The organism is Stenotrophomonas sp. TWI1409 (genome assembly GCF_039673015.1).
GTDB lineage: Bacteria > Pseudomonadota > Gammaproteobacteria > Xanthomonadales > Xanthomonadaceae > Stenotrophomonas > Stenotrophomonas maltophilia_A.
In genome coordinates, this window is record NZ_JBDJKU010000008.1 from 1 (window position 1) to 57,671 (window position 57,671).

Annotated in this window: 48 protein-coding genes (1 of these 48 running past the window's edge); 27 read left to right on the top strand and 21 right to left on the bottom strand. The window is 65.2% G+C overall.

Annotated elements, in window-relative coordinates:
- Nucleotides 1-607: 607 nt before the first annotated feature.
- Both ABE423_RS04400 and ABE423_RS04405 read left to right on the top strand, forming a co-directional pair.
- Nucleotides 608-2,311 carry a proline--tRNA ligase gene (locus ABE423_RS04400; RefSeq protein WP_032128001.1) on the top strand — a complete coding sequence of 568 codons (1,704 nt, stop codon included), beginning with the start codon at nucleotides 608-610 and terminating at the stop codon, nucleotides 2,309-2,311.
- 222 nt (nucleotides 2,312-2,533) lie between these two features.
- On the top strand, nucleotides 2,534-2,917 hold the full coding sequence (locus tag ABE423_RS04405) for an H-NS histone family protein (protein WP_005415203.1): 384 nt from the start codon (nucleotides 2,534-2,536) through the stop codon (nucleotides 2,915-2,917).
- Nucleotides 2,918-3,033: 116 nt separating this feature from the next.
- Here the strand turns inward: ABE423_RS04405 and ABE423_RS04410 are convergent, their stop codons facing one another.
- Nucleotides 3,034-4,293: a threonine/serine exporter family protein gene (locus ABE423_RS04410; RefSeq protein ID WP_049398420.1), complete on the bottom strand. Its 1,260-nt coding sequence runs from the start codon at nucleotides 4,291-4,293 to the stop codon at nucleotides 3,034-3,036.
- Between the two features lie 92 nt (nucleotides 4,294-4,385).
- Here ABE423_RS04410 and ABE423_RS04415 point away from each other — a divergent pair, with 92 nt between their 5' ends.
- The 4 genes from ABE423_RS04415 to ABE423_RS04430 are packed head-to-tail and all read left to right on the top strand — an operon-like array spanning nucleotide 4,386 to nucleotide 7,904.
- The gene (locus tag ABE423_RS04415) at nucleotides 4,386-5,507 is read left to right on the top strand and encodes an ABC transporter permease (RefSeq protein WP_032127999.1); all 1,122 of its coding nucleotides are present in this window, start codon (nucleotides 4,386-4,388) and stop codon (nucleotides 5,505-5,507) included.
- A 1-nt stretch (nucleotide 5,508) separates the two neighbouring features.
- Nucleotides 5,509-6,336, top strand: coding sequence for an ABC transporter ATP-binding protein (locus ABE423_RS04420; RefSeq protein ID WP_182267241.1), 828 nt, complete (start codon nucleotides 5,509-5,511; stop codon nucleotides 6,334-6,336).
- A gap of 3 nt (nucleotides 6,337-6,339) precedes the next feature.
- Nucleotides 6,340-7,266 (top strand): MlaD family protein, encoded by a 927-nt coding sequence (locus ABE423_RS04425; protein WP_014035909.1) that lies wholly within the window; start codon nucleotides 6,340-6,342, stop codon nucleotides 7,264-7,266.
- Nucleotides 7,263-7,904, top strand: a complete 642-nt coding sequence (locus ABE423_RS04430; RefSeq protein ID WP_125892546.1) for an ABC-type transport auxiliary lipoprotein family protein — start codon at nucleotides 7,263-7,265, stop codon at nucleotides 7,902-7,904. The genes ABE423_RS04425 and ABE423_RS04430 overlap by 4 nt, the downstream gene beginning before the upstream one ends.
- A 4-nt stretch (nucleotides 7,905-7,908) precedes the next feature.
- On the opposite strand, the gene ABE423_RS04435 is transcribed toward ABE423_RS04430, so the two are convergent.
- From ABE423_RS04435 to ABE423_RS04445, 3 genes are read right to left on the bottom strand one after another with little or no spacing between them, the layout of a single operon-like run.
- Complete coding sequence (locus ABE423_RS04435) at nucleotides 7,909-8,496, bottom strand: alpha-ketoglutarate-dependent dioxygenase AlkB (protein WP_346485117.1); 588 nt, start codon at nucleotides 8,494-8,496, stop codon at nucleotides 7,909-7,911.
- A gap of 48 nt (nucleotides 8,497-8,544) precedes the next feature.
- A complete protein-coding gene (locus ABE423_RS04440; protein WP_132809133.1) occupies nucleotides 8,545-9,177 on the bottom strand; it encodes a CoA transferase subunit B in 633 nt (210 codons plus the stop codon).
- 1 nt (nucleotide 9,178) lies between these two features.
- Entirely contained in the window at nucleotides 9,179-9,910 is a 732-nt protein-coding gene (locus ABE423_RS04445; RefSeq protein ID WP_180837593.1) for a CoA transferase subunit A, read from the bottom strand.
- Between the two features lie 160 nt (nucleotides 9,911-10,070).
- Here ABE423_RS04445 and ABE423_RS04450 point away from each other — a divergent pair, with 160 nt between their 5' ends.
- The 3 genes from ABE423_RS04450 (at nucleotide 10,071) to ABE423_RS04460 (ending at nucleotide 16,247) form a co-directional block, all read left to right on the top strand.
- Nucleotides 10,071-13,388 carry a DEAD/DEAH box helicase gene (locus ABE423_RS04450; protein WP_346485119.1) on the top strand — a complete coding sequence of 1,106 codons (3,318 nt, stop codon included), beginning with the start codon at nucleotides 10,071-10,073 and terminating at the stop codon, nucleotides 13,386-13,388.
- A 96-nt stretch (nucleotides 13,389-13,484) separates the two neighbouring features.
- Nucleotides 13,485-14,831, top strand: coding sequence for a phosphomannomutase/phosphoglucomutase (locus tag ABE423_RS04455; RefSeq protein ID WP_049398412.1), 1,347 nt, complete (start codon nucleotides 13,485-13,487; stop codon nucleotides 14,829-14,831).
- 12 nt (nucleotides 14,832-14,843) lie between these two features.
- Nucleotides 14,844-16,247 (top strand): mannose-1-phosphate guanylyltransferase/mannose-6-phosphate isomerase, encoded by a 1,404-nt coding sequence (locus ABE423_RS04460; protein ID WP_100437840.1) that lies wholly within the window; start codon nucleotides 14,844-14,846, stop codon nucleotides 16,245-16,247.
- Nucleotides 16,248-16,322: 75 nt separating this feature from the next.
- Here ABE423_RS04460 and rfbD read toward each other — a convergent pair whose 3' ends face one another.
- The 4 genes from rfbD to rfbB are packed head-to-tail and all read right to left on the bottom strand — an operon-like array spanning nucleotide 16,323 to nucleotide 19,724.
- Nucleotides 16,323-17,216 (bottom strand): dTDP-4-dehydrorhamnose reductase, encoded by an 894-nt coding sequence (gene rfbD / locus ABE423_RS04465; protein WP_346485122.1) that lies wholly within the window; start codon nucleotides 17,214-17,216, stop codon nucleotides 16,323-16,325.
- Nucleotides 17,213-17,770: a dTDP-4-dehydrorhamnose 3,5-epimerase gene (gene rfbC, locus ABE423_RS04470; protein ID WP_285303154.1), complete on the bottom strand. Its 558-nt coding sequence runs from the start codon at nucleotides 17,768-17,770 to the stop codon at nucleotides 17,213-17,215. Before rfbC ends, rfbD begins: the two co-directional genes overlap by 4 nt.
- Complete coding sequence (rfbA, locus tag ABE423_RS04475) at nucleotides 17,767-18,654, bottom strand: glucose-1-phosphate thymidylyltransferase RfbA (RefSeq protein ID WP_153856245.1); 888 nt, start codon at nucleotides 18,652-18,654, stop codon at nucleotides 17,767-17,769. Before rfbA ends, rfbC begins: the two co-directional genes overlap by 4 nt.
- Before the next feature lie 14 nt (nucleotides 18,655-18,668).
- A complete protein-coding gene (rfbB, locus tag ABE423_RS04480) occupies nucleotides 18,669-19,724 on the bottom strand; it encodes a dTDP-glucose 4,6-dehydratase (RefSeq protein WP_180837588.1) in 1,056 nt (351 codons plus the stop codon).
- A 264-nt stretch (nucleotides 19,725-19,988) separates the two neighbouring features.
- On the opposite strand from rfbB, the gene ABE423_RS04485 reads away from it, so the two are divergent.
- The 13 genes from ABE423_RS04485 to ABE423_RS04545 all read left to right on the top strand — a co-directional run bounded on the left by ABE423_RS04485 (nucleotide 19,989) and on the right by ABE423_RS04545 (nucleotide 32,250).
- A complete protein-coding gene (locus tag ABE423_RS04485; RefSeq protein ID WP_012509979.1) occupies nucleotides 19,989-20,735 on the top strand; it encodes an electron transfer flavoprotein subunit beta/FixA family protein in 747 nt (248 codons plus the stop codon).
- The gene (locus ABE423_RS04490) at nucleotides 20,735-21,676 is read left to right on the top strand and encodes an electron transfer flavoprotein subunit alpha/FixB family protein (protein WP_346485123.1); all 942 of its coding nucleotides are present in this window, start codon (nucleotides 20,735-20,737) and stop codon (nucleotides 21,674-21,676) included. Before ABE423_RS04485 ends, ABE423_RS04490 begins: the two co-directional genes overlap by 1 nt.
- 427 nt (nucleotides 21,677-22,103) lie before the next feature.
- On the top strand, nucleotides 22,104-23,096 hold the full coding sequence (locus tag ABE423_RS04495; protein WP_346485125.1) for a glycosyltransferase family 2 protein: 993 nt from the start codon (nucleotides 22,104-22,106) through the stop codon (nucleotides 23,094-23,096).
- The gene (locus ABE423_RS04500; protein ID WP_346485126.1) at nucleotides 23,093-23,851 is read left to right on the top strand and encodes a hypothetical protein; all 759 of its coding nucleotides are present in this window, start codon (nucleotides 23,093-23,095) and stop codon (nucleotides 23,849-23,851) included. The genes ABE423_RS04495 and ABE423_RS04500 overlap by 4 nt, the downstream gene beginning before the upstream one ends.
- Nucleotides 23,848-24,096: an acyl carrier protein gene (locus ABE423_RS04505; protein ID WP_317217998.1), complete on the top strand. Its 249-nt coding sequence runs from the start codon at nucleotides 23,848-23,850 to the stop codon at nucleotides 24,094-24,096. Before ABE423_RS04500 ends, ABE423_RS04505 begins: the two co-directional genes overlap by 4 nt.
- 2 nt (nucleotides 24,097-24,098) lie before the next feature.
- Nucleotides 24,099-24,842, top strand: coding sequence for an SDR family NAD(P)-dependent oxidoreductase (locus ABE423_RS04510; RefSeq protein ID WP_317217999.1), 744 nt, complete (start codon nucleotides 24,099-24,101; stop codon nucleotides 24,840-24,842).
- A 1-nt stretch (nucleotide 24,843) separates the two neighbouring features.
- Nucleotides 24,844-26,244, top strand: coding sequence for an AMP-binding protein (locus ABE423_RS04515; protein ID WP_346485129.1), 1,401 nt, complete (start codon nucleotides 24,844-24,846; stop codon nucleotides 26,242-26,244).
- Entirely contained in the window at nucleotides 26,241-27,347 is a 1,107-nt protein-coding gene (locus ABE423_RS04520; protein ID WP_346485131.1) for an acyl-protein synthetase, read from the top strand. Before ABE423_RS04515 ends, ABE423_RS04520 begins: the two co-directional genes overlap by 4 nt.
- Entirely contained in the window at nucleotides 27,344-28,567 is a 1,224-nt protein-coding gene (locus tag ABE423_RS04525) for an acyl-CoA reductase (RefSeq protein ID WP_317218002.1), read from the top strand. Before ABE423_RS04520 ends, ABE423_RS04525 begins: the two co-directional genes overlap by 4 nt.
- 4 nt (nucleotides 28,568-28,571) lie before the next feature.
- Nucleotides 28,572-28,937, top strand: coding sequence for an EamA family transporter (locus ABE423_RS04530; protein ID WP_317218003.1), 366 nt, complete (start codon nucleotides 28,572-28,574; stop codon nucleotides 28,935-28,937).
- A 3-nt stretch (nucleotides 28,938-28,940) separates the two neighbouring features.
- Nucleotides 28,941-29,567 carry a class I SAM-dependent methyltransferase gene (locus ABE423_RS04535; RefSeq protein WP_346485134.1) on the top strand — a complete coding sequence of 209 codons (627 nt, stop codon included), beginning with the start codon at nucleotides 28,941-28,943 and terminating at the stop codon, nucleotides 29,565-29,567.
- A gap of 29 nt (nucleotides 29,568-29,596) precedes the next feature.
- Nucleotides 29,597-30,724 (top strand): dTDP-4-amino-4,6-dideoxygalactose transaminase, encoded by a 1,128-nt coding sequence (rffA, locus tag ABE423_RS04540; RefSeq protein ID WP_346485136.1) that lies wholly within the window; start codon nucleotides 29,597-29,599, stop codon nucleotides 30,722-30,724.
- A gap of 2 nt (nucleotides 30,725-30,726) precedes the next feature.
- On the top strand, nucleotides 30,727-32,250 hold the full coding sequence (locus ABE423_RS04545; RefSeq protein WP_317218006.1) for a hypothetical protein: 1,524 nt from the start codon (nucleotides 30,727-30,729) through the stop codon (nucleotides 32,248-32,250).
- A gap of 5 nt (nucleotides 32,251-32,255) precedes the next feature.
- On the opposite strand, the gene ABE423_RS04550 is transcribed toward ABE423_RS04545, so the two are convergent.
- Nucleotides 32,256-32,666, bottom strand: coding sequence for a hypothetical protein (locus ABE423_RS04550; RefSeq protein WP_346485138.1), 411 nt, complete (start codon nucleotides 32,664-32,666; stop codon nucleotides 32,256-32,258).
- Between the two features lie 167 nt (nucleotides 32,667-32,833).
- Between ABE423_RS04550 and wecB the strand changes: the two genes are divergently transcribed.
- Nucleotides 32,834-33,964: a UDP-N-acetylglucosamine 2-epimerase (non-hydrolyzing) gene (gene wecB, locus ABE423_RS04555; protein WP_346485140.1), complete on the top strand. Its 1,131-nt coding sequence runs from the start codon at nucleotides 32,834-32,836 to the stop codon at nucleotides 33,962-33,964.
- 74 nt (nucleotides 33,965-34,038) lie between these two features.
- Here the strand turns inward: wecB and ABE423_RS04560 are convergent, their stop codons facing one another.
- The 8 genes from ABE423_RS04560 to ABE423_RS04595 all read right to left on the bottom strand — a co-directional run bounded on the left by ABE423_RS04560 (nucleotide 34,039) and on the right by ABE423_RS04595 (nucleotide 44,381).
- Nucleotides 34,039-37,458, bottom strand: coding sequence for a glycosyltransferase (locus ABE423_RS04560; protein ID WP_346485142.1), 3,420 nt, complete (start codon nucleotides 37,456-37,458; stop codon nucleotides 34,039-34,041).
- Nucleotides 37,451-38,803 (bottom strand): ABC transporter ATP-binding protein, encoded by a 1,353-nt coding sequence (locus tag ABE423_RS04565; protein WP_121504821.1) that lies wholly within the window; start codon nucleotides 38,801-38,803, stop codon nucleotides 37,451-37,453. Before ABE423_RS04565 ends, ABE423_RS04560 begins: the two co-directional genes overlap by 8 nt.
- On the bottom strand, nucleotides 38,793-39,611 hold the full coding sequence (locus tag ABE423_RS04570) for an ABC transporter permease (protein ID WP_317218011.1): 819 nt from the start codon (nucleotides 39,609-39,611) through the stop codon (nucleotides 38,793-38,795). The genes ABE423_RS04565 and ABE423_RS04570 overlap by 11 nt, the downstream gene beginning before the upstream one ends.
- On the bottom strand, nucleotides 39,608-40,780 hold the full coding sequence (locus ABE423_RS04575) for a cystathionine gamma-synthase (protein ID WP_346485144.1): 1,173 nt from the start codon (nucleotides 40,778-40,780) through the stop codon (nucleotides 39,608-39,610). The genes ABE423_RS04570 and ABE423_RS04575 overlap by 4 nt, the downstream gene beginning before the upstream one ends.
- Before the next feature lie 123 nt (nucleotides 40,781-40,903).
- The gene (locus ABE423_RS04580) at nucleotides 40,904-42,274 is read right to left on the bottom strand and encodes a pyridoxal-phosphate dependent enzyme (protein ID WP_032127973.1); all 1,371 of its coding nucleotides are present in this window, start codon (nucleotides 42,272-42,274) and stop codon (nucleotides 40,904-40,906) included.
- A gap of 299 nt (nucleotides 42,275-42,573) precedes the next feature.
- Complete coding sequence (locus ABE423_RS04585; RefSeq protein WP_004154075.1) at nucleotides 42,574-42,810, bottom strand: YdcH family protein; 237 nt, start codon at nucleotides 42,808-42,810, stop codon at nucleotides 42,574-42,576.
- A 324-nt stretch (nucleotides 42,811-43,134) separates the two neighbouring features.
- Complete coding sequence (locus ABE423_RS04590) at nucleotides 43,135-44,019, bottom strand: hypothetical protein (RefSeq protein WP_253143397.1); 885 nt, start codon at nucleotides 44,017-44,019, stop codon at nucleotides 43,135-43,137.
- The gene (locus ABE423_RS04595; RefSeq protein WP_049398394.1) at nucleotides 44,016-44,381 is read right to left on the bottom strand and encodes a DUF4398 domain-containing protein; all 366 of its coding nucleotides are present in this window, start codon (nucleotides 44,379-44,381) and stop codon (nucleotides 44,016-44,018) included. The genes ABE423_RS04590 and ABE423_RS04595 overlap by 4 nt, the downstream gene beginning before the upstream one ends.
- A 121-nt stretch (nucleotides 44,382-44,502) precedes the next feature.
- Here ABE423_RS04595 and ABE423_RS04600 point away from each other — a divergent pair, with 121 nt between their 5' ends.
- The 3 genes from ABE423_RS04600 (at nucleotide 44,503) to ABE423_RS04610 (ending at nucleotide 48,491) form a co-directional block, all read left to right on the top strand.
- Nucleotides 44,503-45,630: a PilT/PilU family type 4a pilus ATPase gene (locus tag ABE423_RS04600; RefSeq protein WP_032127971.1), complete on the top strand. Its 1,128-nt coding sequence runs from the start codon at nucleotides 44,503-44,505 to the stop codon at nucleotides 45,628-45,630.
- 130 nt (nucleotides 45,631-45,760) lie between these two features.
- Nucleotides 45,761-47,038 carry a putative DNA modification/repair radical SAM protein gene (locus ABE423_RS04605; protein ID WP_346485147.1) on the top strand — a complete coding sequence of 426 codons (1,278 nt, stop codon included), beginning with the start codon at nucleotides 45,761-45,763 and terminating at the stop codon, nucleotides 47,036-47,038.
- Entirely contained in the window at nucleotides 47,019-48,491 is a 1,473-nt protein-coding gene (locus tag ABE423_RS04610; RefSeq protein ID WP_346485149.1) for a UdgX family uracil-DNA binding protein, read from the top strand. Before ABE423_RS04605 ends, ABE423_RS04610 begins: the two co-directional genes overlap by 20 nt.
- Before the next feature lie 49 nt (nucleotides 48,492-48,540).
- Here ABE423_RS04610 and ABE423_RS04615 read toward each other — a convergent pair whose 3' ends face one another.
- From ABE423_RS04615 to ABE423_RS04625, 3 genes are all read right to left on the bottom strand, one after another.
- Nucleotides 48,541-50,478 carry a hypothetical protein gene (locus ABE423_RS04615; RefSeq protein WP_317218016.1) on the bottom strand — a complete coding sequence of 646 codons (1,938 nt, stop codon included), beginning with the start codon at nucleotides 50,476-50,478 and terminating at the stop codon, nucleotides 48,541-48,543.
- A gap of 139 nt (nucleotides 50,479-50,617) precedes the next feature.
- A complete protein-coding gene (gene maiA / locus ABE423_RS04620) occupies nucleotides 50,618-51,286 on the bottom strand; it encodes a maleylacetoacetate isomerase (protein ID WP_346485151.1) in 669 nt (222 codons plus the stop codon).
- A gap of 14 nt (nucleotides 51,287-51,300) precedes the next feature.
- The gene (locus ABE423_RS04625) at nucleotides 51,301-52,290 is read right to left on the bottom strand and encodes a fumarylacetoacetate hydrolase family protein (RefSeq protein WP_134951928.1); all 990 of its coding nucleotides are present in this window, start codon (nucleotides 52,288-52,290) and stop codon (nucleotides 51,301-51,303) included.
- 961 nt (nucleotides 52,291-53,251) lie between these two features.
- Between ABE423_RS04625 and ABE423_RS04630 the strand changes: the two genes are divergently transcribed.
- Nucleotides 53,252-54,667, top strand: a complete 1,416-nt coding sequence (locus tag ABE423_RS04630) for a DEAD/DEAH box helicase (protein ID WP_049461652.1) — start codon at nucleotides 53,252-53,254, stop codon at nucleotides 54,665-54,667.
- Between the two features lie 698 nt (nucleotides 54,668-55,365).
- Here ABE423_RS04630 and ABE423_RS04635 read toward each other — a convergent pair.
- A protein-coding gene (locus ABE423_RS04635) for a M14 family zinc carboxypeptidase (protein ID WP_346485154.1) crosses the window boundary here: on the bottom strand, nucleotides 55,366-57,671 show its 3' portion. Its footprint extends 289 nt past the window's final position; 2,306 of the gene's 2,595 nt are visible here — the last part of the coding sequence; the start codon falls outside the window, past its right edge; the stop codon is at nucleotides 55,366-55,368.

Below are 57,671 nucleotides of genomic sequence, written 5' to 3' on the forward strand. Positions count from 1 at the left end.
TCGCTTCGAGTGGTCGCTCCAGCAACTGTTCGGGCGGATCAAGGGAGATTCCGGCGTGGGCGCCAAGCTACATGGCGATCGTCGCGATCCTGGTTACGGATCGTCGAGATCTAGGCTCGCACGGCGGCCCACGCCGGCTCTCGACGCCTACGCTGCCAGATTCCGATCAGATAAGGCTTGGCAGCCGCATCCATGCGGCTGACACCCCGCAATCCGACACCGCCCCACCCCCGACAGATTCCCGGTGGTCAGTAGATCCACGCCATGCGTGGATGAATCTCCATGGAAATCGAATAGTTCGAGAATTGATCGAACAGCAGCCGAGCATGGCTCGGCCCTACAAAAGGGCGACAGATCGCAGAAAACTGTCGAAGGCGGGGTGGGTCCGGTTGCGGGGGCGTGAGCGCCATGGATGGCGCGACCGAGCCACAGGGACGTATTTACGGCGTCCCCCGCAACCGGACCCACCCCGCCATCCCACGGGAAGCCCGCTGTTGCAGTTGCAGTTGACGTTGCTTGAGGCGGGTGCAGGGCGCAGCCCTGCCGATACCCCTCCCCCCGGCCGGGCTGGCAGAATAGGCGTCTCTGCCGTTATCCGAAGCCGACGATGCGCCTCTCCCAGTTCCACCTGCACACCACCAAGGAAACCCCCAGCGACGCCGAGCTCACCAGCCACCGGCTGATGCTGCGCGCGGGCATGATCCGCAAGCTGGCATCGGGCCTATACACCTGGTCGCCGCTGGGCCTGCGCGTGCTGCGCAAGGTTGAACGCATCGTGCGCGAGGAAATGGACCGCGCCGGTGCCGTGGAATTCCAGATCCCGACCATCCAGCCGAAGGAACTTTGGGAGCAGACCGGGCGCTGGCAGAAGTTCGGCCCGCAGCTGCTGAAGATCAAGGACCGCAAGGACCAGGTGTTCTGCTACAGCCCGACCGCCGAAGAAGCCGCCTGCGACTTCGCGCGCAGCGAGCTGTCCAGCTACAAGCAGCTGCCGGTGAACTTCTACCAGGTGCAGACCAAGTTCCGCGACGAGATCCGTCCGCGATTCGGCGTGATGCGTTCGCGCGAGTTCCTGATGAAGGACGCCTATTCGTTCCACCTGCACGATGAGTGCCTGGTGCGCGAGTACGAGAACATGAAGTCGGCCTACAGCCGTATCTTCACCCGCCTCGGCCTGGATTTCCGCATGGTGCAGGCCGACTCCGGCGCGATCGGCGGTGATGCCTCGCAGGAATTCCACGTCATCGCCGATTCCGGCGAAGACGCGCTGGTGTTCTCCACCGGTTCGGACTACGCGGCCAACATGGAAGCGGCGATCGCTGCCGATCCGGCACCGCGTGCGGCCGCCAGCGAAGCCATGCGCAAGGTCGATACCCCCACCCAGAAAACCTGCGAGGATGTCGCGGCGCTGCTCGGCATCGACCTGCAGCGCACGGTGAAATCGGTGGCGCTGATCGCCGGCGAAGGCAAGGCACAGCAGTTCGTGCTGCTGCTGGTACGCGGCGACCATGAGGTCAACGAGATCAAGCTGGCCAAGGTTGCCGGCCTGGACGAACAGCGCTTCGCCAGTGAGGCGGAAATCGCCGAGCACCTGGGCAGCGTGCCGGGCTTCCTCGGCCCGGTCGCCCCGGCCAAGGCCATCCGCGTGGTGGCCGATCGCGAAGTGGCGGCGATGTCCGACTTCGTCGTCGGCGCCAACGAAGCCGGTTTCCACCTGGCTGGCGTCAACTGGGGCCGCGACCTGCCGGAACCGGAAGTGGCCGACATCCGCAACGTGCGTGCCGGTGACCGCGCGCTGGACGGTGGTGAACTGAAGATCGCCCGTGGCATCGAAGTCGGCCACGTGTTCCAGCTCGGCCGCAAGTACGCCGAAGCGCTGGATGCCACCGTTCTGGACGAGAACGGCAAGGCGGCGGTGATGGCGATGGGCTGCTATGGCATCGGTATCTCGCGCGTGGTGGCTGCCGCGATCGAACAGAACCATGACGATGCCGGCATCATCTGGCCGGACGCGATGGCGCCGTGGCAGGTGGTGGTGTGCGTGATCAATCCGAAGGGCGACGCCGCCGTGGCCGACGCCGCGGCCAACCTGCTGCAGGAGCTGCGCGATGCGGGCCTGGACGCGGCACTCGACGACCGTGGCCTGCGCCCGGGCGCAATGTTCGCCGACATGGAACTGATCGGCATCCCGCACCGCGTGGTGGTGAGCGAACGTGGTCTGGCCGCCGGCACCTACGAGTACCGCTCGCGTCGTGCCAGCGAAGCGGAAAGCCTGGACAAGGCCACCCTGCTGCAGCGCCTGCAGGGTTGATCAGGAAAAGACCGGGGCATGCCCCGGTCTTTTTTTGCCTGACGCCCATTTGAGCAATATTGCAGCGGACATAATCCGGTCAAAATCGACGCAATGCAGCCGGGATGCTGCCAGGCCATGACCGGTCTGCATTTGTGCTGCGATTAATTCATCTTTATTCTGTCCCGCGACGCCAGGGACTGGCTCGTCCCGTCCACTTATTAGTTTCCGGAGTAACCGTAAATGAGCATTGACCTGACCGGCCTGTCGGCACGCGAGCTGGGCGCCCTGATCCGCACCGCCAAGAAGCAGCAGACCATCGTCGCCAAGCGCCGGCCGATCACCAAGGTCCGGGCACAGCTGACCAAGCTGGCCAAGACCGAGGGTTACACCATCGAGGAACTGTTCGGCGACGCCCCGGCCCCGCGCGCGCGCAAGGTGGCCAAGGTTGCCAAGGCACCGTCGAAGACCGCTGGCCGCAAGCTGGGCAAGGTTGCGCCGAAGTACCGCAACCCGGCCAATCCGAAGGAAACCTGGACCGGCCGTGGCAAGCAGCCGCGCTGGATGGCCGAGCTGACCGCCAAGGGCAACAAGAAGCCGGAAGATTTCCTGATCAAGAAGGCCTGAGGCCGGATCGGGATGCAATGAAAAACGCCGGCGAAAGCCGGCGTTTTTTCATTCCCCGGAAAGGAAAGGGGTGTGGACCAACGGTCCACATCCACAGGAAGCAGCCCAGAGGGCGATTACAGGGTTTTGCGGGCCGGCATCAGCAGGTTGCCGAACAGCAGGCCAGCGACCAGCGCCATCACCACGTTGAGCACGGTGAGGAACACGCTCTGGCCGGCGCCCACGTCCTGCTGCTGGACCAGGGTCAGCACGCCGCGCAGGCTGGTGCTGCCGGGCACCATCATGATGATGCCGGGCAGGCGGATGATTGCGCCCGGGCGGCCGACTAGGCGGCCGAACAGATTGCCACCGGCGGTCAGCAGCATCGCCGACAGGAAGATGCCAGCCGGCGCGCCCCAGGCGTGGCCACCGAACTTGGAGATCGCATAACCAGCCACCGAGGCCGCGATCACCCACGGATAATCGCGGCGGTTGGCCTTGAACAGCATCGCGAAGGCAAACGCCGCGGTCAGCAGTGAGCCCCACTCCACCCACGGCCCCTGCGGCCGCGTGGCGCGGATCACCGGATCGAGGCCGAGCACGTCGGCCAGGGTCACCGCGATCATCGCGCCGACGCTGAGCTTCATGATGGTGGTCAGCGCGCCGGCAAAGCGCGCGGTACCCGACACCCAGTGCTGGCTGGCCAGTTCATTGACCGCATTGGTCAGCGACATGCCGGGCAGCAGCACCACCAGCGAGGCGATGATCACCGTGTTGAGATTGAGCGCGCCGATGAAGGACGCGACCAGGGTGGCGACCAGGCCGGCCAGCAGCGCGGCCAGTGCCTCGGCGGCTTCGCGGGTGGCCGGGCGACGGTCGGTGACCATGCCGAGCAGGCCGATCATCAGGCCAATGACACCGGCGGTGGCAATGTCCAGCCACGGCAGCTTCCACATGCCCGCCACACCGGCCGCGCCGAGGGTGAACGAAAGGATGGTGCGCAGCTTGCCGCGCCGGCCCGGATCCTTGTCCAGCTGGCGCAGCGCGGTGTGGCCCTGGGCGATGCTCATCCGCCCGTTGGCCACTTCCTCGGCGATATGGTCGGCCACGCTGAGCTTGTGCAGGTCGTTCTCGCCGGGGGCCAGACGGATCACGCGGGTGATGTCACTGGAGCCGATCGCCTGCGCAGGGTCGCTGAAGCTGAGGATGATACCGGTGGGATTCGACCACGGTTCACAATCCAGATCGAGCTGGCGGGCCAGTGCCACCACTGCCGTTTCCAGGCGCTGGGCCGTTGTGCCGTAGCTGTGCAGGCGTCCGGCGATCTCGGAAACGAAGGCCACGCGCTGCGCGTAGGTGGCCTGGGGCGTGGGGATCGTGTGAGCGTCTGCGGACATGCGCCGTAGTATTACCTAGGCTGGGCCTTACCGGAGAAATTCATCCGAGTTCGACGCGATGCCCAATACAGAACGGTTATGCTGCGACCCGAATGGCCCAAGTGACCCCGAACCACGCCCCCCAGCTCGAACAGGATGCCCATGACCCGGGCGTGATCCGCCTGTCCGGCACCTGGACCTTGAAGACCGCGCTGGCCGCGGCCGAAGTCCTGCGCGGCGTTCCCGACACGCTGACCGGCATCGATGCCACCGCCATCGAGAAGATGGATTCGGCCGGCGTGCTGCAGGTGCTGCGCGTGGCCCATCGCGCCGACCTCGGTGAGGACGCACTGAAGTTCCGCCCGGACCACCAGGCGCTGGTGTGCACCATCGAGGAAGTGGCCGACGACCGGCCCAAGCCCAAGCGCGACTTCGGCGTGCTGGCTGCACTGGAACGGCTGGGTGTCAGCGTCCATGCCACCGGCCACAACATCAAGGCGCTGTGCAGTTTCCTCGGCGAGAACCTGGTCAAGGCCGCGCGCCTGGTCAAGGAACCCCGCCGTTTCCGCCTGACCGCCACCGTGCACCAGATGGAGCAGGTCGGGCTGGATGCGGTACCGCTGGTGGCACTGCTGTCCTACCTGGTCGGCGCGGTGATCGCCTTCCTCGGCTCGACCATCCTGCGCGATTTCGGCGCCGAGATTTACGTGGTCGAGCTGGTCAACATCGCCTTCCTGCGCGAGTTCGCGGTGCTGCTGACCGCGATCGTGCTGGCCGGCCGCACCGCCAGCGCCTTCACCGCGCAGATCGGTGCGATGAAGGCGCGCGAGGAAATCGATGCGATGCGCACTCTGGGCCTGGACCCGATCGACCTGCTGGTGCTGCCACGGCTGCTGGCGCTGCTGGTCACCCTGCCCCTGCTGACCTTCATCGCCATGGTCGCCGGTCTGGCCGGTGGCATCACGGTGGGTGCGTTCGACCTGGATATTCCGCCGCAGATGTACATCGCGCGCATGCACGAGACGATGGAAGTGCGCCACATGCTGGTCGGCCTGTCGAAGGCGCCGGTGTTCGCGCTGGTGATCGGCCTGATCGGCTGCCTGGAAGGACTGAAGGTCGAAGGCACGGCGCAGTCGGTCGGCGAACGCACCACCTCCAGCGTGGTGCAGACCATCTCGCTGGTGATCATCATCGACGCCTTCGCGGCGTTGTGGTTCATGCACATGGACTGGTGACATGAGCACGCATGCGACGCCCGAAGAAATTCCCATGCAGGACGACAACGGCCACGAGCTGGCCATCCGCGTGCGTGGTCTGGTCAACCGTTTCGGCAGCCAGACCGTGCATGAGGACCTGGACCTGGATGTACGCCGCGGCGAGATCCTGGGCGTGGTGGGTGGTTCGGGTACCGGCAAATCGGTGCTGATGCGTTCGATCCTCGGCCTGCGCGTGCCCGATGCCGGGCAGATCGAAGTGCTCGGCCGCGACGCGCGTGCCGACGATGCTGAGAGCCGCCTGCACATCGAGCGCAACACCGGCGTGCTGTTCCAGGACGGTGCCCTGTTCTCCTCGCTGACCGTGGGCGAGAACGTGCAGGTGCCACTGAAGGAGCACCATCGCGAACTGCCCGAGCGCTGGCACTACGAGCTGGCGCTGCTGAAGGTGAAGCTGGCCGGCCTGCCCGCCGATGCGATCAACAAGCTGCCCTCGCAGTTGTCCGGTGGCATGCGCAAGCGCGCCGGCCTGGCCCGAGCGCTGGCGCTGGATCCGCCGCTGCTGTTCCTGGACGAACCGACCGCAGGCCTCGACCCGATCGGTGCGGCTGCATTTGACCGCCTGATCAAGACCCTGCAGGAAGCGCTGGGGCTGACCGTGTTCCTGATCACCCACGACCTGGACACGCTGTACGCGATCTGCGACCGGGTCGCGGTGATCGCCGACCGCAAGGTCGTGGCCAATGCGCCCCTGCCTGACATCGAGAAACTGGATCATCCGTGGATCCAGGAATACTTCCACGGACCCCGCGCGCGCGCCGCGCGTGGCGAACAGATCGAGAGTGCCTGAGCCATGGAAACCAAAGCCAACTACGTGCTGATCGGCGCGTTCACCCTGATCACCGGCCTGGCCCTGCTGGCCTTCGGCCTGTGGGCCGCCAAGTACTCTTCCGACCGCACCTGGCAGGAATACCGCGTGGTGTTCCGCGAAGCGGTGACCGGCCTGTCGGTGGGCAGCCCGGTGCAGTACAACGGCATCGCGGTGGGCTCGATCACCGAACTGAACCTGGTACCGGACGACCCGCGCCAGGTGGTCGCGCGCATCCGCCTGAACTCCAACACGCCGGTCAAGACCGATACCCGCGCCAAGCTGGCGATCACCAGCCTGACCGGCCCGTCGATCATCCAGCTCAGCGGTGGCACGCCGCAGTCGCCGGCGCTGACCACGGTCAACAAGGACCCGGCGCCGATCATCCCGACCACGCCGTCGGCGCTGCAGAACATCACCGACGTCGCCAACCGCATCGTCGAGCGCATGGACCAGATTCTCAGCGACCGCAACGTGGCTTCGATCAACGCGACACTGGCCAACCTGGAAACCATCAGCGGTGGTCTGGCCGACCGTGACCAGGGCACGCAGGCGCTGCTGCTCAGCGCGCGCGACGCCGCGCGCAGCCTGGACACCACGCTGAAGACCACCAACGGCACCATCGAGCGCCTGGACAAGAACCTGGTGCAGCAGCTGCCGGGCATCATCGACAAGCTCGACGGCACTCTGGCCAAGCTTGATTCGGCCGCAGGCAACGCCGATTCGATCCTTGGCGAGAACCGCGCTGCCATCAACAGCTTCGCCAACGATGGCCTCGGCCAGCTCGGCCCGACGCTGACCGAACTGCGCGGCCTGATCCGCGACCTGCGCCGGGTCAGCGACCGCCTCGAGAACAACCCCGCGCGCTACCTGCTGGGCCGCGACGCACCGAAGGAGTTCGAACCCAAATGAGCCCGACCACCCTTCCGCGCCTGCTGCTGGCCGCTTCGATGGTCACCCTGCTGGGCGGCTGCTCCATCCTTGGCAGCAGCGAGAAAACCGCAGTGACGCTGTACTCGCCGTCCGTGCAGGTCAAGGCGGACCCGGCGTGGCCACAGGCCAGCTGGCAGCTGGTACTGGCCAAACCCAGCGCCGCGCGCATGGTCGACAGCCCGCGCATCAACGTGCGGCCGACGCCATCGCAGCTGGAGATCTACAAGGGCGCCAGCTGGGCGCAGCCGGCCACCGACATGATCGAGGACACCCTGCTGCGCGGCTTCGAGGATTCCGGCCGCATCCGCGGCGTGGCCCGCAGCACCGCCGGCATCCGCGCCGACTACAAGCTGTCCACCGACGTGCGCCGCTTCGAATCGGATTACCAGGGACAGGCCACGCCGACAGTGGTGATCGAGGTCAACGCCAAGCTGATCCACGTGGCCGACCAGCGCGTGGTCGCCGACCGCACCTTCCGCCAGGCGCAGCCGGTCGGCAGCACCGACGTACCGGCGGTGACCGCCGCGTTCGAGCGTGGGCTGCAGCAGCTGGCGCAGGACGTGGTGGGCTGGACGCTGGTGAGCGGGCAGGCCGACCAGCCGACCGTCGCGCGCTGATCGATCAGCGCGGCGTGATCCAGCGGAACGTCAGGTTGATCCGCTCCCCCTGCACGCGTGCCATCTTCGGCAGCGCGTGCTGATAGAACTGTTGGGTCTGACCGGCCATCACCAGCAGATCGCCATGGCCGAGCAGATACTCGGCCTTCCGCGCCGGGTCATCGCGCCGGCGCAGCAGGAAGCGCCGCGCCGCGCCCAGGCTCAGCGAAGCAATCACCGGGGCCGGCCCCAGCTCCGGCTCGTCATCGCTGTGCCAGCCCATGTAATCACCGCCGCCGCGATAGCGGTTCAGCAGCACGCTGTTGAAGCGGCCGAGGCCCTCCACCTGCAGGCGATCACGCATGGCCTGCAACGAGGGTGGCCAGAAGTGCGGCACGAATTCAGCCCCCGAATAGCGGTAGCGCGCCTGCGGATCGCCGATCCAGCAGCTCAGCCGCGGCGAATCCACCCAGTTGCCGAACATGCGGATGCGGTGGACTTCCCAGGGGACTTCGGCCTGCAGCACGGACAGGAGCCGGTCGGCATCGGTCGCGGCCAGCCAGCCCGGCAGGTGCTGGACATCGGCATCGGGCAGGTCGTGAGGGAAAAGCATGGCGCTACCTGAGAATGGGGCGTCCCTGAGCCGGGCCGCCCCGGACCTTCAACCGCGAACGAACGCCACGCCCGTCTTTTCCTTCAACTCGTCATCGCTGACGCCCGGCGCCGCTTCCACCAGCAACAGGCCCTTGTCGGTGACGTCGAACACGGCCAGATCGGTGATGATGCGGTCGACCACGCCCACACCGGTCAGCGGCAGCGTGCATTCGGTCAGGATCTTGTGCTCGCCGTTCTTGGCGGTGTGCTCCATCAGCACCACCACGCGCTGCACGCCGGCCACCAGATCCATCGCGCCGCCCATGCCCTTGACCATCTTGCCGGGCACCATCCAGTTGGCCAGGTCGCCCTTATGGGTGACCTGCATGGCGCCGAGGATGGCCAGGTTGACGTGGCCGCCGCGGATCATCGCGAAGCTGTCGTGGCTGCCGAAGTAGCTGGCACCGGCACGTGCGGTGACGGTCTGCTTGCCGGCGTTGATCAGGTCGGCGTCCACTTCGGCATCGGTCGGGAACGGGCCGATACCGAGCAGGCCGTTCTCCGACTGCAGCCACACATCCACGCCTTCGGGAATATGGTTGGCGACCAGGGTCGGCAGGCCGATGCCCAGGTTCACGTAGGCGCCATCAGTCAGTTCGCGGGCGGCGCGTGCCGCCATCTCATCGCGGGTCCACGCCATGTCAGTTGCCCTCCGCGCGGATGGTGCGCTGTTCGATACGCTTTTCTGGATGCGGGTTGTGCACGATGCGGTGCACGTAGATGCCCGGCAGGTGCACCAGGTCCGGATCGATGGCGCCGACCGGCACCACCTCTTCCACTTCCACGATGCAAACCTTGCCGGCCATCGCGCAGGCCGGGTTGAAGTTGCGCGCGGTCTTGCGGAACACCAGGTTGCCTGCTTCGTCGGCCTTCCACGCCTTGACCAGCGCGACATCGGCACGCAGCGCGGTCTCCATCACGTAGTGCTTGCCGTCGAACTCGCGGGTTTCCTTGCCCTCGGCCACCACGGTGCCGTAGCCGGTGGCAGTGAAGAACGCCGGGATGCCCGCGCCGCCGGCACGCAGGCGCTCGGCCAGGGTGCCCTGCGGGTTGAATTCCAGCTCCAGCTCGCCGGCCAGAAACTGGCGCTCGAATTCCTTGTTCTCGCCCACGTAGGACGAAATCATCTTCTTGATCTGGCGGGTTTCCAGCAGCTGGCCCAGGCCGAAACCATCGACGCCGGCATTGTTGGAGATCACGGTCAGGCCCTTGGCGCCACTGTCACGCAGCGCGGCGATCAGGGCCTCGGGAATGCCACACAGGCCGAAGCCGCCCACGGCCAGCGTCTGGCCATCGGCGACCACCCCTTGCAGGGCCTCCGCCGCACTGGCGAAGCGCTTGCCGCGCTTGCCGGTGGAAGTCGATTGCTGCATTGCTGTACTACCCTGCACGTTGAGGATGACCGCATTCTAGCTGGAGGGCGGCGAAGGGCCTGGATGCGCCGCAGCATTGACGGAGCACCAGGCGGGCATTGGGTAGAATGGGCGATTCCACGCAGAAGGGTGCTTCAGCGCCTACGCCCCTCGATCTACGATGACGCCGACCTTCACAGACGAAGACCTGTTCCGCTGGATCGACGAATGGACACTGCAGAAAAGCGAGCAGTGCCTGGGTGGCGTGCGCAACCGGCAACTTCGCGATGGCCTGCTGACGGCCGAGGTACAGGGTTCGGCCAGGCATCCCTACTACGTGGAGATCGATCTGACGGCCAGTACGCGTACCGCGCGCAGCCGCCTGCAGAGTGCCTGTTCCTGCCCCGTCGGCCGCACCTGCAAGCATGTGGCGGCGGTGCTGGTCTCGTACATGCTGGATTCGCTTGCCATGGACGACGAGAGCCCCCTGACCGAACAGGACCTGACGCAACCGCCGCGTCCTGAACTGCTGGCAGAGCTTTCACGTTGGCAGAGCGCGCGGATCCGGCCGGCCCAGCCACGCCGGAACGGTGTCATCTTCGAACTGTCCACCTACAACCACCACCCCGCCGTGCTGGTCCGGCGCGTCAAGTACGGGACCGATGGTGCGATCAGCACGGGCAAGTGGATGGATATCACCGCGGACCTGCTGCTGGATCCTCCGGCCTATCTCACGCCGACTGATCTGGCGGTGATGATCCAGCTACGCACCCAGCGGCAGCCCGCGACGAAGGACGAATGGATCGACTTCGCGGCCACCCTGCAGTTGATCGTCTCCAGCGGCCATGGCTGGGTCTCCTGCGGTACGCACGGCGACGTGCCGGCCCGGTCAGGAGCTCCACGCCGCGGCGAACTGGGCTGGACCGTTGGCATGACGCAGGGCGCGACGCTGCTGGAACCCGCGTTGAGCGTGGAGGGCGGCGCCAGAGGCGTGGTCCTGGGCCGGAGTGCGTGCTATCTGGACCCGGTCACCGGCGAGGTCGGTCAGCTGCTGCTGGATGTCAGGGCCGAGGACGCCGACGCCTTCCTGAGCCTGCCCAATCTGTTACCCAACGAAGAAGCGGTGGTCGCACAGATGCTGCAACAGATCGACCCTGCCCTGCCGCGCCCCGGTGCAAGCGACACACTGCCCACCCTGCAGATCAGCGCGATGATCCCCGTGCTGCGCCTGCATACGATTGAGTTCCGGCCGGCGTGGCTCGGCCGCCGCGACCCGTCGCAATGGGCCGATATCGCGACCGTGGCCTTCGAGTACGACGAGCACGTGCGGTTCCTGGATGATCCGAGCCTGTTCGCACTCGATCCGGAGGGCCAGCTCGCCCTGCTGCCCCGTGACCTGGCTGAGGAATCACGGCGCGAGGCCGAGCTGCGCACAGTGGGACTGTATCGCGACACAGACCCGCGGGCGCCATTGGACGGCGCTGGCCCGCAGTTCCAGCTGCGCACCCATGACTGGACACGGTTCCTGCTGGATGACGTGCCGCGCCTGGAAGCCTTGGGCTGGAAGGTGGAGACGGACGACGACTTCCGCCATCGCATCACCCGGGTGGATGAGATCGACCTGGACATCCAGGCGGACCCGACGGATGCGGGCTGGTTCAACCTGGGTCTGGACATCCAGGTGGAAGGCCGCAACGTATCGATGGTTCCGCTGCTGCAGCAGGTGCTGCAGTCCGATCCCCGCTGGATGCGTGGCCAGCTGGACGCCATCGGCGACGACGAGAACGTCCTGTTGATGGCAGGCGACAACACCCGCCTGGCACTGCGGGCCGCGCGACTGAAGCCGATCATGGCCCTGTTGGCGGACCTGTTCGCCCAGCGTGGCGCGCCGCTGCGCTTGTCAGCGCTTGACCGTGGCCGCCTGCAGGCACTGCAGGACACGGCGCGCCTGCAGTTCCGGGGCCGCAAGGATACCCAAGCGCTGGTGCAGCGGCTGATGCAGGCACCCGCACTTGGCGAAGTGCCGCCACCGGCGGGGCTGGTGGCAACGCTGCGTCCCTACCAGCTGGAGGGCCTGTCGTGGCTGCAGTACCTGCGCCAGCAGGGGCTGGGCGGGGTGCTGGCCGATGACATGGGGCTGGGCAAGACCCTGCAGACACTGGCGCATCTGCTGGTCGAGAAGGAAAGTGGCCGCCTGGACCGGCCGGCGCTGCTGGTGGTGCCGACCTCGCTGCTGCACAACTGGCAGAGCGAAGCGGCACGCTTCACCCCGGACCTGCGCGTGCTGACCCTGCACGGACCGGCACGTGAAGCGCTGTTCGAGGCGATCCCCGAGCACGATCTTGTACTGACCACGTATCCCCTGCTGTGGCGCGACGAGCAGGCGCTGCAGGCACATGCCTACCATCTGCTGATCCTCGACGAGGCCCAGCAGGTGAAGAATCCGAAATCGCGTGCGGCCGTCACCCTGCGCACGCTGCAGGCCCGCCATCGCCTGTGCCTGACCGGTACGCCGCTGGAAAACCATCTGGGCGAACTGTGGACGCAGTTCGATTTCCTGCTGCCCGGCCTGCTCGGCAGCGAGAAACAGTTCAACCAGCATTGGCGCCATCCGATCGAACGCGGCAGCGACCACCGTCGCGCCACGTTGCTGGCGCAGCGTCTGCGCCCCTTCATCCTGCGCCGGCGCAAGGATCAGGTCGCGTCAGAGCTTCCGCCCAAGACCCTCATTACCCGCGCGGTGGAGATGGAGGGTGGCCAGCGTGATCTCTATGAAACCGTGCGTGCGGCGATGGAAAAGCAGGTGCGCAAAGCCATCAGCGGCAGCGGGTTGGCGCGCAGCCATATCGTGGTGCTGGATGCCTTGCTGAAGCTGCGCCAGGTCTGCTGCGATCCGCGCCTGCTGCCGGGCGACGCCCCTGCACGCAATGCCGGCTCGGCCAAGCTGGAGCTGCTGCGCGACATGCTGCCGTCGATGGTCGAGGAAGGCCGGCGGATCCTGGTGTTCTCGCAGTTCACCGGCATGCTGGCGCTGATCGCGCAGGCGCTGGAGGAGCTCGGGCTGGCCTATGTGACGCTGACCGGCGATACCCAGGACCGGGCCACACCGGTGCAGCGCTTCATGCAGGGCGAGGTACCCGTGTTCCTGATCAGCCTGAAGGCCGGTGGCGTCGGGTTGAACCTGACTGCTGCAGACACCGTCATCCACTTCGATCCCTGGTGGAACCCGGCGGCCGAAAACCAGGCCAGTGACCGCGCCCACCGCATCGGCCAGCAGCAGCCGGTGTTCGTCTACCGGCTGATCGCCGCAGGCAGCATCGAAGAACGGATTGCCGAGCTGCAGGAACGCAAGGCCCTGCTGGCGGAATCGATTCTGGAAGGCGGCGGCAGCACGGGTCCACGCTTCAGTGAGGAAGACGTCCAGGCGCTGCTGGCGCCGTTGCCGGGCCTGCCGGCCAAGCGCACCCGCCGGCCAGGCCGACGATCGCCGCAGGCCTGATCCGTGGCGCCAGTCAGGTGGCGTTCTCCGATGGAAACGATTCCCAAACGGGACTGGGACTACAATTGAGGGCTGAGCTCACAAAGGATCTGATCGATGCCCCTGCCCGCCTTCAAGGCCTACGATATCCGCGGCCGCGTGCCGGAAGAACTGAACGAAGACCTGGCGCGCCGCATCGGCGTCGCCCTGGCTGCGCAGCTCGCTCCCGGCCCGGTGGTCCTCGGCCACGATGTGCGCCTGACCAGCCCGGCGCTGCAGGATGCACTGGCCGCAGGCCTGCGTGGTACCGGTCGTGAGGTGATCGACATCGGTCTGTGCGGTACCGAAGAGGTCTACTTCCAGACCGATCACCTCGGCGCAGCCGGCGGTGTGATGGTGACCGCCAGCCACAACCCGATGGACTACAACGGGATGAAGCTGGTCAAGGAGAACGCCCGCCCGATCAGCTCCGATACCGGCCTGTTCGCGATCTCCGATGCGGTCGCCGTCGATACGTCCGAGGCCCAGCCGCCACGCGCCGGGCAGACCGCCCAGCATGACAAGAGCGCCTATATCCAGCATCTGCTGAGCTACGTCGACGCCGCCAAGCTCAAGCCGCTGAAGCTGGTGGTCAATGCCGGCAACGGTGGTGCGGGCGCCATCGTCGACCTGCTGGCACCGCATCTGCCGTTCGAGTTCATCCGCATCTGCCACGAACCTGATGGCAGCTTCCCCAACGGCATTCCCAACCCGCTGCTGCCGGAAAACCGCGCCGCCACCGCCAATGCGGTGCGCGAACACGGCGCCGACTTCGGCATTGCCTGGGACGGTGACTTCGACCGCTGCTTCTTCTTCGACCATACCGGCCGCTTCATCGAGGGCTACTATCTGGTCGGCCTGCTGGCCAAGGCCATCCTGGCACGCAATCCCGGTGGCAAGATCGTGCACGACCCGCGGCTGGTCTGGAACACCGTGGAAATGGTTGAACAGGCAGGCGGCGTGCCGGTGCTGTGCAAGAGCGGCCACGCTTTCATCAAGGAAAAGATGCGCGCCGAAGATGCGGTGTACGGCGGCGAGATGAGCGCCCACCACTACTTCCGCGAATTCGCCTATGCCGACTCCGGCATGATCCCGTGGCTGCTGATCGCGCAGCTGATTTCCGAGAGCGGCCGCTCGCTGGCCGACTGGGTCGAAGACCGCATGGCGGCCTATCCCTGCAGCGGCGAGATCAACTTCAAGGTGGCCGATGCCAAGGCCGCCGTGGCCCGCGTGATGGAGCACTTCGCCGCGCGGTCGCCCGCGCTGGACCATACCGATGGCATCAGCGCCGATTTCGGCGACTGGCGCTTCAACCTGCGCAGTTCCAACACCGAGCCGCTGCTGCGCCTGAACGTTGAAGCCCGCGGCGACGCAGCGCTGATGCAGGCGCGCACCGACGAAATCTCCCGCCTTATCCAGCAGTAATCAAGGAAGATCATGAGCAACATCCAGCCCGTCATCCTGTCCGGTGGTTCCGGCACCCGCCTGTGGCCACTGTCGCGCGAGGCGTATCCGAAGCAGTTCCTGCCGCTGGCAGGCGAACAGACAATGCTGCAGGCCACCTGGCAGCGCGTCGCGCCCATCGCCACCCACGGCCCGTTGGTGATCGCCAACGAAGAGCACCGCTTCGTCGCTGCCGAGCAGCTGCAGCAGGTCGGCGCCGAGCCGGCTGCCATCATCCTGGAACCGGTTGGCCGCAATACGGCGCCGGCGATTGCGGTCGCAGCATTGGAGGCCACCCGCGACGGCGCCGATGCGCTGCTGCTGGTGCTGCCCTCGGACCATGTGATCACCGATGAGGCTGCGTTCCGTGCAGTCGTGCAGGCTGCAGCCAGCGCTGCCGAGGCCGGCAAGCTGGTGACCTTCGGCATCGTGCCGACCGGTCCGGAAACCGGCTACGGCTATATCAAGGCCGCCAATGGGCAGGGCCTGCGTGCCGTCGAGCGTTTCGTCGAAAAGCCCGACCTGGACACCGCCACCGGCTATGTGGCCAGCGGCCAGTACTACTGGAACAGCGGCATGTTCCTGTTCAAGGCCTCGCGCTACCTGCAGGAACTGGAGCGCTTCCAGCCCGACATGCTGGCCAGCAGCCGCCAGGCCTGGCAGCAGGCCCGTCGCGATTCGGATTTCACCCGCCTCGACAAGGAGGCGTTCGCCACCGTTCCCTCCGATTCCATCGACTATGCCGTGATGGAAAAAACCGAAGACGCCGTGGTGATTCCGTTGGACGCCGGCTGGAACGACGTCGGTTCGTGGACCGCACTGCGCGATGTCTCGCATCAGGATGGCGATGGCAATGCGCACCAGGGTGACGTGATCGCGATCGACTGCCGCAACACCTATGCCTATGCACAGCGCCTGGTGGCACTGGTCGGTCTGGATGACGTGATCGTGGTCGAGACCGACGACGCGGTGCTGGTCGGCAAGGCCGACCGCATGCAGGAGGTCAAGACCGTGGTGGCGCAGCTGAAGGCCGACGGTCGCAGCGAGGCCACCTGGCATCGCAAGGTCTACCGCCCGTGGGGCGCCTACGATTCGATCGACAACGGCGAGCGTTTCCAGGTCAAGCGCATCACCGTCAAGCCCGGCGGTACGCTCAGCCTGCAGATGCATCACCATCGCGCCGAGCACTGGATCGTGGTCAGCGGCACCGCCGAGGTGACCCGCGGCGACGAGGTGATCCTGCTCAGCGAGAACCAGAGCACGTACATCCCGCTGGGCGTGACCCACCGCCTGCGCAACCCGGGCAAGCTGCCGCTGGAGCTGATCGAGGTGCAGTCCGGCAGTTACCTGGGGGAGGATGACATCGTGCGTTTCGAGGACACGTACGGGCGTAGTTGATCCGACGCCCTGCGGCGGGTGCCGACCGTTGGTCGGGGTGGGTGCCGACCGTCGGTCGGCACGTCGCCTACCGGGTCAGGCAATCTCCGCCATCACCCGCTTCAGGCCGTCCTGCCATGTCGGCAGCACGATGCCGAAATCCTGCTGCAGCTTGCGGTTGTCCAGCACCGACCAGGCCGGACGCTTGGCCGGGGTCGGGTATTCGGAACTGGGAATCGCCTCGACGGTCGGCACCTTCGCCAACACGCCGGTCGCCAGCGCTTCGGCGAAGATCGCCTCGGCGAACCCATGCCAACTGGTCTGGCCGCTGGCCGTCAGATGCCAGGTGCCGGACAGCTGCCCCGGATGCTGCAGTGCCTGCGCGGTGACATCAGCGATCAGCGCAGCCGGTGTCGGCGTGCCGAACTGATCGGCTACCACACGCAACTGGTCGCGCTCGGCACCCACCCGCAGCATCGTGCGCAGGAAATTGGCGCCATGCGAGGCGTACACCCACGCCGTGCGGAAGATCAGATGGCGGCCACCGGCAGCGCGCACGGCCTCTTCGCCATCACGCTTGCTGGTGCCATACACACCCAATGGCGCGGTCGGCTCGTCTTCGCGGTAGGGCGCGCTGCCCTGGCCATCGAACACGTAGTCGGTGGAGTAATGCACGAAGGGCACGCCGTGCGCCGCACACCAGCGCGCGATCACGCCCGGCGCCTGCGCATTGGCGGCGAAGGCGGCCTCGGCATCCTGCTCGGCGCGATCGACCGCCGTGTAGGCGGCCGCGTTGACCACCACCGATGGCTGCAGGCGATCCAGCAATGCCGGCAGGCTGTCGGGCTGGCCGAAATCGGCGGTTTCGCAGGCACTTCCGTCGGGCAGTTGCCCGCTGCGGGTAGTTGCGACCACCTTGCCCAGCGGCGCCAGCGCGCGCAGCAGCTCCTGGCCGACCTGGCCATTGCCGCCGAACACCAGAACGGTCATGGCACGTAGACCGGCAGACGATCTTCAGCGATGTCCTTCAGGAACGGCGCGTTCTCGTCCTTGGCCGACAAGGTCGGTGCGCTGACCGGCCAGTCCACCGCGATATCAGCATCGTTCCAGCGGATACCCGCATCCGCCTCCTTGACGTAGACATCGGTGCACAGGTAGCTGAACAGCGCACGTTCGGACAGCACGGCAAACCCATGCGCGAAGCCTTCCGGAATCCAGAACTGCTTCCTGTTTTCAGCACTCAGCACCACCGCTTCCCACTGGCCGAAGGTCGGCGAGCCACGACGGATGTCCACGGCCACGTCATAGACCTCGCCCTCCAGCACGCTGACCAGCTTGCCCTGCGGGCGCGGCCACTGGTAATGCAGGCCACGCAGCACGCCCTGTGCGGACGTCGATACGTTGCTCTGCACGAAACGGTCCGGCAGGCCCAGCGCAGCGAACCGCTCGGCATTCCAGGTTTCGAAGAAATAGCCACGCGCATCGCCAAACACGGCCGGCTCGATCACCACACAGCCGGGCAACTTGGTTTCAACTACTTTCACGGAACCACTCCACGTAAAGCGAGTTTATGCAGGTACTGGCCGTAGCCATTCTTGATCAGCGGTGCAGCCAGCGCTTCCAGCTGTTCGGCGTTGATCCAGCCCTTGCCGAAGGCAATTTCTTCCGGGCAGCACACCTGCAGGCCCTGGCGGGTCTGGATGGTCTCGATGAAGTTGGAGGCTTCCAGCAGCGACTGGTGGGTGCCCGTATCCAGCCAAGCATAGCCACGGCCAAGTGCTTCCAGGTGCAGGTTGCCCTCGGCCAGGTAGCGCTTGTTGAGATCGGTGATCTCCAGTTCGCCACGCGGCGACGGCTTCAGTTCAGCCGCGTAATCGCTGGCGTTGCCGTCGTAGAAATACAGGCCGGTCACCGCATAGTTCGAGCGCGGGTTCGCCGGCTTCTCCACCAGGTCGATGACCTTGCCGCTCGTGTCGAACTCGGCCACGCCGTAACGCTCCGGGTCGTTCACCCAGTAGCCGAATACGGTCGCACCGTCCACGCGCTCATCGGCACGCTTGAGCACCTCGCGCAGGCCGTGGCCGTGGAAGATGTTGTCGCCCAGCACCAGGCAGCTCGGCTTGCCGGCGACGAAGTCGCGGCCGATCAGGTAGGCCTGGGCCAGGCCGTCCGGGCTCGGCTGCACCGCGTACTGGATGTCCATGCCCCACTGCGAGCCGTCGCCCAGCAACTGCTGGAACAGCGCCTGTTCGTGCGGGGTATTGATGATCAACACTTCGCGGATGCCCGCCAGCATCAACACGCTGAGCGGGTAATAGATCATCGGCTTGTCGTACACCGGCAGCAGCTGCTTGCTGACGCCCTTGGTGATCGGATACAGCCGGGTGCCGGAGCCGCCGGCGAGGATGATGCCCTTGCGCTGGGTCATGTCGTCTCCCGGGTTCAGGCCGCAGTGCCGATGCGCTGCAGGCGGTAGCTGCCGTCCAGCACGCCGTTGACCCACTCCTGGTTGTCCAGGTACCAGTCAACGGTGAAGGCGATGCCCTGCTCGAAGGTGTAGGCCGGTTCCCAGCCCAGGTCGTTCTTCAGCTTCGACGCATCGATCGCGTAACGGCGGTCATGGCCCGGGCGGTCGGTGACGTAGGTGATCTGGCTGCTGCGCGGCTGGCCATCCGCACGCGGGCGGCGCTGGTCCAGCAGCTCGCAGATGGCCTGCACCACTTCAATGTTCTGCTTTTCCGAGTTGCCGCCGACGTTGTAGGTCTCGCCGACCTGGCCCTTGGCCAACACGGTGCGGATCGCCTCGCAGTGGTCGGACACGAACAGCCAATCGCGCACCTGCTTGCCATCGCCGTACACTGGCAGCGGCTCACCGGCCAGCGCCTTGGCGATCACCAGCGGGATCAGCTTCTCGGGGAAGTGGTAGGGGCCGTAATTGTTCGAACAGTTGGTGGTCAGCACCGGCAGCCCATAGGTGTGGTGGAACGCACGTACCAGATGGTCCGAAGCCGCCTTCGACGCCGAATACGGTGAATTCGGGGCGTACGGGGTGGTTTCGCTGAACTTGCCGGTCTCGCCCAGGGTGCCGTACACCTCGTCGGTGGACACGTGCAGGAAGCGGAACACCGCGCCCTGCTCGGCCGGCAGCGCCTTCCAGTAGTCACGGACCGATTCCAGCAGGCCCAGGGTGCCTACCACATTGGTCTGGATGAAGGCGCCGGGACCATCGATGGAGCGGTCAACGTGGCTTTCAGCTGCAAAGTTCACGACCGCGTCCGGCTGATGCTCGGCCAGCAGGCGGGCGACCAGATCACGGTCGCCGATGTCGCCCTGCACGAACAGGTGGTTCGGGTTGCCATCAAGGCTGGACAGGGTCTTCAGGTTGCCGGCGTAGGTCAGCACATCGAGGTTGATGACCTTGACGCCGCGCGCGACGGCCTCGAGAACGAAGTTACCGCCAATGAATCCGGCGCCGCCGGTGACAAGCCATGTGGGCACTACCTGTTCTCCTGATCGAAATTCGTGGGACGGGGCCTTCATGGCCACGAGAATGCAACGTTGAAGGATACAACGGGCCTCCGGTAACACGCGATCACACAAGTGAACTCAGGCCGACTGCATTGCTGCATCGCAACAGCCGGAGCTCCCACCATACGCATTCGCATGGTCACCCCAAGCCAGCTAGAATCGGGGTCCCACCCCCGAACCGGTTGCTGCTCCAGGACCGGACGTTCTCTCCGTTATTGAAGGACCCCGTACCAGATGAAAATCCTCGTCGCGTACAAGCGCGTGGTGGACTACAACGTCCGCATTCAGGTCAAGCCGGACGGTTCCGGCGTGGTCACCGACGGCGTCAAGCTGTCCCCCAACCCCTTCGATGAAATCGCCCTGGAAGAAGCCCTGCGCCTGCGCGACAAGGGCATCGCCAGCGAAGTCGTGGTTGCCACCATCGCCCCGGCCGACGCCCAGGCGCACCTGCGCAACGGCCTGGCCATGGGCGCCAACCGTGCCATCCACGTCGTCACCGACCAGGCGATCCAGCCGCTGACCGCGTCGCGCACCCTGCTCAAGCTGATCGAAAAGGAGCAGCCGGATCTGGTGATCCTCGGCAAGCAGGCCATCGACGACGACGCCAACCAGACTGGCCAGATGCTGGCCACGCTGTGGGGCCGCCCGCAGGCGACCTTCGCCAGCAAGCTCGAAATTGCCGATGGCAAGGCCACGGTGACCCGTGAAGTCGACGCCGGCCTGGAAACGCTGGAAGTGGATCTGCCGGCCGTGGTCACCACCGATCTGCGCCTGAACGAACCGCGCTTCATCAAGCTGCCGGACATCATGAAGGCCAAGGCCAAGCCGCTGGAGACCCTGCAGCTGGCCGACCTCGGCGTTGAAGCCGCCGACACCTTCAAGACCACCCAGTACGCCGCGCCGTCCAAGCGCAGCAAGGGTGTGATGGTCAAGGACGCGGCCGAACTGGTTGCCGCACTCAAGCAGAAGGGGTTGCTGTAATGAGCAGGATTCTCGTCATCGCCGAGCATCACGACGGCAAGCTCAACACCGCCACCGCCAAGACCGTCAGTGCCGCCGCCGCCATCAGCGGTGCCAGCATCGACGTGCTGGTGCTGGCCGCCGATCCGGCCGCTGTCGCCGCTGAAGCCGCGAAGATCGCTGGGGTCGCCAAGGTCCTGACCGTGGCCAACGCTGCCAACGCGCAGGCCATCGCCCAGGTGCTGGCGCCGCAGATCGCACAGCTGGCCAAGGGCTACACCCACGTATTCGGCCCGTCGACCACCTTCGGTAAGGACCTGATGCCGTGCGTGGCCGCCCTGCTCGGCGTCAACCAGGTCTCCGACCTGATGAGCGTTGAAGGCAGCCACAGCTTCAAGCGCCCGATCTACGCCGGCAACGCGATCATCACCGTGGAAGCGCCGGCCGACCAGATCGTGGTCGCCACCGTGCGTGCCGCCTCGTGGCCGGAAGCCGCCCAGGGTGGCAATGCCGCCGTTGAAGCAGCAAGCGTCGACGCTGCCCTGCCGACCCATACCCGCTTCGTCGGCCTGGCCGCCGGTGCCAGCGACCGTCCGGACCTGCAGAGCGCCAAGCGCGTGGTTTCGGGTGGCCGTGGCGTCGGTTCGGAAGAGAACTTCAAGGTCATCTTCCAGCTGGCCGACAAGCTCGGTGCTGCCGTCGGTGCCTCGCGTGCGGCCGTCGATGCCGGCTACGTGCCCAGCGACCTGCAGGTCGGCCAGACCGGCAAGATCATCGCGCCGGAACTGTATGTAGCCGTCGGCATCAGCGGTGCGATCCAGCACCTGACCGGCATCAAGGATGCCGGCACGATCGTGGCCATCAACAAGGACGCGGATTCGCCGATCTTTGAAATCGCCGATATCGGCCTGGTGGGGGATCTGTTTGCGGTCCTGCCGGAGCTGGAAGCGGCACTGGGCTGAGCAACGCACGAATACCTGCTGTTGAAAGTCAGGCCCCCGGCTGAAGCGACTGCTTTGCCGGGGGCTTCTTGCTTGAGAGGCAGATGATTTCACGGGATTGCTACAATCATGAACGAAGCCTGCAGTTCATGACCCTATTTGTAAATGCGGTGGCGGCCATCGGGCGATCCGCAGCATCGAATCCGGGCCCGCACGACCACCCAACGAGCTGTGTCGCCGCTGAACACACCACGGCGATAGAATGAGTTGACAGGGGCAGCGCGCGGCCCGCGTGGAACCAGTCGGTGAAGCTATAATTGGCGACTGCCGGCACTGATCGTCGCGCGGTCGGAATGCTGGGGCACGCGCGCCCTCATACCCCCCGCAGCTGGGCGATGCGGTGCCATTCATGTGCCGAGGCAGGGCGCGCAAGGGACTTCAGTACGCCATGACAGATGCGACGTCGCACTCAGTGTTGATCGGGCCAGACAAGGAACTCCGCCCGGAGATTTCGGTGGTGGCGCCGGTCTATGGCTGCAAGGGCTGCCTGGAAGACCTGGTCGACCAAGTGCAGGCAGCGGTGGCGACACTGGGCGTGGAATTCGAAATGATCCTGGTCGATGACGCCAGCCCGGACGGGGCCTGGCCTCGCATCACCGAACTGGCCGCGACCCGCGCCTGGCTGCGCGGGCTTCGCCTTTCGCGCAACTTCGGACAGCATTCGGCCATTTCTGCAGGCATCGAACATGCGGACGGCCGCTGGACCGTGGTAATGGACTGCGACCTGCAGGACGTGCCAGCGGAGATTCCGGCGCTGTACCGCAAGGCCAACGACGAACAGCTTGATGTCGTTTTCGCCCAACGCGTCGAGCGCCAGGATGCGCCGCTGAAGCGCTTTTCCTCCTGGGCCTTCTTCAGCGTGCTCGGCTGGCTGACCGGAGTCCCGCAGGATCCCAGCACCGCCAATTTCGGCATCTACCACCGCAAGGTCATCCAGGCAGTCTGCCAGATGCCCGAACGCGACCGCTCGTTCCCGCTGATGGTCAAGTGGGCCGGTTTCCGCACCGGCAAGCTGCCCGTACAGCACCAGGCCCGCGCCGAGGGTGAAACCTCGTACACCCTGCGCAAGCTGCTGGCCCTGTCCACCAACATCGCGCTGGGCTATTCGGAAAAACCGCTGCGCATGGTCGCCGGCACCGGCATCGCCTGTTCGCTGGTGGCCTTCGTACTGGTGGCCATGAGCCTGCTGCGCTGGTGGGATGGCGACATCGAAGTAGCCGGCTACACCTCCATCATCGGCTCGGTGTGGCTGATCGGCGGCCTGGTGATGTTCTGCCTGGGCGTGGTCGGCCTGTATGTGGGCCAGGTGTTCCGCAACGTGCAGAAGCGGCCTTACTACATCGTCGCCGATGCCGTGAACGACGCCAGGGAAGAACGATGAACCTGACCATCGACGCAGGACAGGGCACCCTTGCCGCCCGCCTGACGCCCTGGGATGAACGTGCGCTGGGCTTTGCCACTGCCGAAGTCACCGCCCTGAAGGTCGAGACCATTGAGCAGGCGGCCCCCCTGCTGGCGGCGCTGGAGCAATGGTGTACCGGACAATCGGTGCGCTACCTGTTCGGCCGTATCGATGCCACCCAGCCGGTGGCCAAGGCTGCCCTGCTGCAGCACGGCTACGCCTTCGTGGAAACGTCGCTGACCGTGTCGCGCAGCGGTTTCGCCAACCTGCCATCGGTACCGCGCGGCATGCTGCCGGCGCTGCGCCCAGCCACCGCCGATGACGTCGCCGAACTGCGCCGCATCGCCGCCGCCGATTTTGCCCACGGGCGCTTCCTGGAAGATCCCGCCATCGATCCAGAGCGTGCGGCCCTGCGTACCGCCAACTGGATCGAGGATCTGGTCAAGGATGAGCTGGCCTACGTGGCTGAATCACGTGGCCGCACCATCGGTTTCCATGCCGAGCGCGTGGCCACTGACAACAGCAACGTCGAACTGCTGCTCACCGGTGCGACCGCGCCGTACGCAATGCTGGCACTGCCGCTGTGGATCACTGCGCTGGAGTCCCTTGGCGCACGTGGCGTTCCGCAATGCACCACCCTCGTTTCCGCCGCCAACACCGGCATCATCAATTTGTATGCCCGGCTCGGCTTCCATTTCAACAGCACCCTGTTTGGGTTCAGGAAATTCCTATGAATGACGCCGTTACCGAAGACCAGGTCGTTGCCGTGTTCGCCCGTGTGCTGGGCATTCCGGCAGACAGCGTGAATGACGACCTTCGCTACGCGACCATCCCGCAGTGGGATTCGATCGCCCACATGTCCGTCGTCGCCGCGCTGGAAGAAGCCTTCGGCGTGATGATCGACATGGATGAAGTAATCGACATGAGTTCGGTCGGCAAGGCACGCGAAATCCTGCGCAAGCACGGGGCATCGGTCTGAACATGGGTGACGTCGCGCCTGTCATCCTGGTCACCGGTGCATCGCGCGGCATCGGCCGAGCCATTGCCCTGCACCAGGCCGCGCAGCACTCACAGCTGGTGCTGGTTGCCCGCGACGCGCAAGCGCTGGCCGAACTGGATGCAGAAGTGCAGGCACTCGGCGCACCCGCGGCGATGTGCGCGGCGCTCGACCTGACTGACGCCGATGCCATCGGCAACCTGTTCAAGCAGGTGTTTGCCCGCTTCGGCCACTTGGATGGCCTGGTCAACAACGCCGGCTTATTGCATGAAGGGCTGCTCGGCATGATCCGCGCCGAGGACATCGACCAGGTGCTGGCGGTCAACGTCAAGGCGCCGCTGATGGCCATGCAGTACGCCTCCAGGTTGATGGCACGCAACGGCCGGGGCAGCATCGTCAACCTGGTTTCGATCATGGGCGTCAACGGTGCCGCCGGGCTCAGCCTGTATGCGGCCAGCAAGGCCGCGCTGGTTGGCGCCACGCGCTCGGCATCCAAGGAGCTGGCCCCGCGCGGCATCCGTGTCAACGCGGTCTCGCCGGGCTTCATCGACACTGACATGACCCGCAACATGCCCGAAGCCGCGCACGCCAAGCGCGTCGCATCGATTGCAATGGGCCGTGCCGGTACTCCCGGGGAAGTTGCCGCACTGGTGGCCTTCCTGCTCAGCGATGCCTCCACCTATGTCACAGGACAGGTGATTGGCATCGACGGACAGATGGTGGTCTGAAATGCCGTTCTGGAACCTGGAACAACATGGCGCGCGTATTGCGCTGATCGATGGCGAGCAGTCGCTGGACTTCAACGCACTGGCCGCACTGGCCGATGCGCACGCCGCACGATTGCCGGAAGGGCGCGGCATGGGCCTTTTGTGCATGCCCAGCCAAGTCGAAGCGGTAGCCCTTTATCTCGGCGCACTGCGCAGCGGCCGCCAGGTTCCACTGCTGTTGCAGCCAGACACCGATCCGCAGCTGCTGGACGCTCTGGTGGGGCACTACCAGCCCGAGTGGGTCGCCAGCCCGGGACCGGCCGCCGAAGGCTATCGCACCGTGCACCAGGGCCAGGCACTGTCCCTGCATGTGCGCAATGCAGGCTCAACAAGTGAAGCCCTCCATGCCGACCTTGCATTGCTGCTGAGCACGTCCGGCAGCACCGGTTCCTCCAAGCTGGTCCGGCTTTCTGCCGCCGGTCTGGATGCCAATGCAGCGTCCATCGTCCAGTACCTCGGCCTGAACGGTGATGATCGCGCGATCACCACCCTGCCCCTGGCGTACTCGTTCGGCATGTCCATTCTCAACAGCCACCTTGCCGCAGGTGGATCGGTGGTCCTGAGCGAAGACAGCCTGATGACGCGCGGATTCTGGGACAGTGCGCGCCAGCATGCGGTGACCTCGCTGTCAGGCGTACCGGCCACGTTCGAGATCCTGCGCCGGATGGGCCTGGCCCGCATGCAGCTGCCCAGCCTGCGCATGCTGACCCAGGCCGGCGGCCGACTGCGTGACGAGCTGGTGGCTTATTTCGCGGAGTCCTGCCGTGAACATGGCCTGGAATTCTTCGTCATGTATGGGCAGACCGAAGCCTCACCGCGCATCAGCTACGTGCCTTCTGCGCGCATCGTCGACAAGGTCGGCAGCATCGGCGTGGCGGTTCCCGGCGGCACGATACAGGTCGATGCCACTACCGGTGAGCTGGTCTATTCCGGCCCCAACGTGATGATGGGGTACGCGACCACCCGCGGCGATCTGGCCAAGGCCGACGAGATGCAGGGCGTGCTGCGCACGGGCGATCTCGCCCGGGTGGACGAGGACGGCTTCCATTACATCACCGGCCGCGCCAAGCGCTTCCTCAAGATTTCCGGCAACCGGGTCAACCTCGACGAAGTCGAGGCCATGCTCTCGGCCGCACTCGGCCAGCAGATTGCCTGCTCGGGCAGCGACGATGACCTGGTCGCCTTCAGTCACGGCGCAGAAGTGGCCGACCAGGACCGGATGCGCCAACTGGTGCAGGAGCGCTACAAGCTGTTCGGCGGGCACGTCCGTGCCCTCCACCTGGATGCGCTGCCGCTGATGGCCAGCGGCAAGGTGGACTACCAGAGTCTCCGGCAGATGGCCGGACAAGGAGCATCACGGTGACCGCACCTGCCCCCTCGACCGCTACCGCGGCCGCCGCACTCGATGTCGATGTGTTCGGCCTCGACCGTGCCAGCAAGCGCTCCTGGCTGCTGGACGGCCTGAACCGCCTGACCGCCCTGCACCGCGCGCAGTGCGCTCCCTACGCTCGCATTCTCAACGGCCTGTGGGCAGCAGAAGGTGCCGCCAGCCTCGAAGATGTGCCGTGGCTACCAGTGCGCATGTTCAAGCTGATGGACCTGAAGAGCGTTGCCGACGACCAGGTCTCACGCACGCTGGTTTCCAGCGGCACCACGGGCGCAGCGGTGTCCCGCATCTTCCTCGACGCCGACACCGCCCGCGCGCAGACACGGGCATTGACCCGCATCTTCTCCCACTTCGCCGGCGCCAAGCGCATGCGCATGCTGGTGGTGGACGACGCCAGCTTCCTGCGCGACCGCAGCCGCTTCAATGCACGCGCCGCTGGTATCCTCGGCTTCTCCAACTTCGGCCGCGACCACCTGTACCTGCTGGACGAAAATCTGCAGCCCGACTGGGATGCGCTGCAGCAATGGCTGCAGACCCATCCCGATGAACCCGTACTGCTGTTCGGCTTCACCTTCATTGTCTGGCAATCGTTCGTGCAGGCCGCGCGCCAGGCGGGCAGGCAGATCCGTTTCCCGGCCGGCAGCATGCTGGTCCACGGCGGTGGCTGGAAGAAGATGGACGAGCAGAAGGTCGACAACGCCGCCTACAAGGCCGCACTGTCGGAAACCTTCAGCATCGAACGCGTCCACAACTACTACGGCATGGTTGAACAGGTCGGCTCGATCTTCTTCGAATGCGAGCATGGGCATCTGCACGCCCCGGCCTACGCCGATGTGATCGTGCGCGACCTGCAGGATCTGGCGCCGGTGCCGCATGGCACCACCGGCGCGATCCAGGTCCTGAGCCTGTTGCCGGAAAGCTATCCGGGCCACAGCCTGCTCACCGAAGACCTCGGCGTGATCCATGGTGAGGACGACTGCGCGTGCGGCCGTCCCGGCAAGTACTTCGCCGTACTCGGCCGCATCAAGAACGTGGAAATCCGCGGTTGCAGCGATACCCGCTCGGTACCCAACGCATGACCAGACTGCTCTTCTCCATCCACCCCGACGCCTCGCTGGACGCCGAACTGGAGCGCTTGGCGGCGCTGCCTCCCCTGTTGCCGTTCAGCGCGCCACTGCGCGAGTTCGTGGCGGATTTCTCCCGTCGCGTGTTCACCCTGCCGCAGCTGCGCCAGCATCCCGAGCTGGCCACACTGGGCCACTGGTTCCGCGGCGCAGCCGTCAACCAGCTGTCGCAGCGGACCGGCACACGGGCGACCGAGCTGGATCTGGCACGTGGCCTGGTGTTCCACCTGGCACCCGCCAACGTCGACGTGCTGTTCGCCTACGCCTGGTTGATGTCGGTGCTGTCGGGCAATACCAATGTGGCGCGCCTGTCGCAGAAGCAGAGTACCCAGCGCGACGCACTGGTCTCGATCCTGCATGACATGCAGCGCGAGGGCGTGCACCCGCAGGTGCTCGAACGCGCAGTGCTGCTGACCTACCCGCATGACGATGCCATTACCACGGCCATTTCCCTCCGTTGTCATGCCCGCATCATCTGGGGCGGCGACGCCACCGTGGCCAAGATCCGCTCGCTGCCGATCGCGCCGCTGGCACTTGAGCTCGCCTTCCCTGACCGCTTCGGCGTGGCCGTGATGCGCGCCACGGCGGTTGCCGATGCCAGCGACACCGAACTCCAGGAACTGGCCCGCCGCTTCTGCAACGACGTGCTCTGGTTCGGTCAGCAGGCCTGCTCTTCGCCCCGCACGCTCTACTGGATCGGCAATGACGCCGAGACAGGCGCTGCCAAGTCGCGTTTCTGGCCGGCCGTGCGCCTGCTGGCTGCCGCGCTGGAAGACGAGCCGGCAGCACTGATGGCGCGTGTGACCGATGCCAACCTGCTTGCAGCGCTGGGCCACGGCGTGCACGCAGCGGATGCCATCGGCCTATATCCGCTGCGGCTGGAAGCGGCCCGCGCCGATGGCGAGATCCGCGAGATCCAGTCCGGCCACGGCCTGGTGGTGGAAATCGATCTGCCCGCGCTGGATGCACTGGCCGCGCAGCTGGATGACCGGGACCAGACCCTGGTCCAGCATGGATTCAACGCAGAGCAGCTGCGTGATTTCCTATGCCGCCTCGAAAATCGTGCGATCGACCGCGTGGTGCCCTTCGGCCGCGCGCTGGATTTCCATCCCGTGTGGGACGGAACCGATCTGATCGACGTTCTCACCCGCAAGATCACCCTGCCAGCGAACTGAATCGATGAGCTACGTCTTCATTGCCTTGACCATCCTGCTGACCGTCTACGGACAGCTGATGCTGAAATGGCAGGTCAGCCTCAACCCTGGCGCCACCATTGATGGCCTCAACCCGCGCGCGATCATCATGCTGCTGCTGAACCCCTGGGTGATCAGTGCGTTCGCCGCAGCATTCGGCGCATCGTTGTGCTGGATGGCCGCCATCGGCCGGATGCCCCTGAGCAAGGCCTACCCGTTCACCGCCCTGAGTTTTCCGCTGGTTGCGACGCTGGCGGTATGGCTCTTCCGCGAGTCGTTCGACTCGCATAAGATCGCCGGCACCGCCTTGATCATTCTGGGCGTCATCGTCCTGTCTCGTTCTGGAGCCTGAACCATGCCGCAGAAGACCGATGGGTTGCACGCAGTGCTTTCATACCCGGCGGTCTATGACCTGCTGCAGAACCTGCTTGGAGCACGTCGGTCCCGTAGGCGGCTGATCCGCGACCATATCCGCCCGCGCCCCGGCGATCACATCCTCGACATCGGCTGTGGTACCGGCGAACTGTTCAGCCAGTTGCCGGCGGGGCTGCGCTATATAGGCTTCGACCTGTCCGAAGCCTATATCGAGGCGGCGAGGAAGCGGTTTGGCGATCGCGCCCGCTTCGAATGCATGGACGTGGCCGATTATGAAGTCGGCCACGACCAGCAGCAGAAAGCCGATCTGGTTCTGGCAGTCGGCATCCTGCACCATCTGGACGATGCCCATGCGCGCGCACTCATGCGCACCGCCTTCGCCGCGCTGAAGCCCGGCGGCCGTTTCATTTCCCTGGATGGTGCCTACGTGGATGGCCAATCGGCGATCGCACGTGCACTGATCTCCCGCGATCGCGGGCAGAGCATCCGCACGCCCGCCGCCTACCACGCGATCGCTGCAGCCGAGTTCGGCACGGTGGATGGCCAGGTACGCACCGATCTGCTTTTCGTACCTTACACACACTACATCATGGAATGCGTGCGCTAGGCGCTCGCCAGCCACGATCAGGAGCCCCAGTGATTCCGTTCAACAAGCCGTTCATGACTGGCCAGGAACTGGTCAACATCACCCATGCGCACGCCAATGGCCACCTCAGTGGCGATGGCCCGTTCACCAAACAGTGCCACGCCTGGCTCAACCAGCGCACCGGTGCCAGTGCCTCGCTCCTGACCCACTCGTGCACCGCTGCATTGGAGATGTCGGCACTGCTGCTCGACCTGCAGGCCGGCGATGAAGTGATCATGCCGTCCTACACCTTCGTTTCGACCTCCAATGCGTTCGTGCTGCGCGGTGCGATCCCGGTGTTCGTGGACATCCGCAAGGACACGCTCAACATCGACGAAGCTCTGATCGAAGCAGCGATCACGCCGCGCACCAAGGCCATCTGCGTAGTCCACTACGCCGGCGTGGCCTGTGAAATGGACGAGATCCTCGCCATTGCAGAGCGCCACGGCCTGGCCGTGGTGGAAGATGCTGCACAGGGCATCATGTCCACCTACAAGGGGCGTCCGCTGGGCACCATTGGCGATCTGGGCGCGCTGAGCTTCCATGAGACCAAGAACATCATTTCCGGTGAAGGCGGCGCGCTGCTTTGCCGCGACCATGTCTACGCCGAGCGCGCCGAGATCGTGCGCGAGAAGGGGACCAATCGCAGCCGCTTCTTCCGCGGACAGGTCGACAAGTACACATGGGTGGACGTGGGCTCATCGTTCCTCCCCGGCGAGATCACCGCTGCCTTCCTGGCCGCGCAGATGGATGCCGCGGAAGACATCACCGCACGTCGCTTGGCCATCTGGGAGCGCTACCACGCCTGGGCGGCACCGCACGAAGCCGCAGGACGGCTGATCCGCCCCACCATTCCGGCGCACACGACGCACAACGCGCACATGTACTACATGCTGCTGCCGTCACTGGATGCGCGTACCCACTTCATCCAGTCTCTGCGCGAACAGGGCGTGCAGGCCGTTTTCCATTACATCCCCCTGCATTCGTCGCCGGCAGGCCTCAGCCATGGCCGCGCGGGTTCGTCGATGCAGGTCACCGATGAGCTCAGCGAGCGCCTGGTACGCATGCCACTGTGGATCGGCGTGGAGCAGCACCTGGATGCGATCCTGGCAGCGGCTGATCGTGTACTGATGGGTTGACCATGCAGAGCCGTACTCCTGTCCTGGATGCCTGGATCAACTGGCGTACGCTGACCGTACTGCTGTTGGCGATGCCTGCCTTCATCAATGCTGCTGCCTACATCTCCTACGCCGGCATTCCTTTTGTCACCTCGGATGGTTGGTACTTCGTCGATGCGTTCCTGCAGAAGCACTACCACGCAGGGCTGTCGCTGCAGGACTTCTATGTCAAGCGAAGTGCCGACGACCATGCCCAGCCCGTGCAGAAGCTCCTGCTGCTCTGGAATGCCGAGGCGTTCAATCTGGACTTCGTCATCGAGTCCTACATGGGGCTGGCGATTGCAGCTGTCGCATGGTCGCTGATGCTGCATGTCATGGCGATGGACAATCGCGGCAACAGGCCCGGGATCTGGTGGTTGCTGCCTGCAGTCGCCAGCGCGGCCAGCTTCGTGTCCCTCAGCGGGGGGATGGTGTTCAACTGGTCACTGGTGACCCTGGGCTATCTGGGGCCACTGGCCGCCACGGCCCTGGCGGTGGCGGCGTGGACAGGCGTGGAGAAGAAGCGATGGTGGCCGTTGGTTGCCGTTGCCGCCCTCGTTGCATTCACCCAGGACGCGACCGCAGTCATCTGCGCGATCAGCGTCATCTGCGCACTGCTGCTTCGCGAGTTCAAGCTGCGCGGCACGACCCTGCGTCCAACCGCGGTCGCTGTCGTCATCGTGGCCGGCTGGATCGTGGCCTACAAGCTGGCCAGCAGCCTGTATCTGCACTCGGGGCTGCCCGTCCTGGCAACAGGGGGGCAAGGCGTGAGCGCACTCCTCGACATGGGCGTGGAGCCGATTGCGCGGATGATGCTGACCATCGCTGCCCTGTCGGTGTCCGACCTGCCGCCGCTGCAGCTGCACTTCCCCGGCCGCGGCGAGTTGTTGCACCTGGTGCTCGGTGCCGTGGTCATCGCTTCGCATGCATGGTTCTGGTGGCGCGCCGTCCGTGATCGATGGAACAGCACCCAGTTCCTGGCCGTCGTGCTGATGCTGTTCTGCTACGGTGCAGTGGCAGGCATCATCATCACGCGCGTGTCCATGTTCGGGCCCGGCTACGCCTCCCAGCAACGCTACCTGATGCTGTACCAGTTGGGCACGGTCGCCATCGCACTTCTGTCGGCCGGCAGCAACTGGCGCACATGGGGCCTTGTGCAGAAAGGCCTCGTCTCGATCGGCCTGCTTGCGCTGATCGCCGCCCAGCTGCCTCTCAGCAGAGCGACCTGGAGTGACGCTCCCTACGTGCAGGTGTACGGCAACAACCTCGGACGACAGATGATCCTGCTGGGTTCCAATCCCCAGGCCAAGCTGGCCGCGTGCGCACCGACGCTGGTCATATGCGAGGCAGAAAACGGGGAACGCATCCGCTCGATCACGCTGCTGCGCGACCATCATCTCAACGCCTACTCGGCCGAGATGCTGAGCCGTTACTCCATGGAGGCGATCGCTGCCCCCACCGGTCCGATGGAAGTCGTCACGCCCGCGGACGACGCCTCGAAAAAATGAATGATTCAGCCTTCTGGCGGGCAGACTGAATCCACTGCCGGCTGGATGTACATCAACGGCTGGGAAGTCGTTTCGTCCAGCACTTCGATGCGATCTCCTGCATGCAGGATTTCAGTGAAGGACGCGGCACCCGCCGTACTGCCGGCTGCGAGATCGGTGCGTTCTCCATCGGTCCGAAGCAACTGGATGCGCACCCCGGTGGCATCCAGCCCGGCAGGCAGGTTCCAACGCAGCTCTCCCGCCTCCGCCCCGTCCCCGCACGCCGTGCGGGCCGGGACAAGACAGACCGCGCACCCCTCGCCGGCCTGCGCGTCCAGCACCTGGTAGGCCACGGCCGTTACGTCTGCCGGGGAACGCTGGCAGGCAGACAACATCAGCACCATGGCTGCGATCGACAATCCATTCATGGTGCGCATGCCGGCTCCTGCGGAAATAGCGCCATTCTATCCATGCTGCGGCGACCTCGCTGGGTGCGCCTGAACGCGGCAGCGGCGAGGGCCAACAAGGCCCGCGTGTTCTGGGATAATTCCATGATCGAAGAACTTCTGGGATGGCGATGAGCTCCGTAAAGCGAGAAGAACCGATGAATGACGCGCGCAAGAAGGTACTGGTCGTTTTCGGTACGCGTCCGGAGGCTATCAAGATGGCCCCGGTCGTAGAGGCCCTGCGCAATGCGCCCGGCATCGAGCCTATCGTTGCGGTCACTGCCCAGCACAGGCAGATGCTGGACCAGGTGCTCGAGCTTTTCGAGATCCGGCCCGACGAAGACCTGGATGTGATGGAGCCGGGCCAGACCCTGCAAGGCCTGTTCAGCAAGATTCTGATGGGCATGTGCGACGTCATCGCGCGGCGCAAGCCCGATCTGGTCCTGGTCCATGGCGATACCAGCACGACGCTGGCTTCCGCATTGGCAGCGTTCTACAACCGGGTTCCCGTAGGCCATGTCGAGGCGGGGCTGCGCACGGGCGACCTCTACGCACCGTGGCCTGAAGAAGCCAATCGCTGCCTGACCGCTCCGTTGACGTCCATGCACTTTGCACCCACCCAGCGTGCCCGCGACAATCTGCGTCGCGAGAACATCGACGATGGGCGGATCCTGGTCACCGGCAATACCGTCATCGATGCACTCCTGCAGGTGACGAACCGCATCGAGCACGACGACGCCCTGCGCGAAAGCCTCGCGGCACGTTTCCCGTTCCTGGATCCTTCCAGGAAACTGATCCTGGTCACCGGCCACCGTCGGGAAAATTTCGGTGATGGATTCGAGCAGATCTGCCAGGCACTTCGCAGCCTTGCAGACCGCGGCGATACACAGATCGTCTACCCGGTTCACCTGAATCCGAATGTCCAGGAGCCGGTCAACCGATTCCTCGGCAATCATCCGGCGATCACCCTGATCGAACCGCAGGACTATCTGCCCTTCGTGTACCTCATGTCCCAGGCCTATCTGCTGATTACCGACTCAGGCGGTGTCCAGGAGGAAGCCCCGTCGCTGGGCAAGCCGGTGCTGGTGATGCGGGATGTGACCGAACGCCCGGAAGCCGTCGAAGCCGGGACCGTAGTCCTGGTCGGTACCGATGCGGCGCGCATCGTGGCCGAGGCAAGTCGCCTGATCGATGATCCAACGGCCTACCAGCAGTTCTCGCGCAGTCACAATCCCTACGGCGACGGCACCGCCGCCCAACGCATCGCCGACGCCATCAGCAACGGCTGAAGTGCAGAAAAAAAAAGGGGCTGCGCCATGCGCAGCCCCTTTTCCGTTATCCGCAACGATGCGGGAAACGCCGGTTACGACCGATAGCCGTGGGGCGACCACTTGCCCCACTTCGCCTCGTACAACGCCTTGTTCTTCTCAAACAGAGCCTGTTTGGCCTCGGCCTTGAGCTTGTTGAAACTGGCGGAAAGATGGTGGTGCACGAACACGTCCTCCGCGCACAACCGCACCAGCCCTGCCTGCTCCAGCCGACGGCAGTAGTCGTCGTCCTCGAAGAAGCCCACGCCGAACTGCTCATCCAGGCCGCCAACCATGGTGTAGGCCTGCCGCGAAATCATCACGCAGAAGAAGGCACTGGTCGCGATCTCGAAACTCCGCCCGGCATTTGCCCGAGTGTACCGGCCCGCCAGCTCCACCATCTGTTCCATTGATTCGTAGCTGATCTGGATCTTGGCTTCGTTGCCGATGTTGTTGGTCACCGGCCCCACGAGACCCGCATCCGCGCGACGGCGGAGCTGGTTACGCAGGGTACGCAGCCAGCCCGGCGTCACATAGGTGTCGTTGTTCAGCACGACCAGGTAGTCGCCCCGGGCAACATCCAGGCCTACGTTGTTGCCTGCCGAGAAACCAAGGTTGCTCTGATTGGCGATGAAGCGCCGGTTGGCCGCGCCCTGCTCCCACTCCGCCAGGTACGCGGGACTGTCATCGCTGGAGGCGTTGTCAACGACAATGATCTCGACGTTCTCATAGTCCGTGTTGACCTCCAGGCTGTGCAGGCACTGCTTGGTGTAGTCCAGGTTGTTGTAGGTCAGCACGACGATGCTGATCAGCGGTTCGCTGATCGAGGAGAGCGCATCATCCAGGGCCTCGGCACGGTGCAGCCAGGTCTGCCGGGCCGCGAATGCCTGGCGCGACGCCAGCAGGCTGTCATCATCGGCTTCCGCCAGTGCGAGGCGGACCTGCTCCAGGTATCCCTCGTGGTCACCTGCCAGGCGCACCAGCCCTTCAAACTGGGCCAGCTCCGGCAGATCCACTGAAACGACCGCCTTGCCCGCACTGAGATACTCGTACACCTTGACCGGGTTGGTCGCCAGGGTCAGGGGAATGACCTTGAAAGGCAGGAGGCAGACGTCGAATGCATGGAGCCAGTACGGCAGTTCGGCATACGGCACCTCGCCGACGAAACGCACGTTGTCGATACCCTGCAGGCTGGCGGCAACGTTGGCCGTGTCACGACCGATCATCAGGACAAGCGCATCCGGGTTGTCCAGGGCAACCCGGCGCAACAGCTCTGCATCAAACCACTCTGCAATGGCACCGTAGTAGCCAATGATCCGTCGGCCCTTCGCATCGGCGAAGACCTTGGCCGGCGGAGTGCAGAAATGAGCGTACTCGGTGGCATTGCGCACCATCACGATGTTGCGCGCGCGCGGGCTGAGCTCGTCGTGCAACCACTGGGAAGTAACGACCAGCAGGTCCGCCCGCTCAATCAGCTGGCGCTCGCCCTCCATGATGCTGGCAGCGTTGTCTTCGAAACCGCCATGGTGGTCCATGCAGTCATAGACAAGCTTCGCGTTAGGAAGGCACTGCGCCGGCTGCAGCCAGTATGGGTGCTGCACGAACGACATGCAGCGAACCGACCGGGTCCATCCCAGCAACGCAGACAGACTGGACTGGATCGCAGCCACCTGCTCATTGCCAGGCATTGCGTGATAGATCTGCGGCGCAGTGTCCAGGTTGAGATTCACCTGGAACAGGCGACCGCTGTCATCCAACGGCTCGACTTTGAAACCCGCTTCGGAGGCGTCGACGAAATTGTTGGATATGTAAAAGACCCGGTGCCCCTTGGCAGCCAGCGCCATTGCCAGATGCTGGGGACGCTGGACGCGGAAGTTCCAGTCAATCACAGCCCAGACAAACACGTCAGTGGAGTTGGCGTCGGCGGCAGCGAGGGTCGGCAGGTGGGAGTAATCGACGAAGCCAAGCGGATCGCCCACGGTCACCTTCGGAGAAGGCGAGATGATCTGCGCCAGCCGCGCGCGATCCGACGGATCCAGGCGTCCGTTGCGCAGCGTCCGGATACCGAAGCGCGTGGCTGCCTGCACCGAGCGCGGGGCATGCTTGCCGATGTTTCGAAGCTCCTGCATGGGGCTGGAGAGAAAACGCCGGATGACACGCATCGGCCGGGTGATACGCCAGGACGTGCTCCGGTGGAGTGCATCCAGTTCCTGGTCCATGGCCAGCAGGCGCAACCGCAGTCGCTGCAATTGCACGTCGGCCGGCTGTTCGTCATCCGTGCCTGCAAGCGCGTCCAGCTTCGCACCTGCCGGGGCCCCCACCAGATTGACGATCTCCGCTCCCAGTCGGAGCGTCGCACCCACGCTCTGATCGGCCTCGACACGCGCCGCCGATGCCTGTGCGAGTAGCGCCTCGGTATCAGCCAACAGGCCGGCTCGAATGTTCCGATCCTCCTGCAGTACATTCCTCACCTGCACCAGGTCAGCATGTGCATCGTTGAGACGATCCAGCAAGGTGCTGCCGACCAGCAGGGGCTGCAGCGCCTGCAGCGCAGACTCCAGGATCCGCGCATCGCGCGCTTCGCGTGCCATCTGCTCGTGGCTCCACGCTGGCCCGGTGGACTGTGCAGTCAGGTCGCGCACCAGCAGCCACTTGTCCAGATCCACACGCAGCTGATCCAGTGCCTGCACCTGCTCCGGTGCAGCGGGCACGTGGCTGCGCAACGTGCCCAGGTCGCCATTGAGCTGCAGCGCAAGCTGCGTTGCCGAAGCGAGAAGCGGACGCAACGGGCTGGGGGGTTCTGTACCCAGCTGCAGATCCTGCAGGGTCAGTGACTGCTCACCCAGCCAGGTGGGGTCGGCCCAGACCAGCAGCACCTGCTCGCCCGGCCAGAAGCAAGGGTGATCATTCCGCGTATCGCGGGCACTGGCATGCACCAGCACCTTGCCGTCGATCTGCTGCGGAATGTTCTCCGGCATGAAGGAGGCATGGTGCTCTTCAATGCGATGCCGCTCGCGATAGGGCAGCATCAGGACGATGCAGTGCCGGGCGCGCGCAGCAACCGTGCCGAGTACCTTCCACGGTTCGTGGAAGTGTTCCAGCGTGTTGGAGCTGAAGACCACGTCGAAGGCGGGCGCATCCGCCTGTGCGGTGGATGCAAGCCAATCGTCGCTGATGAAACTCAAGCCTGGGAAGCGCTGCTGTGCGTCGGCAATCGCAACGGCAGAGAAGTCGACCCCGGTGAACATCGCGCCGGGAATGCTCTGCGCTACTTCCTGGGTACCGTCTCCCAGTGCGCAGCCCCAGTCGCACCAAGTCAGGCGGCGCTGGCTACTGGCACGCACCAGCCAGGCGGGAAGCATCTGCACGGCAAGCGCGCCAAAGAAGCGTGACTGTTCGCGTCCACCGAGATCTTCCCAATCCTCACCGAAACGACCGTTCCAGTAATTCTTGGAATTGATTACGTCATCAGACACGGAGCAACTCCTTGAACACATGCTCGATTTTGGGTTGGTAAATGCCGAAGTGACGAACCGGGCTGATCACCGAGAAGTACCGCACGCCTTCGATGTACTCGTAGTACTCCACAACCGGCCCCGTGCGCTTCTCGACTGCAGCGACAAGGAAGTACTTACCTTCAACCAATCCGTTCTCGAAGGCAAACTCGATCTCCACCTCGGCACCCGCTGACCAATGCGCCGGCGGCGTGCTGCTGCTGTCGTCGGTACTGGATACGACGATGTCATGTCCTCTCAGATCCTTGATGGAGAACGCGACCCGGAACGACTCCGGCGCGTAATCAGGAGGCAACAGGACCCGGATCCCGATGCGGCAGCGCTGGCCCCATTCGAGCAGTTCGCAGTCGCGTTGATCACCCGCGGCCAGGGTCACGGCGCGGATCAGGCCGATCTGCTGCCCCCAGTGCGCCAGGGGCTTTTCCTTGTGAACCGTCGGTACGTCGGGAGCTGCCGTGTCCTGCACGCCAGCGTCGCCGCCTGCACTGCTTCCCTCTTCATCGTGCGCATCGACGCCCACCGCTGGATGCAGCGCCTCGGGATCATCCTGGAAGATGGACTCCATGTACCGGGAGCTGACCTGCAGCACCGGCCCCAGCTCTTTCATCCCGCCGCGCTCCAGCCAGAGAGCCCGCTGGCACAGCGTGCGCACGGCCGCCACGTCATGGCTGACGAAAAGAACAGAGGCGCCATCGTCCTGGATGGCCCGGATACGCTTCATGCAGCGCGCCTGGAAGCGCGCATCACCCACAGCGAGGGCTTCATCAACCACGAGGATGTCCGCATCCACGGACGTCGCCACCGAAAACGCCAAGCGGACAAACATACCGCTGGAATAGGTCTTGGTCGGCTCATCAATGTACGCACCGATGTCGGCAAACGCACAGATGTCGTCGAAGCGGCTCTCGATCTCCGCGGTTTCCAGCCCGAGAAGGCGACCATTGAGGAATACGTTCTCCCGGCCCGTGAACTCCGGGTTGAAGCCAGCCCCCAGCTCCAGCAGCGCTGCGATCCGGCCACGCACTTGGACGTGCCCCTCGGTCGGGGTCAGCGTGCCGCACAGCATCTGCAGCATCGTGCTCTTGCCCGAGCCGTTGCGCCCCATCACACCCAGCGCTTCACCGGGCGGAACCTCGAAGCTGACACCACGCAATGCCCAGACTTCCTTGCTGTGCTTGGCAGGTGCCATGCCTAGGCCGCGACGCACCGGATCCGACATCAACTGCATCAGCCGGTCAACCGGCTTGGCAAACATGTCATATCGCTTGCCCAAGCCCTCCACCCTGATCAGCGCGTCAGATGACATCGGCAAAACCCCTACGCACGTACTGGAACACAGACAGCCCAAACAGCATGATCAGCAGACCCACAAGGTACTGCCACAGCAGAAGCCCCATGTCCGGCCAGTGCCCGAATATCAGCGTATCGCGCACCCCATCCATGACGCCTGTGATGGGATTCAGCTCGACGATATGACGGAAGGAGGCAGGAACCGCGGTAATCGGATAGAACACCGGCGACAGGAACAGCAGCATCGTCGTGACCAGCGGCATGATCTGCCCCAGGTCGCGCAGATAGACACCCAACGCGGAGAACAGCCAGGTGCAGCCAAGGGTCGCCAGCAGCAATGGCATCATCACGACCGGGAAGGCGATGGCAGTGACCGGGACGCTGCCCTTCAGCAGGAGCATGGCGATCAGCAGCACCAACAGGCTGACCAGCATGTGGAACAGCGCGGACAACGCGGTCGACACGGGCAGTACTTCCAACGGGAACACCACCTTCTTCACGAACTGCCCATTGGCCGTGATCAGGCCCGGCGCCTTGTTCAGGCATTCGGAAAAGAAGCCATAGACCACCAGTCCCGAGAACAGGATCAGCGCGAACTCCGAAGTCAACGGCGCGTCACTGTGCGTGCCTGTCCAGCGCGAGCGGAAAATGACGCCGAACACGAACGTGTACACGCCCAGCATGAGCACTGGATAGAAAAACGACCAGGCAAGACCGATCACCGAGCCTTTGTAACGTGCGAATACATCCCGCTTGGCCATTTCCCAGGCCAAGCTTGCGCGGGTGGCCAATGAACGCTCCGACGTGGCGGGCGCATGGGTCACTGCAGCGCCCTTTCCAGATCCACCTGCAGATCCCCCAGATCCTCAACACCCACGCTCAGCCTTACCAGCGCATCACTGATCCCCAGCTGCTCCCGCCGCGCGACCGGGATCGAGGCATGCGTCATCACCGCCGGGTGGTTGACCAGGCTTTCCACGCCGCCCAGCGACTCGGCCAGGGTGAACAGTTCGGTCTTCTCGCAGAAGCGCTTGGCCGCCTCGAACCCGCCCTTGAGCACGATCGAAACGATGCCGCCGTAACCGGCCATCTGCTTGCCGGCCAGCTCATGCTGCGGGTGCGACGGCAGGCCCGGGTAGATCACCTTTTCCACGGCCGGGTGCTTCTCCAGCCACTGCGCCAGGGCGAGCGCATTGGCGCAGTGCGCCTTCATGCGCAGCGGCAGGGTCTTCAGGCCACGCAGGGCCAGGAAGCTGTCGAACGGGCCCTGCACGCCACCCACCGAGTTCTGCAGGAAGGCCATCTGCTCGGCCAGTTCAGCGTTGTCGCCGACCACGACCATGCCGCCCACCATGTCCGAATGGCCGTTGAGGTACTTGGTGGCCGAATGCAGGACCAGGTCCGCACCCAGTTCCAGCGGACGCTGCAGCATCGGCGAGGCGAAGGTGTTGTCGACCACCACGATCAGGCCATGGCGCTTGGCGATGGCGGCGACCGCGGCGATGTCGACGATCTTCAGCATCGGGTTGGTCGGGGTCTCGATCCACACCATCTTCGTCTTCGACGTGATGGAGGCTTCAAACGCCGCCAGATCGGTCAGGTCGACGAAGCTGAAGTCCAGCCCGGCAGTGCGGCGACGCACGCGCTCGAACAGGCGGAAGCTGCCGCCGTAGATGTCGTCCATTGCCACCACATGGCTGCCGGCGTCCAGCAGCTCGATCACGGTCGAGCTGGCCGCCATGCCCGAGGCGAAGGCAAAGCCGCGGGTGCCCCCTTCCAGCGACGCCACGCAACGCTCATAGGCGAAGCGGGTCGGGTTGTGGGTGCGCGAGTACTCGAAGCCCTGGTGCTCGCCCGGGCTGGACTGTGCATAGGTCGAGGTGGCGTAGATCGGCGGCATCACCGCGCCGGTGCTGGGGTCGGGCGACTGGCCACCGTGGATGGCCAGGGTAGCCAGGGCCAGGGCGCGATCCTGGGAAGTTGCGTTGGACATGTTCTTTCCTGAGGGGCGCCGACGCACGGCGCCATCGAAGGTGCGGAAGTCTACCAGCGCGGCCTTAACGACCTTTGACGCGGATAAACCAGGATTCAGCAGTGAACGTCGGCGATCAGCGGCTTACTGCACGCGACGGCGCAGATAGTTCAGCAGGTCGATACGGGTGATCAGGCCCAGGAAAGTGTCGCCGTCCATCACGATCGCCACCTGGCCGCGGTCGAACACCGGCAGCAGCGCCTCGATCGGCGACTTCACGTCCAGCCGGTCCAGCTTGCTGACCATCGCGGTGGCGACGGTGTCGCGGAAGCGTGCCTCATCGCCATACACGTGCAGCAGCACGTCGCTTTCGTCGACGATGCCGACCAGCTGCTCGCCGTCCATCACCGGCAGCTGCGACACGTCGTACAGCTTCATGCGCTGGTAGGCGGTGGTCAGCAGGTCGTTCGGACCGATCACCACGGTGTCGCGCTGGCCATACGGGCGCAGGATCAGGTCGCGCAGGTCGCCGTGCTGCGGGCGCTGCAGGAAACCGTTGTCCAGCATCCAGTAGTCGTTGTACATCTTCGACAGGTACTTGTTGCCGGTATCCGGCACCAGCACCAGCACCTTCTTCGGCGTGGTCTGCTCCTTGCAGTACTTCAGGCCGGCGGCCAGCAGGGTGCCGGTGGACGAACCACCCAGGATGCCTTCCTTGCCCAGCAGTTCGCGCGCGGTGTGGAAGCTCTCGGCATCGCTGATGGCATAAGCCTTCTTGACGCGGCTGAAATCGGAGATCGACGGCAGGAAGTCCTCGCCGATGCCTTCCACCAGCCAGCTGCCCGACTTGTCGTTCAGATTGCCGTCGTTGATGTACTCGGCCAGGATCGAACCGACCGGATCGGCCAGCACCAGCTCGGTCTTCGGCGACAGCTTGGCGAAGGCACGCGACAGGCCGGTCATGGTGCCGGAGCTGCCGCAGCCGAACACGATGGCATCGAGGTCGCCGCCCATCTGTTCGAGGATTTCCGGGCCGGTACCGAATTCATGCGCGGCGGGGTTGTCCGGGTTGCCGAACTGGTTGATGAAGTAGGCGCCCGGGGTCTGCTCGGCGATGGTCTTGGCCAGGTCCTGGTAGTACTCCGGATGGCCCTTGGCCACGTCCGAGCGCGTCAGGCGCACTTCGGCGCCCATCGCCTTCAGATTGAAGATCTTTTCCCGGCTCATCTTGTCGGGAACGACCAGAATGAGCTTATAGCCCTTCTGCTGGGCCACCAGCGCCAGGCCCAGGCCGGTGTTGCCAGCCGTGCCCTCAACCAGGGTGGCACCGGGCTTCAGGTCGCCGCGCTTTTCCGCCGCCTCGATCATCGACAGGCCGATGCGATCCTTGATCGATCCGCCCGGGTTGGCGCTCTCCAGCTTCAGGTAGAGCTCGCAGACGCCGGTGTCCAGGCGCTGGGCCTTGACGATCGGGGTCTGGCCGATGAGTTCGAGGACGGAAGAATGGATGGGCATTCGGAGGACTTTCGGTTCGCGCCGCACAGGGCCGGACCGATGATTATCCGACGGATGGCGATGAAAGTCAGGTCGGCAGGGCCGCAGCCCGTCCACCGTAAAAAGAGATGCGGACGGCCCCGGATCGACGAGGAGACCGGTACCGCCCGCATCGGTGAGCTGTGCCTGCAGGCCAAGGCACCACGGCCTGTGGTGCCTTGGCGCGGCCGCCTCATCGGCGGTGCCGCGATGCCGGGGCAGGAGCGCCCGACGGGGCCATCGATGGCCGGGTCACGCCGTTCCGGGCGTGACGGGGTGCGTCAAAGCGTGGGGGACGTCATTGGGAGCGGTGTTTCGTACATTCGCAGAAGTCGTTGCTTGGCCAGCAGCTTCTCGCGCTTCATGCGACCCAGGGTGACATCATCGATCGGGAGTACACCCAACTCCGCGTCCATGCACTTCTTGTTCAACTTACGGTGCTGGTCATGGAGTGCCCTGAACTCCGGATCACGCGCGCGACGGGCGTCGATCTCGCTCTGGGGCTGATCTTCAAACATGATGGACCTCCTTCGACAGATACACGAACGCCCCGGCCGCAAGGCACGGGGCGTTGTTCATGGAGGAGCGCCGGTCGATGGCCACCTGGACGCCTGCAACGACCTGCGGCACTGGCCTGCGCACGTCGATCTGCTGCGGTTCGCGCCCTGTTTGCATCGGCCCGGCCCTCCCATCGTCCGGTCCGCGGCATTGCGTCCCGGACGATTGACCCTACGCCTGCTCAAGGCGGGGTACAAGACCCCTGCGGCAAAAAGACCGAACCCCGCCGGGGCGGGGTTCAGGCTGAATGCTCATCGCAACGAAAAACAAACAATATCAAGCAATTACGGGGCGATGATGACCTCGGCCGAGCGTGCCCGGGTGGACGCGGCCTTCTTGCCACTGAGCTGGATCCGGTTGCTGGCGACACCGCCCGCGACCAGGGCGTCGCGCAGCGCTTCGGCGCGCTTCTGACCGACCCCGTTGGCGCTGTCATAGGCCTCGATGCGCAGGCGGCCCTTCTTGCCGATGTTCAGGTACTCGGCCAGCGCCTTGGCCTGGTTGCGGGCCCCACCGGACAGGCTGGAGGCGCCAGCGGCAAATGCGTCACCATTGAAGGTGAAGACTTCGCCACGGCCATCGAACTTCGAGCCCGGCAACTTCTGCCCGGATACCAGCTCGGCTTCCTCGCGGGCCAGCTTGGCGGCGTTCTGCTGGGCGGCGCTGAGGCGCTGCTGCTGCTTGCCGGCGACGCTGGTCAGGGCGTTCTCGGCGTCCTGGCGGGCCAGGGTTTCGGCCTCGGCGGCCTGGCGCAGGCGCTCCGCCTCCTCGGCCTGCATCTGCGCCTGCATTCTCAGCTGCTCGGCTTCCTGGCGGGCGCGGGCGGCATCGCGGCGGCTGGCCTCGATCAGCAGGTCGCTGCGGGTGCGCTCCAGGCGGTCGACCTCGCGCGCGGCCAGTGCGGCACGCACGGCAGTCTCGGCGATCTCCACCCGGCGCTCGGCCAGGTAGGTGGCCAGCTCCTGGTCGCGGCGCTTGGCCTTGTCCAGGGTGGCGATGGCCTGCTGGGCCTGCATGCGCTCGAAGGCGCCCAGCTCAGCCGTGTCGGGATTGGCCTGGATGGCCATCAGACGCTGGCTCAGCTGCGCCACCATCGGGTTGTCGGCGGCCAAGGCCAGGGTCGGCAGCGCCAGCAGCGCAGCCAGGGTTGCGGCAGTCATCGGCTTCACCGGCGGTCCTCCCCGGTCGACAGCTGGCGTTGCAGCTGGTTGACCTCGTTGCGGCGCAGTTGCAGCTGCGCGGTGACGGTGGCTTCCTCGCTGCGGGCGCGGGCCAGGTCGGCATCGGCAGCGGCGCGCAGGGCGATCGCCGGGGCGTTCTTGCGCTCGCGGCGGTCGCCGGCAGCACGCTGGGCCTGTTCCAGCCCCTGCCGGGCCAGCCCGATCAGGTCCGGGGCGTACTGGTCGGCGTCGGCCTGGGTGGCCTTGTCGACCGCCTGCCGGGCCTGGGCCAGTTCCAGTGCGCCGTCCTGCGCCCAGGCGGGGGCAGACAGTGCGAATGCAAACGCCATCACATACAGGCCATGGCGCATTCGTGCGAAGCTAAGTCGTTTCATTGGGGAGGCCGTACCGGTTGTCGGTTCACGGCCATTGTCGTCAAGCCGACACCGTGCTGGCAACGGGCGTCGGCCGTTTCGTTGGGGAAAATTCGCAATGGATATCGGCTACTTCCTGAAGCTGATGACCGAAAAGAACGCTTCGGACATGTTCCTGACCACCGGAGCACCGGTCTACATCAAGATCGAGGGGAAGCTTTATCCGCTGGGCAACACCGGCCTGCCGCCGGGCATGGTCAAGAAGATCGCCTACTCGCTGATGGACGAAGGCCAGGTGCCGCAGTTCGAGCGCGAGCTGGAGCTCAACATGGCCATCGCCCTGCCCGATGCCGGGCGCTTCCGCGTCAACGTGTTCAAGCAGCGCGGCGAAGTGGGCATGGTCATCCGCGCCATCCGCAGCCGCATCCCGAGCATCGAGGAGCTGAACCTGCCGCAGGTGCTGAAGGACGTCATCATGACCCCGCGCGGGCTGGTGCTGGTGGTGGGGTCCACCGGTTCCGGCAAGTCCACCTCGCTGGCGTCGATGATCGACCACCGCAACAGCACCACCACCGGTCACATCCTCACCATCGAGGACCCGATCGAGTACCTGCACAAGCACAAGATGTCGATCGTCAACCAGCGCGAGGTCGGGCTGGACACCCATGCCTTCCACAACGCGCTGAAGAACGCGATGCGTGAAGCGCCGGACGTGATCCTGATCGGCGAGATCCTGGATGCGGAAACGATGGAGGCGGCGATCGCCTTCGCCGAAACCGGCCACCTGTGCCTGGCCACCCTGCACTCCAACAACGCCGACCAGACCATCGAGCGCATCCTCAACTTCTTCCCGGAAAGCGCGCACAAGAACGTGCTGATGAACCTGGCGCTGAACCTGCGTGCGGTGATCAGCCAGCGCCTGGTGAAGAACAAGGAGGGCCGTCGCCTGCCGGCCACCGAGGTGCTGATCAACACGCCGATGATCCGTGACCTGCTGCGTCGCGGCCAGGTGCACGAGATCAAGGCGGCGATGGAAGGCTCGCTGGAGGAAGGCATGGAGAGTTTCGACCAGTGCCTGTTCCGTCTGGCCAAGGCCGGCATCATCGAGCAGGAGGAAGCGCTGCGCGCGGCCGACTCGCGCGATGGCCTGGCCCTGAAGTTCCGCCTGTCCGAAGGCAGCAGCGGCGAGCACGACCCGTATGCGGATTTCTCGGCCGGGCAGCCAAGCATCACTCACGGGTTCTGACCGCACGAAAAAGGGGACGGAGGGGATTAAGTCGTAAGTGCATTTACGACTTAATCCCCTCCGTCCCCTTTTCCTGAAGAATTCAGGGGCGGTCTCATCCAATGAGACCCCTCATCCGTAGGTTTCCTCAATGGAAACCATCCGCAAGCTGGCCATTCTGGCCGATGCCGCCAAATACGACGCCTCCTGCGCCTCCAGCGGCTCAGGCAAGCGCGATTCACGCGCCAGTGGCGGCATCGGCAGCACCGAGGGCATGGGCATCTGCCACAGCTATACGCCGGACGGCCGCTGCGTTTCATTGCTGAAAATCCTGCTGACCAACTTCTGCATCTACGACTGCGCCTACTGCGTGAACCGGGTCTCCAGCAACGTGCCCCGCGCACGTTTCAGCGTGGACGAGGTGGTCACACTCACCCTGGACTTCTACAAGCGCAACTACATCGAGGGCCTGTTCCTGTCCAGCGGCATCATCCGCAATGCGGACTACACCATGGAACAGATGGTGGAAGTGGCCCGGCAGCTGCGCGAAGAACACCGCTACGCCGGCTACATCCACCTCAAGACCATTCCCGAGGCCTCGCCGGAGCTGCTGGCCAGTGCCGGGCGCTATGCCGACCGCCTGTCCATCAACGTGGAACTGCCGACCGAAGCCGGCCTGAGCGCCTTGGCGCCGGAGAAGACGGTGCATTCGATACGCGGCGCGATGGGCGAACTACGCTGGCGCATCGAGGAAGCCAAGGAGGCGCGCAAAGCCCCCACAGCGATGGCACCGAGGGCCAGCCGCAGTCCACGCCCTCCCCGTTTCGCACCCGCCGGGCAGAGCACGCAGATGATCGTCGGCGCGGACGGGGCCAACGACCAACAGATCCTGGCCAGCGCCGATGCGCTGTACGGCAACTACCGCATGCGCCGGGTGTACTACTCCGCGTTCAGCCCGATTCCGGACGCCAGCCGGCAGCTGCCACTGCAACCGCCTCCGCTGCAGCGCGAACATCGCCTCTACCAGGCCGACTGGTTGCTGCGCTTCTACGGTTACGGCGTGGATGAGATTACCGATACCACCCAGGACGGCATGCTCGACCTGGATATCGACCCGAAAATGGCTTGGGCGATCCGTCACCCCGAGCGCTTTCCTGTGGATCTCAACCGTGCGCCGAAGGAAATGCTGCTTCGCGTACCCGGGCTGGGCGTGCGCAACGTGAAACGGGTGCTGATGGCACGCCGCCACGGTCGCCTGCGGGTTGCCGATGTAGCACGCCTGAAGGCACCGATGAGCAAACTGCTTCCGTTTGTGCAGCTGGCTGACCACCATCCACGCAAATCGCTGGACGATCCGGCGGCGCTGCGCGCGCAGTTGGCCCCACCGCCTCGTCAGGGATCGCTGTTTGATGCACCGCCCGCCGCCTGACGCGCAGCGCTGGTCGCTGCGGGTGGACCCGCAGTGGTCGCTGCAGGCCTGGCGCGATGCTGCGCGCGAAGCGTTGCTGCGAGGCGTGGCCCCGCCTCAGCTGGACTGGCTGGAAGGGAGCGAAACGTCCTTGCTGGATGCGCCGGCCGTGCAGCGGGCGCCGATGCTGGCCGATGCCAGTGCACCCAACGTGCCCCGCGATTTCCTGGAACTGGCGGCCACCTGCCTGTGCCATCACGACCCCCAGCGACTGGCCTTGCTGTATCGCCTGCTGTGGCGCATCGTCCATGGCGAGCGTTCGGTGCTGAGCAACCCCGCCGACGCCGATGTCCTGCGCGCAACGGCGCTCGCCCAGGCCGTCCGCCGTGACACGCACAAGATGAAGGCATTCGTGCGCTTCCACGAGGTGCCTGGCCAGCCTGATGCGTTCATCGCCTGGTTTGAGCCACAGCACCACATTGTCGACCGGGTCGCGCCCTTCTTCGCGCGCCGCTTCACCGGCATGCGCTGGGCGATCCTCACGCCTTCGCGCAGCGTCGCATGGGATGGGCAGGCGCTTGCCTTCGGCCCCGGCGCACGGCGCGAGGATGCCCCGGCCGAGGATGCGCGCGAGGCCCTGTGGCAGACCTATTACGCCAGCATCTTCAATCCGGCCCGGCTCAACACCCGGATGATGATGCAGGAGATGCCGGCCAGGTACTGGCGCCACCTGCCCGAGGCGCAGCTGCTGCCGCGCCTGGTGCGCGATGCGGGCGATCGCGTGCAGGAAATGCATGACCGGCCCGCGCAGGCACCCCAGCGCAGGATCCCCCTGCGTGCAGGTGTTGCGATGCCAGCAGCGGATGCCAGCAGTCTGGAGAATCTACGCGAACAGGCCAGCACCTGCCGCCAGTGCCCGCTGTGGGAGCAGACCACGCAGACCGTGTTCGGGCAGGGGCCTGCAGACGCCCGCATGATGCTGATCGGGGAACAACCTGGCGACACCGAGGATCTGCGCGGACAGCCGTTCATGGGTCCTGCCGGTCAGCTACTGGACCGTGCGCTGACCGAATTGGGAATCGATCGCGCGGGGCTGTACCTCACCAACGCCGTGAAGCACTTCCATCATGAACGGCGTGGCAAGGTGCGACTGCACAAGCGACCGGAAAGCCGGCACATCCAGGCCTGCCGCCCTTGGCTGATGGGTGAGATCGCGCGCGTGCGGCCCCAGGTGATCGTGTGCCTCGGCGCGACAGCGGCAGCCTCGGTGTTTGGTCGTGGGTTCGACCTCTCACGCGACCGCGGACGCTGGCACACCCTCGAGGACGGCACCCGCGGCTATGCCACGGTGCACCCGGCATGGGTATTGCGGCAGACCGACGATGCGCGCCGCGAGGATGCCTATCGGCTGTTCCGCGATGATCTGCAGCGGATACATGAAGTCGCTGAGGATGGGAATGCAGGGCACCTGTAGCCGGACATCTCCGTAGCGAAGCCTCTCCCACTGTGGTCTTCGGTGGAATCTACTGGACAGATGGCCGGATCAGCGTCACCTCGACGTAGTCCGCCCCGGCCTCCGCCGTTCTGTCCAATCGAAGGTACACCACTCCTTCGTGCGGGCTGGCAAGGGATGCTTCGACCCATCGAACAGTCTGCCGCCCCATGCTTCCCGAAGCAATACCCACACCATTGGAGTACAGCGTGTATGAGACCGGCGACTCCGGACGTTCTTCGAACTTGAAAGGGAACGTCGATCCGCTGACATAGAATCCAACCGACGTGGAGTCCGATCTGACAGGAATGGAAAGCACGGCGCAGGCGCTTCCGTCCTTGAAATCGATCCGTGCGCGCTTTTCATCCAGCGACAGGACGGCATCGGAGCGCTGGCACGCACCCGTTGCGCTGGCTCCCACCGGCAGAAGCCTGACACCCTTCATGACGTCTGCCGCCGAGGGCAGAACGGCGGACACCAGGGTAACCAGCAGATAGACGACAACGATCCCTACTCCGCCCACCAGATAACGACGACCGTTGCCCCTGGGGCCATCCGCATTGTCACGGGCGAACACAGACATCGCAGCGAGCAGCGACAACGCCGGCGCAATCACTACGCTGTACCTGGCCTGAGACTCACCCGCACCGATTACCATCAGTGCGAATGCACCCACGAAGATGAGGCAGGCCAGCGAAAGACCCTCATGCTTCGTCTTCAATACCCCCACCACGGACAAGCTCAGACCTGCGAACACGACCAGACCCAGCCACGGAAACAGGGTGGAATCGAACGGGATATCACTGAGCACGCCATTGTTCAGAGAATCCGGGTTGCCAGGTGGATAGTTGAAGGCAGACAGGCCGTAGTAGCCGGAACCTGCAAAAACAACCTGTGATTTTCTGAACAGATAACCGGGCCAATCCCAGAAACCCGACGAAAACTCCGTGGACACCTTGTAGGCCATGTTGGCGAACCGGGCTGATTCTGGCGTCGCGGTCCAGAAGTGCTCTGCCCACCTGTAGTTCACCGCAAAGTTCTGGTCAGAACTGAAGTCGATGGAGGAAAGCGCGCGCAGCGGCTCGACCAGATCGGGCAAGCCTGTCGGATTTACCTTGTTGAAAGCAGCAGTCATCGCGAACAAGCAGATGATCGACGCCATCGGCAATGTCACCAAGGCCAACCGTCGCTGCGCAATACTTCTGCACAGAGCCCATAGCAGCAATGCAACGACGAAGATCGTGCCGATCGATCTCAGCTGGTTTCCCAGGAACGCGATGGCGGCAATGGCCACCGCCGAGAACAGGGCGACGGGCCACCGGCCCTCGAGCCCGGGAATGAGCAGGAGGAATGCGGCGATGGCCAGGACCGCGGCATTGTCCGTGGTTATCAGGGTCGTCGTGAACCAATACTCTGGATACAGTGCGAGCAAGAGCGTGGCAAGCGCCGCCGCTCTGCCGCCATGATTTCGCCTGACGCCGAAGTACCACAGTAAAAGCGTCGCGCAGTGCAGGCCGATGTTGCTGACCTTGAACCACACGTAGCCCTCGCCGAAGATGCGCCCAACAAGCGTGGAATAGAAGTACGAACGCAGCCAGTAGGTGCTGTTGTCGGCAAGGTACGCGGACTGACATTTATCCAGCCACTGCACCATCGACGATGTTGCGGCGACACCACAGCGGTAGTAGACGCCGAAATCACTCGGCTGGCTCGAGCTGAACGCGAATCCCCACACACCCGTGGCACAGCAGGCAAGGATCGGTATCAGGATGTTCCAGCGGTCGTGGCCCAGCGGTACACGCGATCTGTAAGCCAGGGCTGCCATGACCACGACCGCCACATAGCCCGCCAGCACGCCGTAGCCACCCAGTCCAACGCCAACGGTGAAGGCCGCCAGTGCGCCGACCAGCAGCATTCCCAACCCCCAGCTCTGCACGAGCGCGGGCAGCACCGCCAACAGCCTATTCATTGATTTTCCTTGCCAGTCGCCGGTTATACCGGCGGTGTGCGACGCGCCGGAATGGCGATTCTACCTACGCGCGGGTTTGCCGCTGTATCCTCCCCGGTATCGAGAGGGATGCGCGGGCAGGACAGGCAGGGACCGACGATCAGCCTGCGTCGGGCTGGTTTTCCGGGCGTGCGCGGTCGAAGGCGTCCAGTGCCTGGCAGGCAGCTTCGATACGGCGCAGGGTCGGGTACGGCGCCAGGTCCAGGCCGAAGCGATGCGCGTTGTACAGCTGCGGCAGCAGACAGATATCGGCCAGGCCGGGACGGTCACCGTGGCAGAAGGTGCCCGTCGCGCTGCTGTTGGCCAACATTGCCTCCATGGCAGCGAAGCCTTCGGCGATCCAGTGCAGGGTCCACTGCGTGCGGACATCGGCCGGCACCTGCAGGCTGCGCTCCAGGTACTGCATCACCCGCAGGTTGTTGATCGGGTGGATGTCGCAGGCCACCAGCTGGGCCAGCGCGCGCACCCGCGCACGGCCGGCGGCATCGGCCGGTAGCAGCGGTACCTGCGGGAAGCGTTCTTCCAGATACTCCAGGATCGCCAGCGACTGGGTCAGCGCATGCCCTTCATGCAACAGGGTTGGCACCAGCTGCTGCGGATTGAGCGCGCGATAGGCGTCAAGGTGCTGCTCGCCACCGTCGCGCACCAGGTGCACCGGCCGGGCTTCCCAGGCCAGGCCCTTCAGCTCCAGGCCGATGCGCACGCGGTAGGCGGCGCTGGATCGCCAGTAGGTGTACAGCACGATGCCGTCGTCGACCGGGATCTCCATCGCCGCCTCCCTGCTCAGGGCCTGGTCGCCTGTTCGATGCGCTGCTCGATCGCACCGAAGATGCTGTTGCCGGCGGCATCGAGCATCTCGATGCGGACCACGTCGCCGAACGACATGAACGGCGTACTCGGCTTGCCGTCGCGCAGGGTCTCCACCACGCGCTGCTCGGCGAAGCACGAGGCGCCCTTGCTGGTGTCCTCGTTGGCGATGGTGCCGGAGCCGACGATGGTGCCGGCGCCCAGCGGGCGGGTCTTGGCCGCATGCGCGACCAGCTGGGCGAAGTTGAACTGCATGTCCACGCCGGCTTCCGGCGCGCCGAACCACTGGCCGTTGATGTGGGTCAGCAGCGGCAGGTGCACCTTGCTGTCCTGCCACGCGGCGCCCAGCTCATCGGGGGTGACGAACACCGGCGACAGCGCCGAGCGCGGCTTGGACTGCAGGAAGCCGAAGCCCTTGGCCAGCTCGCCCGGAATCAGGTTGCGCAGCGAGACATCGTTGACCAGGCCGACCAGCTGGATATGGCCTGCGGCCTGTTCCGGGGTAGCCGCCATCGGCACGTCGTCGGTGATCACCACGATCTCTGCTTCCAGGTCGATGCCGTAGTCCTCGCTGACCACCTTCACCGCGTCGCGCGGACCGTAGAAACCGGCGCTGGTCGCCTGGTACATCAGCGGGTCGGTGTAGAAGCTCTCCGGCACCTCGGCGCCACGGGCGCGGCGCACGCGCTCGACATGTGGCAGGTAGGCGCTGCCATCGACGAACTCATAGGCACGCGGCATCGGCGCGGCCAGCGCCTGCGGGTCCAGGTCGAACACGCCATCGGCGTCGCCCGCGTTGAGCGATTCGTACAGGGCGTTCAGGCGCGGCGCGATGTGGCTCCAGTCCTCCAGGGCCTGCTGCAGGGTGGCGGCAATGCCGGTGGCGCGTACGCCGTGGCGCAGGTCACGCGAGACGACGATCAGGGTGCCGTCGCGGCCGCCTTCCTTCAAAGAACCAAGCTTCATGGGTGGGTGTCCGGAGTCGTGGGCAAACAAGTTTCAAGTGTAATCAAATCTGCGGCGGCGCCAAGCTGCAGCGCGGCATCGGCCCACCCTACCGTAGTGGGGGGTTCGGCAGGGCTGCGCCCTGCACCTGCTTCAAGCCAGGGCAACAGCCGAAGCAACAGCAACAGCGGGCATTCCGTGGGATGGCGGGGCACTGTGGGTTTGCGGGGACGCCGTTAACCCGTCCATGGGGGCTTGGTCGCGGCTTGCTCGTGTGCGCTGTCCTGCGCACACGGCAAGACCGGGGTTGGGCGTCCGGCCCAACCCGCCCGAGACATGCCTCGGGCCCATGCCGCTCACACCCCCGCAAACCCACAGTACCCCGCCTTCGACAGTTGGCCGGTGGCCAGTAGATCCACGCCATGCGTGGATGAATCCCCATCAAGATCGAATATTTCGTCAATTGAACGAGGAGCATCCACGCATGGCATGGATCTACCGCAGATCGCGAAAAACTGTCGAAGGCGGGGTGGGTCCGGTGGCAGGGGCGTGAGCCGCATGGATGCGGCGACCGAGCTTACATGGACGTACTTGCAGCGTCCCCTGCCACCGGACCCACCCCGCCTACCCACAGGAACCCTGCCTTTGACGTTGCTTCAGCCTCTGCGGGTGCAGGGCGCAGCCCTGCAGAGAGCCCCCCTACCTGAACAGGCCTTTTTGCGTGAAGTCTCAAACATCGTTTAGACTTGCAGGGTCTGCAGCGGCCGTCCGTTTCCCTCCGGGACCGCCGGCGACCAGGGTCCGCCCTCTTCGCCCGCCCCCACTCCGACGCCGTTCGTCACGCATTCCAGCCTGCGCTTCGTGCCGGCTGCACCCAATTCTCGCAGCGCGGTTCACGGGAACGCTCCGAGTCAGCCGATCAGTTTGATCTGCCCCCGTCTGTCCAGTCGGACAGGCGTTTCTTGTACTTGGAGCAATCTCAATGTCTTTTGAATCGCTGGGTCTGGCGCCCTTCCTGCTGCGTGCGCTTGCCGAGCAGGGCTACGAAAACCCGACCCCGATCCAGCAGCAGGCGATCCCGCTGGCGCTGGCCGGCCGCGACCTGCTGGCCGGTGCACAGACCGGTACCGGCAAGACCGCTGCCTTTGGCCTGCCGCTGCTGCAGCACCTGGGCACCGCCTCGCAGGAAGTGCGCAGCGGCCCGCGCAAGCCGCGCGCGCTGATCCTGGCCCCGACCCGCGAGCTGGCCACCCAGGTGCATGACAGCCTGCGCGGTTACAGCAAGTACCTGCGCATCCCCAGCGCCTGCATCTACGGCGGCGTCGGCATGGGCAACCAGCTGGACATCCTGCGCCGTGGCGTGGACCTGCTGGTGGCCTGCCCGGGCCGCCTGATCGACCACCTCGAGCGTCGCAGCATCGACCTGTCCGGCATTGAACTGCTGGTGCTGGACGAAGCCGACCGCATGCTCGACATGGGCTTCCTGCCGTCGATCAAGCGCATCCTGGCCAAGCTGCCGAAGCAGAACCGCCAGACCCTGCTGTTCTCGGCCACCTTCGAGGACAACATCCGCCAGCTGGCGCTGGAGTTCATGCGCAACCCGGAGCAGATCCAGGTCACGCCGAAGAACACCGTCGCCGAAACCATCACCCATCGCGTGCACCCGGTCGATGCCGGCCGCAAGCGTGACCTGCTGCTGCACCTGCTGGCGCAGGACAGCCGCGAGCAGACCCTGGTGTTCGCCCGCACCAAGCACGGCAGCGACAAGCTGGCCACGTTCCTGGAAAAGTCGGGCATCAAGACCGCGGCGATCCATGGCAACAAGAGCCAGGGCCAGCGCCTGCGTGCGCTGGGCGACTTCAAGGCCGGCCGCGTGACCGTGCTGGTGGCCACCGATATCGCCGCGCGCGGCATCGACATCAACGAGCTGCCGAAGGTGATCAACTTCGACCTGCCGATGGTGGCCGAAGATTATGTGCACCGCATCGGCCGCACCGGCCGCAACGGCGCAACCGGCCAGGCGATCTCGCTGGTGGCGCAGGATGAAGTGAAGCTGCTGCGCGCGATCGTGCGCCTGCTGGGCCGCGACATGGACATCCGCGATGTGCCGGGCTTCGAGCTGCAGACGCCGATCCGCTGGGGCAACAGTGCGCCGGGCAAGGCCGAGCACGATACCGGCGAGCGCGCACCGCGCAAGAGCCACGCACGCCGTCCGCACGGCGATGCGCCGCGCCATGCGCATGCGGGCCCGAAGAAGGCCGGTGGTGGCCGTCGCGAGGGCGGTGGCAATGGCCAGCAGCGTGCAGGCGCCGGTCAGGGCCAGCGTCGTGGCGGTGGCGGCAATGGTGGCGGCCGTGGCCGCGGCCAGGGTGGCAACGGCGGCGGTCGCGCCGGCTGATCCCAGCTGACATGGAGGGTGCTTCCCGCTGCGCGGGGGGCTATCGAGGGACGGCGCTGACGCGCCGTCCTTTTTTTTGTTGCGGGCTACCGGGTGATAAAGCACGCGGTGGCAGTACCAAGGGCGAATGGGCATGGGGGCAGCGCAGAACACGCTGTAAATACGTCCATGTAAGCTCGATGGCGCCATCCATGGCGCCAACGGTTCTGCGCTGCCCCCATGCCCATCCGCTTCAAGCATTGCCTGCGCCTTCTTCTCCCGCCGGGTAGCCGGGAGAAGAAAGATCAAATTCAAATTCAAATTCAAAGGCAAAAGCCGAAGTCGCAATTCCTGGTTCTGCTTTTGCTTTCGCCCTTGCTCCCGCCTTGGGGTTCGATGCGTCCGCGCCCGTAGGAAACTGTCGAGGGGAGGCCGGGCGGGCTGTGCAGGACCGTTGGCGCCATGGGCCCGAGGCATGCCTCGGGCGGGTTGGGCAGGACGCCCAACCCCGGCCTTGCCGTGTGCGCAGGACAGCGCACACGAGCAAGGCGCCATCGAGCCCCCAGGGGTGAGGGTGCTTTGCTTGCGAAGCACTGCTACGCGAGCGCCCGAACGCCCAGCCGCCAGCGGCTGGGCCGGACCGCGGAGCGGGGTTTACGGCGTGTCCTGCGCGGCCCGCCCGGCCTCCCCCACACGCATCAATCAAGGCGCGCAAAGCCTCAACCCCGCGCTTTACTCGGATTCACCAGATTCCCGAAGAAGACCGCGTTGATCAGCAGTCGATCCGTCCCGTGCCAGTACTTGCGATGCGCCGGATCATCGGCAAACAGCACCACGTTGCCCTGCCCTTGCGCCGACACCAGCAGCCACGCGCTGCCTGCCACCCGCGCGCGGTTGCGCTCGGACAGATATCCATTCACCCGCGGCGGCGTGTCGATGCGCACCACCGTCGAGAACGGGTTCGTGCTCGGCTGCAGCGTTACCGTGTTCTCCTTGTTGATCGCCAGCTGCCGGCGCGGCACACCGAACGCCAGCGGATGACTGGTATCAACATCGGCACTGAGGATGTTGCCGCTGACCCGCTCGATCGCTGCGATGTCGCGCTGATCGCCGAACGCGCGACGGCTTTCGTCAGCTGCATCTTCTTCCTTGCCGAGCTTCTCGCCGTCGGCGAGCTTCTGTTCGATCGCCCACTTCGAGGCACTGCCGTACGTCACCAGCGAGCCACCGGCCTGTACCCAGCGCTTCAGTGCAGCCACCGCCGTGGCATCGACGCCGGTATAGGTGCCGCCGGACAACACGATGGTGGTGTAGCGGTCCAGCGGCACTTTGCCCAGCTGTTGCGGATCCAGCTTGCTGGCCGGCAACCGCAGCTGCTGGTCCAACAGGAACCACGCCGATCCGATTTCGGTGGCGGCCACGCCCTCGCCCATCACGAGTGCCACCGCAGGCTTGCGCAGCGCCTTGACGCCGTCACTGCCGAGGTCGATGCCTTCGCGGCTGCGGCCACTGGACAGCGCGTGCACCTGCACACCTGCCTCGCGTGCGGCGGATGTCACTGCCTCAAGCAGCGCCGCACCCTGCAGCGACTGCCCAGTGACCGGAATGACCAGGCTGCCGGCGGCGAAGCTGACCTCGCCCTGCGCGGTCGCGGTGGTGAACGGCTGGAATGCCGCGCGTGCATTCACGCCCTCGCCCTGCAGCGCGGCCAGCGCGCGCCCCGCGTTGTAGTCGCGCCAGTCAATCGCGTAGGCGAATCCAGCCTGGCCGCCCAGCACCACGCCCGGCTCGGCCGGCAGCGCGGTCACCCTTGGGCCACCATCGATACGGCTGCGGCTACCGGCGAAGGCCACGCCGTAGGCCGGTGCGATCGCGTAGCTGGTGCTGCCGTAGAACACATCGCCCTTGATCGGCGGCGTCTCGGCAAAGATCGAATGCACCAGGCGGAACTGCGCCTGCTGCACCGGCACCACGTAGGCGCTGCCGGCATCGAAGCGCTGGCCATCGACACTGACGTCACGATCCAGCGCGCGCACCTCGATGCGATGCAGCAGCAACAGTTCCAGCAGCCGGCGGGTCAGTGCCGGATCATGCGCATCGCCGAACACGAAGCTCTTCACCGGCTGCTGTGCGGCCTGCTTCAACGCGCTCCGGAAGAACTGCTTCTGCAGGTCGAACAGGCCGCTGCGCTCGGCTACCGCGCCGCGCACCGTGCCCAGCCCGGTAGCCACCTGGTTGCGGATGGTGAACGGGAACGTCAGCAGACCATTCATCGACTCCTGCACGCGGCCCCGCGAGCTGGCCTGCTCGACGGTAACGCCGACGGCACCGTGGAAATCAGGATAGGTCGAGCCGTACACCGGCGAGAAGTTGTCGAAGTTCTCGCCGGTGTAGTACAGCGAGCCCAGCGCATCCAGCGCCTGCGCGTGGTACTTGGCCAGGGTCTTGTTGAATTCATACGACGCCGCTGGAATCAGCGGGCTGTGCATGCTCTTCGGCGACGGTTCGAAGTAGTAGGTGCTGTCCTTTCCCATCTCGTGGAAATCGATCTGCACGTTCGGGTACCACTGGTGGAACACCTCCACCTTCGGCCGCGAGTCCTGCTGGGTCAGGGCCAGCCAGTCGCGGTTGAGATCGGTGAAGTAGTGGTTGGTGCGGCCCTGCGGGAACGGCTCGACGTGTTCCTTGTCGGCCGGGTCGGCCGAAGCCGGATCGGAGGCCCAGGCGTTGTGCCAGTTGGCGGCACGATCACGGCCATCCGGATTCTGTGCCGGGTCGAACAGCACCACCGCCTGCTGCAGCCACTGCTGGGTTTCGGCACTGCGGTTGGCCACCAGGTAGTACGCCGTCAGCATCGCCGCTTCGGCACTGGAGGTCTCGTTGCCATGCACGCTGTAGCCCAGCCACACCACCACCGGGCTGTCACCGGCGGCGCTGCGCGGCTGCGCCGGATCGGCCAGGGTCGCGTGCTGCTGGCGGATCTGTTCCAGCCGCGCGTGGTTGCCTGCAGCAGTGACGGTGGCGA

Bases quoted from the DNA above. Each gene is read 5' to 3' on its own strand.
- ABE423_RS04400 (WP_032128001.1), top strand. From the start codon at position 608: ATGCGCCTCTCCCAGTTCCACCTGCACACCACCAAGGAAACCCCCAGC.
- ABE423_RS04405 (WP_005415203.1), top strand. From the start codon at position 2,534: ATGAGCATTGACCTGACCGGCCTGTCGGCACGCGAGCTGGGCGCCCTG.
- ABE423_RS04410 (WP_049398420.1), bottom strand. From the start codon at position 4,293: ATGTCCGCAGACGCTCACACGATCCCCACGCCCCAGGCCACCTACGCG.
- ABE423_RS04415 (WP_032127999.1), top strand. From the start codon at position 4,386: ATGGCCCAAGTGACCCCGAACCACGCCCCCCAGCTCGAACAGGATGCC.
- ABE423_RS04420 (WP_182267241.1), top strand. From the start codon at position 5,509: ATGAGCACGCATGCGACGCCCGAAGAAATTCCCATGCAGGACGACAAC.
- ABE423_RS04425 (WP_014035909.1), top strand. From the start codon at position 6,340: ATGGAAACCAAAGCCAACTACGTGCTGATCGGCGCGTTCACCCTGATC.
- ABE423_RS04430 (WP_125892546.1), top strand. From the start codon at position 7,263: ATGAGCCCGACCACCCTTCCGCGCCTGCTGCTGGCCGCTTCGATGGTC.
- ABE423_RS04435 (WP_346485117.1), bottom strand. From the start codon at position 8,496: ATGCTTTTCCCTCACGACCTGCCCGATGCCGATGTCCAGCACCTGCCG.
- ABE423_RS04440 (WP_132809133.1), bottom strand. From the start codon at position 9,177: ATGGCGTGGACCCGCGATGAGATGGCGGCACGCGCCGCCCGCGAACTG.
- ABE423_RS04445 (WP_180837593.1), bottom strand. From the start codon at position 9,910: ATGCAGCAATCGACTTCCACCGGCAAGCGCGGCAAGCGCTTCGCCAGT.
- ABE423_RS04450 (WP_346485119.1), top strand. From the start codon at position 10,071: ATGACGCCGACCTTCACAGACGAAGACCTGTTCCGCTGGATCGACGAA.
- ABE423_RS04455 (WP_049398412.1), top strand. From the start codon at position 13,485: ATGCCCCTGCCCGCCTTCAAGGCCTACGATATCCGCGGCCGCGTGCCG.
- ABE423_RS04460 (WP_100437840.1), top strand. From the start codon at position 14,844: ATGAGCAACATCCAGCCCGTCATCCTGTCCGGTGGTTCCGGCACCCGC.
- rfbD (WP_346485122.1), bottom strand. From the start codon at position 17,216: ATGACCGTTCTGGTGTTCGGCGGCAATGGCCAGGTCGGCCAGGAGCTG.
- rfbA (WP_153856245.1), bottom strand. From the start codon at position 18,654: ATGACCCAGCGCAAGGGCATCATCCTCGCCGGCGGCTCCGGCACCCGG.
- ABE423_RS04485 (WP_012509979.1), top strand. From the start codon at position 19,989: ATGAAAATCCTCGTCGCGTACAAGCGCGTGGTGGACTACAACGTCCGC.
- ABE423_RS04490 (WP_346485123.1), top strand. From the start codon at position 20,735: ATGAGCAGGATTCTCGTCATCGCCGAGCATCACGACGGCAAGCTCAAC.
- ABE423_RS04495 (WP_346485125.1), top strand. From the start codon at position 22,104: ATGACAGATGCGACGTCGCACTCAGTGTTGATCGGGCCAGACAAGGAA.
- ABE423_RS04500 (WP_346485126.1), top strand. From the start codon at position 23,093: ATGAACCTGACCATCGACGCAGGACAGGGCACCCTTGCCGCCCGCCTG.
- ABE423_RS04505 (WP_317217998.1), top strand. From the start codon at position 23,848: ATGAATGACGCCGTTACCGAAGACCAGGTCGTTGCCGTGTTCGCCCGT.
- ABE423_RS04510 (WP_317217999.1), top strand. From the start codon at position 24,099: ATGGGTGACGTCGCGCCTGTCATCCTGGTCACCGGTGCATCGCGCGGC.
- ABE423_RS04515 (WP_346485129.1), top strand. From the start codon at position 24,844: ATGCCGTTCTGGAACCTGGAACAACATGGCGCGCGTATTGCGCTGATC.
- ABE423_RS04525 (WP_317218002.1), top strand. From the start codon at position 27,344: ATGACCAGACTGCTCTTCTCCATCCACCCCGACGCCTCGCTGGACGCC.
- ABE423_RS04530 (WP_317218003.1), top strand. From the start codon at position 28,572: ATGAGCTACGTCTTCATTGCCTTGACCATCCTGCTGACCGTCTACGGA.
- ABE423_RS04535 (WP_346485134.1), top strand. From the start codon at position 28,941: ATGCCGCAGAAGACCGATGGGTTGCACGCAGTGCTTTCATACCCGGCG.
- ABE423_RS04545 (WP_317218006.1), top strand. From the start codon at position 30,727: ATGCAGAGCCGTACTCCTGTCCTGGATGCCTGGATCAACTGGCGTACG.
- ABE423_RS04550 (WP_346485138.1), bottom strand. From the start codon at position 32,666: ATGCGCACCATGAATGGATTGTCGATCGCAGCCATGGTGCTGATGTTG.
- wecB (WP_346485140.1), top strand. From the start codon at position 32,834: ATGAATGACGCGCGCAAGAAGGTACTGGTCGTTTTCGGTACGCGTCCG.
- ABE423_RS04565 (WP_121504821.1), bottom strand. From the start codon at position 38,803: ATGTCATCTGACGCGCTGATCAGGGTGGAGGGCTTGGGCAAGCGATAT.
- ABE423_RS04575 (WP_346485144.1), bottom strand. From the start codon at position 40,780: ATGTCCAACGCAACTTCCCAGGATCGCGCCCTGGCCCTGGCTACCCTG.
- ABE423_RS04580 (WP_032127973.1), bottom strand. From the start codon at position 42,274: ATGCCCATCCATTCTTCCGTCCTCGAACTCATCGGCCAGACCCCGATC.
- ABE423_RS04585 (WP_004154075.1), bottom strand. From the start codon at position 42,810: ATGTTTGAAGATCAGCCCCAGAGCGAGATCGACGCCCGTCGCGCGCGT.
- ABE423_RS04595 (WP_049398394.1), bottom strand. From the start codon at position 44,381: ATGCGCCATGGCCTGTATGTGATGGCGTTTGCATTCGCACTGTCTGCC.
- ABE423_RS04600 (WP_032127971.1), top strand. From the start codon at position 44,503: ATGGATATCGGCTACTTCCTGAAGCTGATGACCGAAAAGAACGCTTCG.
- ABE423_RS04605 (WP_346485147.1), top strand. From the start codon at position 45,761: ATGGAAACCATCCGCAAGCTGGCCATTCTGGCCGATGCCGCCAAATAC.
- ABE423_RS04610 (WP_346485149.1), top strand. From the start codon at position 47,019: ATGCACCGCCCGCCGCCTGACGCGCAGCGCTGGTCGCTGCGGGTGGAC.
- ABE423_RS04615 (WP_317218016.1), bottom strand. From the start codon at position 50,478: ATGAATAGGCTGTTGGCGGTGCTGCCCGCGCTCGTGCAGAGCTGGGGG.
- maiA (WP_346485151.1), bottom strand. From the start codon at position 51,286: ATGGAGATCCCGGTCGACGACGGCATCGTGCTGTACACCTACTGGCGA.
- ABE423_RS04625 (WP_134951928.1), bottom strand. From the start codon at position 52,290: ATGAAGCTTGGTTCTTTGAAGGAAGGCGGCCGCGACGGCACCCTGATC.
- ABE423_RS04630 (WP_049461652.1), top strand. From the start codon at position 53,252: ATGTCTTTTGAATCGCTGGGTCTGGCGCCCTTCCTGCTGCGTGCGCTT.